Below are 56,570 nucleotides of genomic sequence, written 5' to 3'. Positions count from 1 at the left end.
AGCTTCACGGTGAGGGAGTCGAGGACGTCGCCGAGGTCGTGCGGGTCGCGGCCCTTGCCGAACGGGATCGCGTCGCCCTTGGGCTCGGCGCGCTCGACGGTCTTCCGGATGCGGCGCGGGCCGTCGGCGCCGAACACCTCCTTGAGGTGGCGGTAGACGCGGGCGGCCTCTGAGTCTGGTGCGGGGGTTCCGCGGCGGGGGGAGTCAGCCATCGGACGGCTCCGACGGGGCGGGGAGTCAGCCATCGGACGGCTCCGACGGGGCGGGCGGCTCCGGGGACGCGGGATCTGTGGACGCCGGCGCTGGGGACGCGGGCTCCGCGGAGGACGCCGCGGCGGAGGAGACGGCGCCAGGAGAAGGGGAAACGGACGAGACCGGATCGGGAGAAGAGGAGCGGGAGGACTCGGGACCGGGAGGAGGGGAGTCGGAGGACACCGGATCGGACGAGGCGGAGTCGGGTGCGATCGGCTCCGGCACGGCGATCGGCGCGGCGGTGGCGCCCGTGCCGACGATCCGGCCGGCCTCGATCCGCACGGTGTGCGCGGCCAGCGCCTCCGGGACGTCGTCGAAGACGGCCGCGGTGATCAGGACCTGCTCGTAGTCGGCGACCACCGAGGCGAGGCGCTCGCGCCGGCGCGCGTCCAGCTCGGCGAAGACGTCGTCGAGCATCAGCACCGGATCGCCCATGGGGGAGTCGCGCCGGAGCAGCTCCGCGGCGCCCAGCTTCAGCGCCAGGGCGAACGACCAGCTCTCGCCGTGGCTGGCGTAGCCCTTGGCCGGCAGCGCGTTCAGCTCGAACTGCACGTCGTCGCGGTGCGGGCCGACGAGGGAGACGCCCCGGTCGAGCTCGCGGCGTCGCACCCCGGCCAGCGCGGACGCGAACGCCTCCGCCAGTCCCTCGCCCGCCGCCGGTGACGCGGCGCCCGGCTGCTCCACGGGCTCGCCGTCGTCGTCGACCGCGCCCTCGATGCTCAGGCGGGAGCGGAGCACCGGACGCTGGTCGGCACCGGCGACCGCCTCGTACGCGGCGCGCACGGGTCCGCTCAGTTCCTCCACCAGGGTGAGGCGCGACTGCATGATCTCGGTCCCGAGCGCGATCAGGCGCTCGTCCCAGATGTCGAGGGTGCCGAGCTTCGACGGGTCGCGGACGCCGCTCGCGCGCGCCGACTTGAGCAGCGAGTTGCGCTGGCGCAGCACCCGCTCGTAGTCGGCCTGGACGGCGCTCATCCGCGGGGAGCGGAGGATCACCAGCTGGTCGAGGAAGCGGCGGCGGGCCGACGGGTCGCCGCGGATGAGGAGGAGGTCCTCCGGGGCGAAGAGGACGCTGGAGAAGAAGCGGGGGAGCTCGCGCGGCTTGATCCCGCCGCGGTTGATCTGCGCGCGGTTGGGGGAGGAGCGGTTGATCTGCACCTCGGCCAGCAGGTCGCGCTCGCCGTTGCGGAGGCGGGCGCGCACCACGGCGCTGTCCCGGCCGGCGCGGATGAGCGCCTGGTCGCTCGACACGCGGTGCGAGCCCAGGGTGGAGAGGTAGCCGAGCGATTCGACGAGGTTCGTCTTGCCCTGGCCGTTGCGGCCGACGAAGAGGTTCGGTCCGGGCACGAGCTCGACGTCGACCGACTCGTAGTTCCGGAAGTCGCTGAGCGCCAGCTGCGTCACCTGCACGTCGCGCTCCTCTCCTCCACCCGTCGTCGCGGGCCTTCCCTGCACCCCTGCGGGCTCCTCGCCCGTCCCGATCGGCCGATCCACCCGCTCCGGCGCCTGCGGTCCGCTCTCCCCCTGCCGGCCTGGCCTGCGCCCCCGGTCTCGACACACCCCTGCGGGCTACTCGACCGACACGGCGGCGGAACCGTCCGGGACGCGGATCCCGATACGCCCCTCCGGGGCCACTACTCGCTCACCATGATCGGCCGAGCCCCGTCCCCGCCCGTGAAGGCGGCCGCAGGCTCGCCGCCCGACGTCGGTAGCAAGGTGGAGGCGGCCGGAGGCCCGCCGCCCCCGTGAGAGCATCCCTGCCTCACGGGGGCGGCGGGCCGCAGTCCGCCGTCCGTCACCGGCCCTGCGGAACGCGCCCCCCTCCGGAAGCCGACCGCCGTGAGGACTGCCGGAGGCAGTCCTCACCAGCCGACTCAGTCGACGGCCTTGACGGAGTGCCCGCCGAACTGGTTGCGGAGCGCTGCGACGGCCTTCATCGCGGGGGAGTCCTCCTGGCGGGAGACGAAGCGGGCGAAGATCGAGGCGCTGATCGTGGGCACCGGGACGGCGTTGTTGATGGCCTCCTCGATGGTCCAGCGGCCCTCGCCCGAGTCCTGCACGTAGCCCTCGATGTTCTTGAAGTCCGGGTCCTGCTCGAGGGCGCGGACGAGGAGCTCGAGCAGCCAGGAGCGCACGACCGTGCCGCGCTGCCAGGCCTTGAAGGTGCCGGTGACGTCCTTGATGATGTCGCTGCGGGTCTCGAGCAGCTCGTAGCCCTCGGCGAACGCCTGCATCAGGGCGTACTCGATGCCGTTGTGGACCATCTTCGCGTAGTGGCCGGCGCCGACCTCGCCGACGTGGACGAAGCCCTCCTCGCGGGGGCCCTCGGGGCGCAGCGCGTCGAAGACGGGCATGGCGTACTCGACGAGCTCCTTCGGGCCGCCGACCATCAGGCCGTAGCCGTTCTGGAGTCCCCAGACGCCGCCGGAGACGCCCGCGTCGATGTAGTGGATGCCCTTGGGCTTCAGCAGCGCGTCGTGCTTGAAGTCCTCGGTGAAGCGGGAGTTGCCGCCGTCGATGACGAGGTCGCCCTCGCTGAGCTTCTCCGACAGGTCCTTGACGACCGCGTCGGTGATCTCGCCGGCCGGCACCATCACCCAGACGATGCGGGGCGAGGGGAGTGCGGCGATCATCTCGTCGAGAGAGGCCGCGTCCGAGACGTCGGGATTGCGGTCGTAGCCGGTGACCTCGAGCCCCTTGGAGCGGAGGCGGGAGCGCATGTTGTCGCCCATCTTGCCGAGGCCGACGAGTCCGATGTGCATGGTGAACCTTCCTGGATTCGTTGTCCGGCGGGCGGGCGCTCGTCGGGAGCGGGGCGGTCGCGGCTCTGCGATCCGGGGAGTGGTCAGCGCAGCAGCAGGTTGGGCTGGAGCAGGTAGCGGTAGCTGTCGCTGCCGGGCTGCTCCCGCGAGGTCTGCGCGGTGATCAGGACGGGGCCGGGCTTGTTGGGGTTCTCGGTCTTCGTGAACGCGATGCGCACGAACTCCGAGTGGACGGCGGCGAGGCCGTCGAGCAGGAACTGCGGCTTGAGCGAGACGACCACGTCGTCGCCGGTCACGATCGCGTCGATGCTCTCGGACGCCTGCGCCTGCTCGGAGCCGATGGCCTCGAGGGTGAGGCCGTCGCTGCTGAAGCTGAAGCGGAGGGCCGCCTCGCGCTCGAGCACGAGCGAGACGCGGCGGGTGGCCTCGATGAGGTCGCTGGTCGACATGACCGCGTAGTTCTCGACGGAGGCGGGGAAGAGGCGCTTCACGGGCGGGAAGTTGCCCTTGATCAGCAGCGACGTGACGGTCTTGCGGTCCGCGGTGAAGGCGATCAGCTCGCGCTCGTCGCGGTTGGTGATCGCGACGGAGACGGTGCCGGAGTGGCCGAAGGTCTTGCCGACCTCCTGCAGCGTGCGCGCGGGCACGAGGGCGGTGAGCGGCTGGGTGGGCGCGGGGTTGTCCCCGTTGTCCCAGTCGATCTCGCGGACGGCGACGCGGTAGCGGTCCGTCGCGACGAGGCCGATCGTGTTCTCGGTGATCTCGAGCTGCACGCCGGTGATGACGGGGGTCACGTCGTCGCGGGAGGCGGCTACCGCCACCTGCGAGACGGCGGCCGCGAAGGCGTCGGCCGGGACGAGGCCGGTGGAGGCGTCGATCTCGGGGATGCTCGGGTACTCCTCCACGGGCATCTGCAGGAGCGTGAAGTGCGCCGAGCCGGCCGAGACCGAGACGCGCGACTCCTCCGTGGCGATGCGCACGGGAGCGTTGGGGAGGCGGTTCGCGATGTCGGCGAGCAGACGGCCCGAGACGAGCACGGTCCCCGTCTCCTCCACGTCGGCCGCGATCTGTGTCTGCGCGGACACCTCGTAGTCGAAGGAGGACAGCGTCAGACCCTCGGAGGTCGCCTCGATGAGGACTCCGGAGAGGATCGGCAGGGTCGTGCGCTGCGGAAGCAGCTTGACCGCGAAGGACACCGCCTCGCTGAAGACATCGCGGTTGGCTTGGAACCTCACGAGTACACCCCTGACGAGTCGCGGACGAAGACCGTCGCCCATCGTACCCGCCGGGCTCGACGAGCTCGGAAGGGGGTGGACCGCCGAGCACTCCCGAGCCGCTGTGGAGAGGTTGCCGGTCGAGGCTTCATTAAAGAGAGAACTGCGTTAACAGTGTTAACACGTGTGGAAACTGTGGAAAACGCTTCGGACCCCTACTCCTGGGTGGGATCGGAGGGACCCGCCCCTGTGGAGGGAGTGTGAGCGGGCCCGTGGACGCCCTGTGGAGCGATCCGGGCCGACCTGTCGCCCTCCACAGGCGGGCTCTCCCGGCGCACAGTCCCGAGGCGGTTGTCCACAGTTATCCACAGGTTCCTCACACTGTGGAAATCGGCCCTCCGAGGCGCGCGAGGCGGCGTGTCCGAGGCCCGCCTGGTGGGTCGAGGAGTCCGTCGACGACGTCTCCGGGTCACGACGGAGACCGTCGAACGCGGCTCGCGCCGTCCGAGCGGCGCGGAAGACGATGCGCGCTCCCTCTCCCCTGCGCTGCTCTCCTGGCCGTCGCACGGCGGATCGACACCGTCCGATCGCACGCCGGCCGCTCAGCCGCTCACCCGGACCCCTTGAGCACGTGCGGTTCATGCTGGTCGAGTAGCCCCAGCGAGCCGTATCGAGACCCCCGCCAGCGCCTTCGCCTGACCTCCACGCGCGCCGACACCGACGTCCTGCTGCTCGCGCCGCGATCCCCGTCGCTCCCTCCCCTCACACGAGGAAAGGGGAGCGACTACCCGACCACCGCGCACGGACGCCGATGGACCCCGGGGCACGCCACCCGGGACAGGTGGTCCCGGGGACCGTACGACTGCCGGCTAGCGGTTCGTCTTGATGCGGGTGGTCAGCTCGGTGACCTGGTTGTAGATGCTGCGGCGCTCCTTCATGAGCTCCGAGATCTTCTTGTTCGCGTACATGACCGTGGTGTGGTCGCGGTTGCCGAACAGCTGGCCGATCTTGGGCAGCGAGAGGTTCGTCAGCTCGCGGCACAGGTACATGGCGATCTGGCGCGCGGTGGCGACGGCCTGCGAGCGCGACGAGCCGTAGAGGTCGTCGACCGTGAGCTTGAAGTAGTCCGCGGTGTGGTTGATGATGTCGACCGGCGAGATGACGTTGTCCTCGTCGAGCGTGATCAGGTCCTTGAGCACCGTCTGCACGAGCGACATGTCGACCGGCGTGCGGTTCAGGCTCGCGAACGCGGTGACGCGGATGAGCGTCCCCTCGAGCTCGCGGATGTTGCTCGACACCTTCGACGCCATGAACTCGAGGATGTCGTCGGGCACGAGCAGCTTCTCGCTGACCGCCTTCTTGCGGAGGATCGCGATGCGGGTCTCGAGGTCGGGAGCCTGCACATCGGTGATGAGGCCCCACTCGAAGCGCGAGCGCATCCGGTCCTCGAAGCCCGTCAGGGCCTTCGGCGGCAGATCGGACGTGATCACGACCTGCTTGTTGTGGTCGTGCAGCTGGTTGAAGGTGTGGAAGAACGCCTCCTGCGTCTCCGCCTTCCCCTGCAGGAACTGGATGTCGTCGATCAGGAGGATGTCGACGTTGCGGTAGCGGCCGTGGAAGGCGTTGCCCCGGTTGTTCGCGATCGAGTTGATGAAGTCGTTCGTGAACTCCTCGCTCGAGACGTACCGCACGCGGATCCCCGGGTAGAGGCTCATCGCGTAGTGGCCGATGGCGTGGAGGAGGTGCGTCTTGCCGAGCCCGGAGTCGCCGTAGACGAAGAGCGGGTTGTAGGCCTTGGCGGGAGCCTCGGCGACGGCGACGGCCGCGGCGTGCGCGAACCGGTTGGAGCCTCCGATGACGAAGTTGTCGAAGCTGTACTTCGGGTTCAGCCGGGTGTCGGTCGCCGGCACGGTCCGCAGCTCCTCGACCCCGCGGGTGGGCGCGACCGTCGCCGAGGAGGCGGTGATCGGCTCGAACGGGTTCATCGACTCCTGCGACGACGGGGAGCTGAGGGGCTCGTGCTCGATGTCGGGGTTCACCACGAAGGCGAACGTCGTGACGCCGAAGGAGTCGTCGAGCGTCCCGATCGCGCTGAGCAGGGGCACGCGCACGCGCTGCTCGAGCATCCCGCGGGTGAACTCGTTCGGGACTTCCAGGTAGAAGGTGCCCGCCATGATGCCCTTGGGCTCCACGAGCGAGACGAACCCGTAGAGGGGAGCGGTGATCCGCTCGTCCTGGGACAGTGCGCCGAGGATCACGTTCCACGCGTCGACCATCGACGTGTCGTCTGCCATCTGTCTCCGGTCCTGGGTGCTGTCGCTGTGAAGTCGCTGCGGGATCGCCGTCTCCGCCGGACCCGTCACCGCCCGCTGCAGGGGCGTCGCGGACCGGGCGCGGAGCCGGGTCTCGAGTGCCGCTTTCTCCACAGGGTTGTCCACCGGCCTCGAGCGATGCCTGTGCGGGCGCGGGAGGACGCGGATCCCACCTGTGGATAACTGCGGCTCAACACCGTAACGAACGGAGCCGACGGGAGACAAATCCACCACAGCGACACCCGCGTGTCAATGCGCGGAACCCCGTGTCGCGTGTGCATGATCGAGGTTTCGCGCCGTCCACATTTGACCGGTGGCGGAACAGGCCGTAGTTTAAATCAGTTGACGCCTGCCCGGGGTCGTCCGTGCGGCCCTCGCAGGCCGAGCGGATTCCGCAGCCGGGCACCCCTTCTTCCCGGAGGATCCGAGTCTCCGCCCGAGCGGGTGGTGCCGGTTCGCGCCGCGGAACACGTACGTGGAGATCTGATTATGAGCAAGCGAACCTTCCAGCCGAACAACCGTCGTCGCGCCAAGGTGCACGGCTTCCGTCTGCGCATGCGCACCCGTGCCGGCCGCGGCATCCTCAGCGCGCGCCGCGCCAAGGGGCGCACCGAGCTCTCCGCCTAGCAGCGAGCGGTACCGACCAGCGGTGCTGGCCAGAGCCAATCGCATCGTCCACGGAGGCGAGTACCGGACAGTCGTCCGTCGCGGTGTGCGGTCCACAGGACCGCACACCGTCACGTATGTCCGCCGGTCCTCCGCGGGCGATCCGGCGCGGTTCGGGTTCATCGTCGCCAAGACGGTCGGCACCGCGGTGACGCGCAACACCGTCCGCCGCCGGCTCAAGGCCGTGGCGTTCGAGCTCGTCCCCGAGATCGACCCCGGCACCCAGGTCGTCGTCCGCGCGCTGCCCGGCAGCGCCGACGCCCCCTGGTCGGAGCTGCGCTCCGAGGTGTGGTCCGCGATGGCGCGAGCCGCGCGGAAGAGCGGGGCGTCCTCGTGACCGCCGTGCTCCCCCGCCGCGAGGCCCCGTTCGCCCGGCTCGGGTGGGCGATCCTCCTGCTGCCGCGGAACATCGGCGTCCTGCTCCTGATCGTCTACCGGGCGGTCGTGTCCCCTCTCTACGGGGACGTCTGCCGTTACTACCCCTCGTGCTCCGCGTACGCGCTCCAGGCGGTCCAGCTCCACGGGCTCGTCCTCGGCTCCGTCCTCGCGGCCCGCCGTCTGCTCCGCTGCCACCCGTGGGCGGCCGGCGGCATCGACGACGTCCCGACCTCGATCCCCCTGCACCGACCGGCTTCCGGCCGGACCCGCTTCGCCGTGACGCGAGCCGGGTTCGTCGTGGGCCCTCGAAAGGACTGACCCCACTCCATGGACCTCCTCGGCACGATCCTCTGGCCCCTCAAGTGGGTGGTCGAGCTGCTCCTCGTCGCCTTCCACCAGCTGCTGACCTTCACCGGCATGGAGGCGGCCGCGGGAATCACCTGGGTCCTCTCGATCGTCGGCCTGGTCATCGTCATCCGCGCCGCGCTCATCCCGATCTTCGTCAAGCAGATCAAGAGCCAGCGCCGGATGCTCGAGGTCGCGCCCCAGCTCAAGAAGATCCAGGACAAGTACAAGGGCAAGCGCGACCAGCTGTCCCGCGAGGCGATGTCCCGCGAGACCATGGAGCTCTACAAGAAGACGGGCACCAACCCGCTCGCCTCCTGCCTGCCCCTGCTGATCCAGATGCCGATCTTCTTCAGCCTGTTCTCGGTGCTGAACGCGGCTCAGCACAGCCAGAAGGGCGTGGGCCCGCTCGACGAGACGCTCGCCCGCCAGTTCGGCGAGGCGAACCTCTTCGGCGTCGCACCGCTGCACCAGTCGATCCAGGGCGCACTCGCCGAGGGCGGCCAGGAGCCGGTCATCATCATCGCGGTGATCATGGTCGTCCTGATGACCGCGTCGCAGTTCATCACGCAGCTGCAGATCGTCTCGAAGAACATGTCGCCCGAGGCGAAGGCCTCGCCGACCTTCAAGCAGCAGCGGATCCTGCTCTACATCCTCCCCCTCGTCTTCGCCTTCTCGGGCTTCGCCTTCCCCCTCGGCGTGATGTTCTACTGGCTGACCTCGAACATCTGGACGATGATCCAGCAGTTCATCGTCATCCGGAACATGCCGACCCCGGGCAGCGAGGCCGCCAAGGCCCGCGAGGAGCGCCTGCGCCGCAAGGGCAAGCTGGTCGAGGAGACCACGGCCGCCGGCGACATCACCCTCGTCGAGAAGAAGGCCGTGCAGCGCACGCAGCCCGTGAGCAAGAACCGCTCCAAGAAGCAAGCCGGAAAGAAGTAGAGCCGCCATGACCGATCCGATGCAGACCATCACCGACGACGCGTCCGCACCCGTGGACGTGGACGCGCCCGCCGTCGACGAGGCACCCGAGTCCACGCTCTCGCAGCTCGAGGACGAGGGCGACGTCGCCGCCGACTACATCGAGGAGTTCCTCGACATCTGCGACCTCGACGGCGACATCGACATCGAGGTCCGCAACGGCCGCGCCTACCTCTCGGTCACCGCCTCCGGAGACACGAACCTCCGGGTGCTCTCCCGCCCCGACGCCGTCCAGGCACTGCAGGAGCTGACGCGCCTGGCGGTCCAGACGAAGACCGGCGCGTTCTCCCGCCTCATCCTCGACATCGGCGGCTCCCGCGACGCCCGCGAGGCGGAGCTCGCCCAGCTGGTCGACCGCGCGATCGAGCGGATCGAGGACGGCGCCACGTCGGCCTCGCTCCCGCCCATGTCGTCGTACGAGCGCAAGCTGGTCCACGACATGGTGGGCGAGCGCGGCTTCGTGTCGGAGTCGCGCGGCGAGGCGCGCGAGCGCCACACCGTCATCACCCGCGGCTGAGCGGCGTGGAGTCGACCCTCGAGGCCGAGCCCGCAGCCGCTGCGGCGATCGCCGGCGACCGCCTGCCCCTCCTGCGGCGGTTCACGGAAGCTCTCGCTGACCAGGGTGAGGAGCGCGGCCTGATCGGGCCCTTGGAGCTCCCCCGTCTCTGGACGCGGCACGTGCTCAACAGCGCCCTGGTGGCCCCTCTCCTGCGTCCGGGACTGGTGGGTGATGTCGGCAGTGGCGCGGGCCTTCCCGGGCTCGTCCTCGCCATCGTGCGGCCCGACGTCCGCTTCGTGCTCATCGAGCCGATGGAGCGTCGCGTCGTCTGGCTTCAGGAGCAGGTGGACGGACTCGGACTCGAGAATGTCTCAGTTCTTCGAGCCCGTGCTGAAGAGGCGGAGCTCGCGGAGCCTCTCGACCAGGTGACCGCTCGGGCGGTCAGCGCCCTCTCGAAGCTGATCCCGCTGACCGCGCCGCTGCTGCGGCCCGGAGGCGAGCTGGTCCTGCTGAAGGGCATCAACGCCGAGAAGGAGATCGAGGCGGCGGCCAAGCAGATCCGTCGTTTCCGGCTCTCCCCGCCCGAGGTCGTCGTGCTCGGCGACGGCGTGCTCTCCGAGGTGACGAGGGTCGTCCGGGCTACAGTGGGTTGATCGCCACGACGCCGCAGTGAGCCCCCGACTCCTCGTCCGTCGACTCCTCGGTGCTGATGTCCGTCCCACTCGCTGAGCGAAGGTTTCACGTGAAACAAACCGATTCCGCCGGTCTGACCGGAGGCTTCGATTCCTCGACTCCCCTGGCCCGGGAGATCGCGGACATGACCCGTCGGCGCGCACTGCTGAACGCCCAGCCGCTGCCCAAGCCCGAGTCGACGCGCGTCATCACGATCTCGAACCAGAAGGGCGGCGTCGGCAAGACGACGACGACTGTCAACCTCGCCGCCGGGCTCGCCCGCGGTGAGGCGAAGGTGCTCGTCATCGACCTCGATCCGCAGGGCAACGCGTCGACGGCCCTGGGCATCGAGCACCGCGCCGAGACGGCCAGCGTGTACGACGTGATCGTCAACGACACTCCCCTCGCGGACGTCGTGCAGAAGAGCCCGGAGTTCGCCTCGCTCTACGGTGTGCCGGCGACCATCCACCTGGCCGGCGCCGAGATCGAGCTGGTCTCGCTCGTCGCACGCGAGCAGCGTCTCCGCCGTGCGCTCGACCGCATGCTCGACACCATGGACGAGCCGTTCGACTACGTCTTCATCGACTGCCCGCCGTCGCTCGGTCTGCTGACCATCAACGCGTTCGTCGCCGCTCGCGAGGTGCTCATCCCGATCCAGTGCGAGTACTACGCGCTCGAGGGGCTCAGCCAGCTGCTCAAGAACATCGACTTGATCGAGCGGCACCTCAATCCGAACCTCGGTGTCTCGACGATCCTCCTGACGATGTACGACGGCCGCACGAACCTCTCCCAGCAGGTGGCAGCGGATGTCCGAGAGCACTTCCCGAAGGAGGTGCTGCGCGCGGTGATCCCGCGCAACGTGAGGATCTCGGAGGCGCCGAGCTACGGACAGAGCGTGATCAGCTACGACCCGCAGTCGTCCGGTTCGCTGGCGTATCTGGAGGCGGCCGCGGAGATCGCACGACGCGGAGCCCGGAAGACACCCGAGACGGCACACGAAGGAGAGGCACGCTGATGGCGACCAAGCGCACGGGACTCGGCCGGGGGATCGGCTCGCTCATCCCGACCAGCGACGAGTCGCGCTCCCGGCCCGTCGACGTCTTCTTCCCTGATCAGGTCGGCGATTCGGCCCGTGCCGAGGAGCTCCTCGAGGTCCCCGGAGCGCGCTTGGCGCGACTCCCCCTCGCCGACATCATCCCCAACACGGCGCAGCCGCGGTCGGTGTTCGACGAGGACGACCTCGCGGAGCTCGTCCACAGCATCCGCGAGTTCGGAGTGCTGCAGCCGATCGTCGTCCGGCCCGTGACGGCTCGCGGCGGAGCGAAGTACGAGCTCGTCATGGGTGAGCGCCGGTTCCGCGCCTCGAAGGCCGCGGGACTGACCACCATCCCCGCGGTCGTCAAGGACACGGCCGACGAGAACATGCTCCGCGACGCGCTGCTGGAGAACCTGCACCGCGCCGACCTCAACCCGCTCGAGGAGGCGTCCGCCTACCAGCAGCTCCTCAGCGACTTCGGGATCACCCAGGAGGCCCTGGCGACGCGGCTCGGACGTTCGCGGCCGCAGATCTCGAACACGCTCCGTCTCCTGCGGCTCCCGGCCGATGTGCAGGCCCGCGTCGCTGCCGGCGTCCTGACCGCAGGACACGCGCGTGCGGTTCTGTCCCTCGACGACGTCGAGATGATGCGTCGCCTGGCCGACAAGATCGTCAACGAGGACCTGTCCGTCCGCGCCGCCGAGGCCGCCGCGGCGCAGATTAAGGCGCCGCGGACGACCACGCGTCCCGTGGTGGAGGAGCAGGGCGGGCACTCCGGACACCTCTCGTCGATCGCGTATCACCTCGGCGACCGGTTGAACACGCGCGTCAAGGTCACCCTGGGCGCACGTAAGGGCCAGATGGTCATCGACTTCGCCACCATCCAGGACTTGAACCGCATCCTCGCCGAGATCGGGGAGCCGACCGAGGTGTCGCTCGCTCCGTAGAGGGCCGGCATAGCGGCCGCTACTGATCAACCGTGGGGTGGCGAGGGCGCGCTCTTGCTATGGTCTAGGCAGTAATGGCCGATGAGGCGGTATCTGCTCCCCTCGTCGGCATCACGATCACAGAGATCAGCACGCTTGAGGTGACCGACGAGCTGCCGTGCGAGCTCGGCACTCTCGGTCGTCGCCATTTCTCTGATTGATAAGCCCCTATGACCGGTCCAGCCTGATGAGGTGGCCCCAGGATCTGCGGGGCCCTGCTGACTCCGGGCCTGGTCGCGAATACGGCCGGTATTGCCGATCGGCGATGATCGTGGGGGATCTGGAGCATCGATCTCGGCATTGAGTAGCTCACGATGCGCCTTTGTTGCGGGCGATTAGGCGTGGAGCGGCATATCTAGGATTGGCGGAGTTCAGATATCGTCGGTCTCCGTAATTTTAGTCGCGTTCAGCGGCTCGCTGGCGGGCGCAGGACTGGCACTTGGACTGGTCGTACTCAGTGCGGCTCTCCTCTGCGAGGGGCGACGCCCTCATCACCGGTAGTTGGCGGGAGCAATGTTTCACGTGAAACAGCCGTTCATTCGCCGCTGAGATGAAGACTCCCTTGGCTGACCGTGCACCCCATGTTCCTCGGGAGGAGCGCTTCCTGGGCCTTCAGGCATTAGCCGGCGGGCGGGCAAGTAAGACGAAATGCAGTATCCCTCCATTTTCACGGATCGACGCCGATGTTATGAGTGGGTTCGCCGATGTCTTACGGAGGACCCCGTCGGCGGTCGCCCCGAGAGCACTGAAAGACACAATGGAAGGGCCGTTTCACGTGAAACGGTGCGCCCTAGGGCGGCCTGGCCATTGAAGAGCTACGAACTTGTCAGGTCAATCAGGAGGCCCTCGTCGGCTCGACTCGCTCCACAGGGCGCAACTTTTCCGCTTGAAGTCGCTCAACCGCCGCGGAAGCGTTTCACGTGAAACGCCCCGGCCGAGAACCTTTGACGCCCGTGCGGATCATCGTGGGACGGACTTCGACCGCAAGGTTCGAAAGAGATCGCTCGCCTGACCAACGAAATTCAGGCATCACCTCCCCGAGGCGGAGTTGAGGTCGGAGAACCAAGCGAGAGAAGTCCCTTCGGGCCGTGGGTCTCGATACGTCGCGTTGTCGCTACTCGACCAGCATGGCGACGGGTGCTGGCGTCGATCAGCGTCGATAGAGCAGGTCGGTTCTTCCAAGAGACGGCGCGGGTGGCGATTGTGGAGAGCCTCGATTCGACGCACTACTGCTCTTCGCCGGTATGTCTGCGGATATAGGGAAACGATTGGCGTGGATATCTTGCCCCAGGCGATGCCGCAACTGGTACCCACCGAGGGTGTCCGGGTTTCGATACGCAGCAACGCGGTTCCTCGACCAGCATGACGACGAGGACCAGGTGCCGATCGAAGCCCTTGGGCCGGGTCGATTCCTGGTGGGTTTAGGGGGACGAGGGGGGCCTCACCACGCGGATCTACGGACACTCGACCGGCGCGGCAATGGGTGTCTGACGTTGTGGGGGTCGAGACGCGGCCTCGGCTTCCCTCGAGTCGGCACTACTGGTCTTCTGATGAATACCAAGACACGTTGTTAGGCGGCTACTCGACCCATGTCATAGGAGAAGGGGGCGATCGCGGGTCTCGATATGCCGCGATCCGGCTACTCGTCTGGCATGGTTTCGCGCACTTGTTCACAACGCCGCGGCCTCGCGACCAGGAGCGGACGCGCAGCGGACCGTTTCACGTGAAACGGCATGGACTCAGGAGGCGGCGAGCTTCGCGAGAGTGGAGTAGACGTCGCCGAGGTAGCGGCCGGACGCCTCGATAGCCTGGGGAACGAGCGAGGTCTCGGTCATTCCGGGAAGAACGTTCGCGTCGAAGAACCAGGGGAGTCCGGCGTCGTCGATGATGAAGTCGAGCCGCGACAGGTGGCGGAGTCCCAGCAGTTCGTGGATCGCAACGGCCACGCGGGACACCTCCTCCGTGATCTCCGGCGAGATCCGTGCCGGCGTGTAGAAGTGCGTCTCCCCCGCGTTGTAGCGCGCCTCGAATGTGTACTGGCCCGCGACGGGTGCGATTTCGACAGGCGGCAGGGCGAAAGGACCGTCACCGAGGTCGAGAACACCGACGGAGACCTCGGTCCCCTGGATCTGCTGTTCGATGAGCACGACGTCGCCATAGGTGTACGCCTCGACCATCGCTCGCGGGAGCTGCGACGACTCCGTCACGATGCTGACGCCCTGGGCCGAACCGCCCTGAGCGGGCTTCACCACGAGGGAGCCCGGCAGGTGCGCCTCGACCTGCTCCAGAATCCCGGCGGCTCCGAGCTCGCGGAAGGTCTCGCGGGGGAGGGTGACGGAGCGCGGGGTCGAGAAGCCCGCGCGAGCGACGAGCGTCTTCGCGGTCGGCTTGAACCAGGCCAGCCGCGCCGCGTCCGTCTGCGAGCCGACGTAGGCGAAGCCAGCCGCCTCGAGGAGCCCGAGGAGCGCACCGTCCTCACCGCTCGCCCCGTGCACCGCGGGCCAGACGACGTCCGGACGCTTCTGCAGGAGCGTCGAGAGGAGGCCGGCGTCCGGTTCGTGCAGGGAGACGCGGTGGCCCATCGCGGAGAGACGATCCGCCACGCGACGGCCCGACCGCAGGGAGACGTCGCGCTCGTGGCTGATGCCACCGCTGATGACGACGATGTCGAGTGTACGGTCGAGCACAGAGAAATCGGTCATGACCAGGGCTTTCTTATCGAAGGAGCGGTGTCAGGAGACGTTCGGCGGCAGGACGGCGTCACGCTTGCTCGCGTCGGCGTTGCTCAGCCGGCCCGTGCCCGCGAAGGTCGACAGCAGATCGAGCTCTCCGTTGATGACCGTGGCGAGGCGGCGGATGCCGTCACCGATGCGCTCCGGCGTCGGGTAGCAGAACGAGAGGCGGATGTTCTGACGTCCGTCTCCGTTGCCGTAGAACGCGGTACCCGGCGTGTACGCGACGAGCTCCTTCACTGCGCGCGGCAGCATCGCCTTGGAGTCGAGCTCCTCGGGCAGCGTGACCCAGAGGTAGAAGCCGCCGTTCGGGTTCGTCCAGCTGAGGCCGGGCAGATGGGTCTGCAGGCCCTTCAGCATCGCCTCTTTCCGCTCGCAGTAGACGCCCCGGAAGGTGTCGATCTGTCCGCGCCAGTCGGCCGTCTCGAGGTACTTCGAGATGACCAGCTGGCTGAAGGACGACGGACTGAGGACGGCCGCCTCGTTGGCGAGGATCAGCCGCTCGCGGATCGCGTGCGGAGCGAGAGCCCAGCCCACCCGGAAGCCGGGAGCGAGCGTCTTCGAGAACGTGCCGAGGTAGATCACTCCGTCCTCCTCCAGCGAGCGCATCGCCTTCGGCGGGACGTCCTCGAAGTAGAGGAGGCCGTACGGGTTGTCCTCGAGCACGAGGATTCCCTCGGACTTGCAGATCTCGAGGATCTCGACGCGGCGCTCCCAGCTGAGGGTCACGCCCGCGGGATTGTGGAAGGTGGGGATCGTGTACAGGAACTTGATCGTCTTGCCGGCGGCGCGCACGCGGGCGATGTGCTCGCGGAGGGCGGCGGGGATGAGCCCGTGCTCGTCCATCGGGACGTGCTCGACCTCGGCCTGGTACGACCGGAAGATGACCATCGCCGTGACGTAGCTGGGGCCCTCGGAGAGGACGACGTCCCCCGGGTCCAGGAACAGCTTCGAAACGAGCTCCAGGGCGTGCTGAGAGCCCGTGGTGACCACGATGTCGTCCGCGCTGGCGGAGATGCCCTCGAGGGCCATGACGTCGAGGATCTGCTCGCGCAAGACGGGGACGCCCTGGCCCGACCCGTACTGCAGCGCGACGGGCCCCTGCTCCCGCATCACGGTGTCGATGGCGCCGGTCACCAGGTCCTGGGGGAGCGCGGACACGAACGGCATGCCGCCGGCGAGCGAGACCACTTCGGGGCGTGACGCGACGGCGAACAGGGCTCGAACCTCGCTGGCGGCCAGACCGGCCGTGCGCTCCGCATAGGAGTTGTACCAGGGGTCGAGGTTGGTGCCGCGGTTGGTCACGATGGTTCCGCTTCGCTCGGTGGACAGTGTCTCTCCGGCCGGAGCCGGGTGGATCCACAGTACCGGCCGGTCCTGTGCTGCGGCGGGGCGGTCGGGCGCCACCGCGGGGATCGTGGCCTGCGCCCCAGCGGGTCTGTTTCACGTGAAACAGCCCCGGGAACGAGGAGAGCCCCCGTCACGACGTGACAGGGGCTCTCGGAGACCGCAGAGGGCGGTCAGGGGTGCGAACTTAGAGGAACGCGGCCAGGTCGGCCTCGAGGGCCGGCTTCGGCTTGGCGCCGATGACGGTCTTCACGACCTCGCCCTTCTGGTAGACCTTCATCGCCGGGATCGACGTGATCTGGTACTTCGCAGCGGTCTGCGGGTTCTCGTCGACGTTCAGCTTGACGATCTCGATCTTGTCGCCGTGCTCGGCCGAGATCTGGTCGAGGATCGGCGCGACCATGCGGCAGGGGCCGCACCACTCGGCCCAGAAGTCGACCAGGACGGTCTTCTCGGAGTCGAGGACGTCGGACTGGAACGATGCGTCGGTGACGCTCTTCGCGGTGGACATGGTGTTCTCTCCTTCACGAGTCGGCGGGCTGCCGGCTCCGATGTGCGATGACCGGACGGTCAGCGGGTGATGAGCTCGGCCCGGGGTGAGCCTTCGGTGTGGGCGGTGCCATCGGCGAGCGAAGCGAGGTAGTGCTCCGCGTCGAGGGCGGCGACCGTTCCGGATGCCGCGGCGGTGACGGCCTGACGGTAGGTCGGGTCGATCACGTCGCCCGCGGCGAAGACGCCGGGAACGGAGGTCTGGGAGGAGCGGCCGACCACCGAGATGGTGCCCTCGGTGGTGAGGTCGAGCTTGCCGTGCACGACGTGCGTGCGCGGGTCGTTGCCGATCGCGATGAACAGGCCGTCGAGGTCGAGGTGGGACTCGGTGCCGTCGACCGTGTCACGCAGCTTCACGCCGTCGACGTGGTTCTCGCCGGTGATGCCGGTGACCTCGGCGTTCCAGATGAACTCGATCCTGTCGTTGTCGAAGGCGCGCTTCTGCATGACCTTCGAGGCGCGGAGCGAGTCCTTGCGGTGGATCACGTAGACCTTCGCTGCGTGCTTGGTGAGGAAGGTCGCCTCCTCCATGGCGGAGTCGCCTCCGCCGACGACGGCGATGGTCTTGCCCTTGAAGAAGAAGCCGTCGCAGGTGGCGCACCACGAGACACCGTGTCCCGATAGGCGGTCCTCGTCGTGGAGGCCCAGCTTGCGGTACGCGGATCCGGTCGCGACGACGACGGTCTTCGCCTCGATGCTCTCGCCGGAGCCGAGATGGACGGTCTTGACCTCGCCCTCGAGATCGAGGGAGGTGACGTCGTCGTAGAAGGTCTCGGCGCCGAACTTCTCGGCCTGCGCCTGCATCGAGGTCATCAGCTCGGGGCCGAGGACGCCGTCGGGGAAGCCGGGGAAGTTCTCGACGTCCGTCGTGTTCATCAGGTCGCCGCCGATCTCGACCGACGAGGCCACGACCACCGGGTGCAGCTCGGCGCGCGCCGCGTAGATGGCGGCGGTCCAGCCGGCGGGGCCGGATCCGATGATGACGATGTCGCGCACGGCAACTCCTCGGGGTCTGTACGAGCGGTGACGGGTGGGGCGGGAGCCGAGCACCCGGAGCCGGTCGCTCGAATCGTTCCGCGGCTCCGTGGGCTACAACACATCCTAGGCGGGCACTATTCCGCGGGCCCGGGAGTGCCGGTCGTGCCACGCGCCGCTCGATGCAGCAGCCCAGGAAATGCGATCTGACCAGGCTTTTACCGGAGCAGCATCAGCGGCCGAGTCGGCGGAGCACCGGAGCCAGGACGGCGCGCAGCTCCGGCACCCGGAGGAACCAGAGGACCGCGAAGTAGACGAGCGCCATCACGGTGCCGATCGCGGCCATCGAGAGCAGCGGCTCCACGTAGTTCGAGACGGCGAAACCGCCCGCGCGCGTGCCGCCGAGGGCGACCAGGACGCCGTAGCCGGCGGCGGCCGAGGGCACCGCGGCGAGGACGAACTGCGCGAGCCTCACGAGGATCCGCCTGCCTCCGCGGCCGCCGAGCCGGCGGCGCAGGAGGAGGGCCGCCACGAGGGCCTGCACGCAGATGCCGAGCGAGGTCGCAGCGGCGATGCCGACAGCGGTGCGGTCGGCGGGGAGCCGGAGCACGATCAGGTACCCGGCGACCGCCACGACGACCTGCACCAGGGTGAACAGGAACGGCCGCGCTCCGTCGCTCAGGGCGTAGAACGCGCGCTGCATGATGGCGATCGAGGAGAACAGCGGCAGGGCGATCACGTAGGCCACGGCGATCGCTCCGATGGCCTGCGCGTCCGCGAACGAGTCGGTGAAGACGGAGCCGAACGGCACTGCGACCACGACGATCGCGGCGGCGGCGAAGACGAGCATCATCAGCACCAGGCGGAGCGAGGTGGAGACGTCCGAGCGGAACTCCTTCATCTCCCCCCGTGCGGTGTGGCCGCTCATCTTGGTGAAGTAGGCCATGGCGATCGAGATCGCGATGACCGAGTGGGGCAGCATGAAGATCAGCCACGCCTTCTGCAGCGCCGCGGCCGAGGGCCCCTCGCCGGACGCGGTGGAGGAGACCTGGCTCTCGACGATGCCGGCGACGATGGTCAGCAGCACCGTGGCGAACGACCACAGCGACATCCGCCCGGCCGTGCCGAGGCCGACGCCCCGGAAGCGGAAGTCGGGGCGGTAGCTGAGGCCGACCCTCCGCCAGAAGAGCATCAGGAACAGCGACTGGACGACGATGCCCAGTGTCGCGCTCCCGCCGAGGAGGGTGACCATCGCCGGGGACCACGAGTCGACCGGACGGTTCCCCTCCGGATCGGCGCCGAACAGCACCATGAAGGCGACGAGCCCGGCGATCACCACGACGTTGTTCAGCACGGGCGCCCAGGTGAAGGGGCCGAACGAGCCGCGGGCGTTGAGCACCTCGCCGAGGATGGTGAAGAGACCGTAGAAGAAGACCTGCGGCAGGCACCAGAACGCGAAGGCGACGGCCAGCTGGTACTGCTCCGGTCCGTAGCCGGGCGCGTAGAGGCGCACGAGCAGGGGAGCGAGGACCGTGGCGGCGATCGTGGTCACCAGGAGCAGGCCGAGCGCCAGGGTCAGCAGGCGGTTGATGTAGCCGCGGCCGCCGTCGGCGTCGAGGCCCGCCCGCACGATCTGCGGGACGAGGACGGCGTTCAGAGCGCCGCCCGCGATGATCGAGTAGATCGTGTTGGGGAGCAGGTTCGCCGTCGTGAAGGCGTCCGCGCCCGGCGCGACCGCGGCTCCGATCGTGTTCGCCATGACGATCGACATGATGAAGCCGAGGATCCGCGAGACCATCGTGCCGGAGGCGAGGACGGCGCTCGCGCGTCCGAGGGAGAAGCTAGCCACGCGGATCCGATCGCTGGTCGTCGAGGTCGGGCTGGACCTCGAGCACGGCGTTCGGGTCCTCCTCGTCCTCAGGGGTCTCGCCTCGACGGCGACGGCGGATGTTGCGGAGGATGCCGGCTCCGAAGACGACGACGAGCGCGATCCCGATGACCAGGGTGCCGACGGTCTCCCAGTCGGCGCGGACGCTGGTCGTCATGCCCGTGGGGGTGCCGATGGGGACGCCCTGCGCCGAGGTCAGCTGCAGGCCGAGACTCGTCTCGCCGTTGCCGACCCGGGCCTTCACGGGGATGAGGACGCGGCCCTGCGAGCGGGCGTCGATCTCGGTGGTCTCGATCGCCTCCTCGTCGATGTCGAGGACGGCGTTCGAGGTCGAGGCCTGGATGCGGACGGCGATCGGCCAGGGGAGCTCGTTGCGGACGTACACGGGGATGCTCGAGTCGCGGGAGACCTGCAGGATGCTGCCGGTCGCGTCGATCGACACCAGCGAGAGCGTCCGGTCGGCCTCGGTCATGGCCGCGCCGACGGCGTCGCCCCAGCCGCTGCTGTCTCCGCGCCAGGTCACCGAGAGCAGCGCCAGCACGTCGTTGCGGCTCTTGCCCGACAGCAGCTCCGGCTCCTGCAGCACGGAGGAGAAGGCCTCGACCTCGGAGCCGGCGTCGAGCAGATCGCGCACCCGGTCGAGGCGCGACTCCGACTCCGGCGAGTCGACGACGCTGGCGCCCTCGGTCGCGGGGACGGCGAGGGCGGTGGAGAGGGCGACTCCGCGGGCCCAGGGCAGCGACTCGATCGCGTCGAGGGTCTCGGAGAGGCGCGCGGCGCCGATCGCCGAGCCGCGGCCGAGGGTGAGCACGACGTCCGGCGCGGTCCCCTCCTCCTGCACCTCGGCGAGATCGGTGGCGATCTCGGACATGCGGGCGCGCCACTCGGTGTCGTCGGTGGCGGTGGCGGCCGCGTCGAACGCCTCGGTGAGGCGCGAGTCGGCCACGACCAGGTCCGAGTTGCCGACGGTGGCGCGCGAGGTCGTGGTCACCTCCTCCGGCAGCAGGAGACCGGAGGAGGGGACGACCGTGCGGTTCATTCCGCTGGCCGCGTAGACGTCGAGGTCCGACCCCCGGAGAGTGCCCTCGTCGGGCCAGGCGACGCTGCCGAGGGAGGTGCTCCAGTCGGAGGCGAGCAGCGACTCGGTGCTCGGACGCGCCGGCAGGTCCTCGGCCGGCTGGTCGGAGTCGACGGCGACCGTGGGCGCCGGGCTGGCGGTGCCGGGGACCGCGGCGAAGCGGGTGTCGTCGATCGCGTACTCGAAGGAGGTGGGAGAGAGGAGGGCGGAGAGCCCGGCCTGCGCCTGGGCCGAGACGTCGGCGTCGGCGTACGGCAGGGCGAAGCGCTCGTTCGGCACGGACTGCAGCCGGTCGAGCCAGTCGAGGGCCGACTCCGGAGCGGCGCTGCCGAGAATGCGGATCGAGGCGAGGATGCGCGGGTCGACCCCGATCGTGACGCCCTTCCCCGCGACCGCGTCGAGCTGCCGGGTGAGGGTCCCCGTGCCGTCGGTGTAGTCGGCGAGGGCCTCGGCCGAGAGCAGGCCGTCGGCCGTGTCCGGGACGGTGAGCGGGACGAGGACGCTGACGCCGGTCTCGCGCTCCGGGGCCGCCGCGTCGTCGGTCAGCTCGACGGCCGTGCGGGCGGTCGAGACGACACCACCTGGACCGGTGACCGTGACGAGGACGGCGTGGGTGCCGAGCGCGGTCCGGTCGTTGGAGAAGGGGATCTGGTCGACCGGCACGGTGAGGCCGGCCTCGGCGGTGCTGGAGGGCAGCAGGCGCAGCTGGGCGGTCGCACGGACCGGGTCGGTGTCGTTGTCGGCCTCGGCGTCGAGCCAGTCGTGCAGCTCCGCGCGGGTGTCGAGGGTGGCGTAGGAGAGGGCGACCGTCACGTCGGCGCTGTCGATCGCCTCCGTGGTGCCGTTGCGCACGGCGATCGAGAGCTCGAGGTCCTGACCGGGCCGCAGGACGCCGTCGCTGCCGGCCCCGGCGGTCGTGGTGACGGTGCCGGGAGCGGGCGTCGAGATCGCCGTCGCGGCGGCGACCGGGGCCGCGAGGGCGGGGGAGGCCACGCCGGTCAGGCCGAGCGCGAGGGCGGCGGCACCTGCCGAGCGGAGCAGGAGGAGTGCCGCCCGCGAGCGGCGGGAGCGGAGGGAGGGGTCGCGCCGATGCATCGGACTCACTCGGCCTCCATGCGGGTGATTCTACGGGCAGCCCTCCTCGGGGCAGGCGGTGCGTCCGCTGTGCACGCGGTTCCCCCTGTAACCCCCTGGCACGGTCACCCGCTGACGGGACACCCCCCGCCACTAGGATCGTGCGAATGCACAGCGTCCAGACCGCTCTCGAGACCCTCCGCGCGCTCGCGGGGACGCCCACGGTGGCGCGGCTGGCGGAGGCGTTCGCAGCCCAGGGCCACGAGCTCGCGCTGGTCGGCGGCCCGGTCCGCGACGCCTTCCTCGGCCACGGCGTGCACGACCTCGACTTCACCACCTCCGCGCGCCCCGACGACATCGTGCGGATCGTCGCTCCGATCGCCGAGGCGCACTGGGACATCGGCCGGGCCTTCGGCACGATCGGCGCTCGCGTGGCCGGCGAGACGGTCGAGATCACGACCTACCGCAGCGACAGCTACGACGGGGTGAGCCGCAAGCCCGAGGTCGAGTTCGGCGACTCGCTCGAGGGCGACCTGGTGCGGCGCGACTTCACGGTCAACGCGATGGCGCTGCGGCTTCCGGAGGTCGTCCTCGTCGATCCCTCGGGAGGAGTGGAGGACCTGCTCGCCGGCCGGCTGCGCACCCCCTCCCCCGCCGACCTCTCCTTCGGCGACGATCCGCTCCGGATGCTCCGCGGCGCGCGCTTCACCTCGCAGCTCGGCTTCCGCACCACCGACGAGGTCGAGTGGGCGATGGCCGAGCTCGCCGGACGGATCGACGACGTCTCGGCGGAGCGCGTGCAGGAGGAGCTGCGGAAGCTCCTCGCGACCGCCACGCCCCGTGCCGGCCTGGAGCTGCTCGTCGACACCGGTCTGGCCGGTCGCTTCCTCCCGGAGCTGCCCGCGCTGCGCCTGGAGCAGGACGAGCACCACCACCACAAGGACGTCTACACCCACAGCCTCACCGTGCTGGAGCAGGCGATCGCGCTGGAGGAGTCGCGGCACCCCGGAGCCGCGCCCGACGTCGTGCTGCGGCTCGCCGCCCTCCTGCACGACATCGGGAAGCCGGCCACGCGGCGGCTCGAGCCGGGCGGAGCGGTGAGCTTCCACCACCACGACCTGGTCGGCTCCAAGCTCGCGATCAAGCGGATGCGCGCACTGAAGTTCGACAACCAGACGACGAAGGACGTGGCCCGCCTCATCGAGCTGCACCTGCGCTTCTTCGGGTACACGGACGGCGCGTGGACCGACTCCGCGGTGCGCCGCTACGTGACCGACGCCGGGCACCTGCTCGAGCGGCTGCACATCCTCACCCGCGCCGACGTGACCACGCGCAACCGCCGCAAGGCCGACCGGCTCGCGCACGCCTACGACGACCTCGAGGCGCGCATCGCGGAGCTCGCCGAGAAGGAGGAGCTCGCCTCCAAGCGCCCCGACCTCGACGGCACGCGGATCATGGAGATCCTCGGCCTCGCCCCGGGCCCCGAGGTCGGGCAGGCGTACCGGTTCCTGTTGGAGCTGCGGCTCGAGGAGGGTCCGCTCGGCGAGGAGGTCGCGACGCAGCGGCTCCGCGAGTGGTGGGCGTCGCGCTGAGGCGCTGAGCCGGGCCCCGTGCTCGCCTCGCCCTGCGCCCGGGATGGTGCGCCTCGAGCGGATCCGTCCGGCGCGTCGCGGCGGTCCTGTTGTAGTCTGTACAGGTTGTCCACGACCAGACGCACTCGCGTCCGCGGGAGTGGGCAGATGCTACATACCCTCCTGTCACGGAAATACCGTGGCCGTTCAGTCCGAAGGAGGTGGGTTAGTGACGCATCAGTACGAGATCATGGTCATCCTGGACCCCGAGATCGATGAGCGCACCGTCGCTCCGAGTCTCGACAAGTTCCTCAACGTCATCCGCACCGATGGTGGATCCATCGACAAGGTCGACGTCTGGGGCCGCCGTCGTCTGGCGTACGAGATCAACAAGAAGTCCGAGGGCATCTACGCCGTCGTCGACTTCACGTCGACCTCCGCCGCAGCGAACGAGCTCGACCGTCAGCTGAAGCTGTCCGAGGCCGTCATGCGCACCAAGGTGCTGCGGGCCGAAGAGGGCATCGCCCAGGTCGCGGCCGCCGCGAAGCTCGCCGACGAGAAGGCCGCCCGCAAGGCCGCCAAGGCCTCGGCCGCTCCCAAGGCGTAGCGCTCATGGCCGGCGAGACGATCATCACCGTGGTGGGGAACCTCACCGCCGACCCCGAGCTGCGCTACACGCAGGGCGGGCTCGCGGTCGCGAACTTCACCATCGCCTCCACGCCGCGCACCTTCGACCGTCAGGCGAACGACTGGAAGGACGGCGAAGCGCTGTTCCTCCGCGCCTCCGTCTGGCGCGAGTTCGCCGAGAACGTCGCAGGAACGCTGACCAAGGGCAGCCGCGTCATCGCGACCGGCCGCCTGAAGCAGCGCTCCTACGAGACGAAGGAAGGCGAGAAGCGCACCAGCATCGAGCTCGAGATCGACGAGATCGGGCCCTCGCTGCGCTACGCGACCGCGCAGGTCACGCGCGCCTCCGGTGGAGGCGGACGCGGCCAGGCCGGTGGCGGCCAGGGCAACGGCGGTCAGATCGGCGGCGGCCAGGGCGGCTTCGGCAGCGGCGGTCAGGGGGGCTCCGGCAACGCCGGCGGCAACCGTGGCGGTCAGGCCGAGGAGCCGTGGGCGCCGAGCGCTCCCGCCGGTGGCGACGTGTGGAGCACGCCGGGCAGCTACAACGACGAGACGCCGTTCTGAGCCTCGGCTCGGACGCTCTCCTCACCTGAATCACGCCTCCCCCGCACCGCGATCGCTCGCGGCGGGGCAGGGGCGAACCAGAATCTAAGGAAACCACTATGGCTGGAAAGAGCAGCGGCGACCGCCGCAAGCCGATCCGCGGCAAGGGCGCGAAGAACGCGGCCCCCGCGAAGTCGGTCCGCGTGGGTGTCATCGACTACAAGGACGTCGCGACCCTCCGCAAGTTCATCTCGGAGCGCGGGAAGATCCGCGCCCGTCGTATCACCGGCGTCTCCGTTCAGGAGCAGCGCCTCATCGCCCGTGCCGTCAAGAACGCCCGCGAGATGGCGCTCCTGCCCTACGCCGGCAGCGGAAGGTAGGTAACGGTATGTCCAAGGTCATCCTGACCCACGAGGTCGACGGACTCGGCTCGGCCGGCGACGTCGTCGACGTGAAGAACGGGTTCGCCCGCAACTACCTCATCCCGCAGGGCTTCGGCGTCGCGTGGACCCGCGGTGGCGAGAAGCAGGTCGAGCAGATCAAGTCGGCGCGAGCCGCTCGTGAGCACAAGACCATCGAAGAGGCCCAGCACACCAAGCAGGTCCTCGAGGCCAACCGCGTGAAGCTGACGGTCAAGGCCGGCAAGGACGGCCGCCTGTTCGGCTCGGTGAAGACCTCCGATATCGCGAACGCGGTGGCGGCGGCCGGATTTGGCGAGCTCGACAAGCGCAAGATCGTCATCTCGAACGCGATCAAGCACGTCGGCGAGCACGAGGCCGTGGTGCGTCTGCGTGACGACATCCAGGCCACTGTGAAGCTGCAGGTGGTCGCGGCCAAGTAAGGCCGCGAGAACGCCGCGGAGGGCGGTGCGACGGGACTTCCGAGTCCCTCGCACCGCCCTTCGTCGTTCCCGTTCTCCACAGCTCCATCCACATACACCCTTCAGCGGGACCAACCTTCACTGTGGTCTTGAGACTCGTTTCCCCACACACCTGTGGAAAGCGGTGAATGCCTGGTCAGAGGCCAGAAAAAACTTGCTGAGAGCCGCTGATCCCACAGGGTTGTCCACATGTTGCCCACAGTGGGCCCGGCGTTTCCCCTCGGTTCTGCACAGCTCTCTCCACAGGGCGGTTTGCGTGCCGCGGGCGGCGGTCCGTAGGGTGGCGCAGCGCCCCGCGAGGGGTGCGGGCAGGCGCCCGTGCGCCGCTGTCGGAGGTCGCTGGTAGACCGGATCCCGGCACCGGCTCGACCGGACGCGCAGCACCCGACAGGAGGAGGCGAAGGCATGACGATCGCGCACCTGGCGGTACCCGGCTCGGACGGACGGGACGGTCGCGGAGACCGCGGCGAGTCGCGCGGGAACGAGCGGACCCCTCCGCACGACCTCCTCGCCGAGCAGTCGGCGCTGGGCGGCATGCTGCTCTCGAAGGACGCGGTCGCCGACGTCGTCGAGAGCGTCAAGGGCACCGACTTCTACATCCCCAAGCACGAGATCGTCTTCGACGCGATCCTCGCCCTCTACTCGCACGGCGAGCCCACCGACGTCATCGCGGTCACCGACGAGCTCACGAAGCAGGGCGAGCTGCAGCGGGCCGGCGGCGCCGACTACCTGCACACGCTCACCTCGATGGTCCCCACCGCGGCCAACGCGGGCTACTACGCCTCCATCGTCGCCGAGCGCGCTCTGCTGCGCCGCCTCGTCGAGGCGGGCACCCGCATCGCGCAGATGGGCTACCAGGGCGAGGGCGAGGTGCTCGACCTGGTCAACACGGCGCAGGCCGAGATCTACAACGTCACCGGCTCCGAGACGGCGGAGGACTACGTCCCGCTGACCGACGCGGTGACCGTCGCGATCGACGAGATCGAGGCGGCCGCTCACAAGGACGGCAGCTTCACCGGCGTCCCCACCGGCTTCGCCGACCTCGACGACCTGACCAACGGCTTCCACGCCGGGCAGATGATCATCGTCGCCGCGCGCCCCGCGCTCGGAAAGTCGACGCTGGCGCTCGACTTCGCCCGCGCCGCCGCGATCAAGCACAACATGGCCACGATCTTCTTCTCCCTCGAGATGGGGCGCAGCGAGATCGCGATGCGCCTCCTCTCGGCCGAGGCGTCCGTGCCGCTGCAGCACATGCGCAAGGGCACGGTCGACCAGCGCGACTGGACGACCATCGCCTCGACCCGCGGCCGGATCAACGACGCGCCGCTCTACATCGACGACTCGCCCAACATGACCCTCGTCGAGATCCGGGCGAAGTGCCGCCGGCTCAAGCAGCGGGTCGGGCTCAAGATGGTCGTCATCGACTACCTGCAGCTGATGACCTCCGGCAAGAAGGTCGAGAGCCGCCAGCAGGAGGTCTCGGAGTTCTCGCGTGCCCTCAAGCTCCTCGCGAAAGAGCTGCAGGTGCCGGTCATCGCGCTCTCGCAGCTGAACCGAGGCCCCGAGCAGCGCGCCGACAAGCTCCCCGCGATCTCGGACCTCCGCGAGTCCGGCTCGATCGAGCAGGACGCCGACATGGTGATCCTCCTGCATCGCGAGAGCGCCTACGAGAAGGACAACCCGCGCGCGGGCGAGGCCGACCTCATCGTCGCCAAGCACCGCAACGGCCCGACCCGCACGGTGACCGTGGGCTTCCACGGCCACTTCTCGCGCTTCGCCGACATCCCGGCGGTCTGACGTGACAGGTGCCGCTGCCGTCCCCGAGCCCGTCGACGTCCCGCTGGGCGGCGGGTCGATCCGCCTGGGCCAGTTCCTCAAGTTCGCTGGGATCCTCTCGGGCGGCGAGGCCAAGGAGGCGGTCGCCGAGGGGATGGTGACCGTCAACGGCGAAGTGGATCTGCGCCGCGGGCGCCAGCTCGTCGTCGGCGACGTCGTCGGGTTCGACCGGAACCGCTTCCGCGTCTGCGAGTGAGCGCGGCCGCGCCTCGGCGGGTGCGATCGGCCGAGACGCCGCGGAACGGATGAGACGCCGCTCAGAGGCGGGCGCGTCGGCGTGTTGAGCGGTGGCTCGGCGCACACTGGCTCCTGGACATCCCGGGACGACAGGAGACGCGCGTGCAGCTCGGCATTCACTTCATGGACTTCACCCTTCCGGGCGGAAGCGCGGGGATCGCGCCGATCCTCGGAGCGACCGCGCGGACGGCCGAGGACGTCGGCTGCGCCTGGTTCACGCTGATGGACCACTACTTCCAGATGGAGCACTTCGCGACGAGCGAGGATCCGATGCTCGAGGGCTACACCTCGCTCGGCTTCGTCGCCGGCCGGACGGAGCGGATGCGGCTGGGGCTCCTCGTCACCGGCGTGACGTACCGCCATCCGGGACTGCTCGCGAAGATCGTCACCACCCTCGACGTGCTCTCCGGCGGGCGCGCGATGCTCGGCATCGGCGCCGCCTGGTACGAGCGCGAGCACCTCGGGCTCGGCGTGCCGTACCCGCCGCTGAAGGAGCGGTTCGAGCGGCTGGAGGAGACGCTGCGGATCTGCCGTCAGATGTGGACCGACGACGACGGGCCGTTCGAGGGGATGCACTACCGGCTCGCCGAGACGCTGAACCACCCGGCGCCGATCCAGCAGCCCGGCCCGCCCATCCTCATCGGCGGCGGCGGCGAGAGGAAGACGCTGCGGCTGGTCGCGCAGTACGGCGACGCCTGCAACCTGTTCGGCACCGGCGCGGACGACGTGGCGCACAAGCTCGACGTGCTGAAGCGGCACTGCGACGACCTCGGGCGCGACTACGCGACGATCACGAAGACCATCACCGGGGGCGGCGATCCGATCGGCGACCCCGACGGCTTCGTCCGCGCGATGGAGGAGTACGCGGCGCTCGGGATCGACCACGTGCAGCTGGCCCCGGCCGGGCCGGATCCGGAGGGGTACGTCGCCCGGCTGGGCGAGGGCGTGATCGAGCGGGTGGCGGCTCTCGGCTGAGGGCTCCGGGACGCACGGCACTCCGACCGGTTCGGGTGCCGCGGGCGTCACCGCTGATCCGCTCCGCCGGCCGGGTCCGCCGTCACCGGCGCGAGGACTCCAGTGGCGGCCATGTCCCGGGTCGGGGGACGCCGTCGGCGGATCCTGCCCCCCCGTCAGGGTCGCGGCGTAGACGCGGGCGAGGAGCGCGACCTACGGTTCGAGCCTCCCACCTCGGGTTGTTGAGCTCACGCTGACGTGGGCAGATCGCTGGCCTCATGCCGCACGTGTCCTCTCGTACCTCGCTCCGCCGTCATCGGCAGAACCGCAGAAGAGGGGCGATCGGGACGGGTGTCGTCCTCGCCGTCGTCGGCGCCGCGCTCTTCGCCGGCGTCTCGGCGCAGGCGGCCACTGCTCCCGACCTCGGCACGGCGGAGGACTACTCGGTCCTGGCCGCGTCGACCGTGACGAACACGGGGTCGAGCGTCCTCGACCAGAACGTCGGGGTCAGCCCGCTGACCGCCGTCACCGGGTTCCCGCCCGGGCGGACGGACGGAGTGATCCATCGCGGAGACGCGGAGGCGGCGCAGGCCCAGGCCGACGTGGGCACCGCCTACGGACAGCTCGCCTCGCAGGCGACGACGGCGCAGATCGGCGCCGAGATCGGCGGCCGGACGCTGAAACCCGGGGTCTACACCGCGGCCGGACCGGTCGGAGTGACAGGGACGCTCACGCTCGACGCCGAGGGCGTCAACGAGGCGGTCTTCGTGATCCGCGCCGCGTCGACGCTGACGACGGCCTCGTCGAGCACGGTGGCCCTGATCAACGGAGCGCAGGCCTGCAACGTCTACTGGCAGATCGGCAGCTCCGCGACGCTCGGCACCGACTCGGACTTCGTGGGCTCCGTGCTCGCCTCGGCCTCGATCACGGTGACGACGGGCGTCTCCGTCGAGGGCCGCGCACTGGCCCGCACGGGAGCGGTCACGCTCGATTCCAACGACTTCACCGAGCCGGGCTGCGAGCCCACCGACGGCGGATCGTCGCCGACGGCGACTCCGACCATCACTCCGACCGTGACGCCGACGGTCACGCCCACCGTGACGCCGACGGTCACGCCCACCGTGACCCCGACGGTCACGCCCACCGTTACGCCGACCGTGACCCCTACGGTCACGCCGACCGGGACGCCGACCGTGACCCCGACGGTCACGCCGACCGTGACGCCGACCGTGACCCCCACGGTCACGCCGACCGTGACGCCCACGGTCACGCCGACCATCACTCCGACCGTGACCCCGACGGTGACCCCCACCGTCACGCCGACCGTGACCCCCACCGTCACGCCGACAGTCACGCCGACCGTGACGCCGACGGTCACGCCCACTATCACCCCGACCGTCACGCCGACCGTGACTCCCACCGTCACCCCGACGGTGACTCCCACCGTCACTCCGACGGTGACTCCCACGATCGCGCCCACCGTGGCTCCGACGGCGACTCCCACGATTACGCCCACCGTGGCTCCGACGGCGACTCCCACGATCACGCCCACCGTGGCTCCGACGGCCACGCCGACGACCACGCCGACGGTGACCCCCACCACCACGCCGACCGCGACGCCCACGGCCTCGCCGACTCCGACCGCGACCACAGCGCCGCGACCGGCGCCCTCCCACGCCGCGGTCGTTCCCGTGTCCGGGTCGAACGGTCCCCGCGGTCCGGCTCTCGCCTCGACCGGAGTGGACGCCGCAGCGACGGCGACCGCCGGAGTGCTGGGCCTGCTCGCCCTGGTCGGCGGCGGTCTGATCCTCACCCTCCGACGCCGCAGTGAGCGCACCGGCAGCTGATCCCGGCTGATCACCGGCAGCTGATCACCGCCAGGCCGTGCGCCGGACTCCCGAGGGGTCCGGCGCACGTCTGCGCCCACGATCGCGCTCCGCCCGTCCCTCGGGTGTCCTCGCCGATGCGCGCAGGCCCGCTCGTGCGTCGAGACGCCGCTCCGAGCGTCGGGGCACCGCTGAGCAGGCGGTGTCTCGGACGTGGGGCGGTGTCCGGGCAGGAGGCGGGTGCGCGTCCTGGTGAGCACGCACTGCTCGTGACACGGGTGTATCCCGGTGCCGTCGGGCCCGCTCGTGCGTCGAGACGCCGCTCCGATCGCCGGGACATCGCGGTAGGGGCAGTGCCTCGGGGCGGAAGGCGGCATGCGAGGAGTGCGCGACCGTTCTGCTCGGAACGCGGGCGTCCGCTCGATGCCGGGATCCGCTCCGCCCGGTCGTCAGACCCCGGCCAGCTCGGCTCGGAGGGGCGGGTCCGCGCCGATGCGGGAGGCGGTGACTCCCGCCGCCCGGGCCGCCCACCGGCCCGCCGCGAGGAGGGCGTCCTCGTCGAGAGCGGTGGTCCCGCTGTCGAGGAGGGCGTCGATCAGCCCGGCCATCGCCGTGTCGCCGGCGCCGATGGTGTCCGCGACGGCGATGCGGGAGGCGGGGACGACGACCCGGGCCCGGCGGGACGCGAGGACCATGCCCTCGCCGCCCCGCGTGACGACCGCCAGCGCAGGGCCGGCAGCCAGGAGGCGGTCGAGGACGGCGTCGACGGAGTCGCCGGGGTGGAGCCACTCGGCGTCCTCGTCGCTCAGCTTCACCAGATGGCAGCGCCGGAGGAGCCGCTCGAGGACGCGGTGGACCTCGGCGCGCGGAGGGAGCACCTCGGGCCGGATGTTGGGGTCGAGGCTGACGGAGGTCCCGGGCGGCAGACGGTCGAGCAGGTCCGCGACCGTGTCTGCGCCGGGATGCAGGAAGGCGGCGATCGACCCGGTGTGGAGGTGCGCGGCTCCGTCGGGATCGACGCGGTCCGGGTTCCAGCTGAGGTCGAACTCGTACCGGGCCGACCCGTCGGCGCCGATGACCGCCGCCGCGGTCGACGTGGTGCCGCGCGCGGGCGCCGACACCGCGACTCCGGACTCCTCCAGGTGCGCCCGGGCCCGGCGTCCGCGCTCGTCGTCGCCCAGGGCGGTGGCGAAGCGGACGGAGCGGCCGAGCCGGGAGAGGGCGACGGCGACGGTCGCGGGCGAGCCGCCGACGTGCTCCGACCGGCTCCCGTCCCGCTCGACGACGTCGACGACGGTCTCGCCGACGACGAGGACGCGAGAGCCGGAGTCCGAGCCGGGGCCGCTGCCGGAGCCCGCGCCGGGCCCGCTCACTCCGCCGCCGCGCGGACCTGCAGCGTCGTGAACGGCGCCGACGGGAAGACGAGCTGGGTGAGGGTGCTGAGACCCCCGCCGAGGAACACCTCGACCACCGAGGCGTCGACGACGATGCGGACCGGGATCCGCCCCGACTCGTCCGGCGCGGGCAGCGGAGCCCAGTCGACCGAGGGGAAGGACGCCGCGAAGTCCACCGCGCCGCTGCGCGTGCGGTCGCAGGTCAGCACTCCCTCGTCGCCGTCGACCGTGAGCACCACTTCGTCGTCGGTCGTGCCGGTGAGCAGGCGCAGCTCGGTGCGGTCGCCGGGGAGGCGGGACACGTCGACGTCGAAGACGCGGACGTCGCGGGACGCCGGCCCGGTCGGCAGGACCGCCCGCTGCGCGAGGCGGAGACGGCCGTCGGCCCCGCGGACGAGGTCGAGCTCGCGCACGAGCGACATGGACGAGCGCCACGGGCCGGTGGGCGTCTCGTTCGCGTAGTCCCAGTTGCTGGCCCACGCGATCGTGAGGCGGCGGCCCTCGGGAGCGTCGTTGAAGGAGACGGCCGCGTAGTAGTCCCGGCCGTAGTCGAGCCAGTCGTAGTCGGCGGGGTCCTCGGACGCGCTGAGCCGGTCGGCGGTGAACTCGGCTCCGTCGAAGTCGCCGAGGAAGTACTGGCTGCCGGAGCCGCCGGCGATGCCGCCCGGGTTGAGGCTCACGATCATCATCCAGCGGACCTCGTCGGTGCCGCGCACGCGCAGCGGGAAGAGGTCCGGGCACTCCCAGACGCCGCCCGTGGCATGGGCGGGGCCGAAGTGGGAGCGCCGGGTCCACGCGATCAGGTCGGGCGAGGTGTAGACCGCGACGCGGCGGTCGACCGCCTCGACGGCGACCATCACCCAGTGGCCGTCGTCCCCGCCGAACCAGAAGACCTTCGGATCGCGGAACTCCGCGGAGCCGATGTCGAGGACGGGGTTGCCCGCGTACCGGGTCCAGGTGGCGCCGTCGTCGACGCTGTAGGCGAGCGCCTGGGCCTGCGAGGCTCCGGTGCCGTCCGGGAGGGCGTCGCGGGCGGCCGTGTAGACCGCGACGAGGGCAGTCTCGCCGGGGCCGGCGAAGCCCGCCGTGTTGCGGACGTCGGCGACGGCGCTGCCGGAGAAGGCCATCTCGCCGTCGAGGACGGGGATCGCGACGGGCTGCTCGCTCCACGACACCAGATCGGTCGAGGTCGCGTGGCCCCAGGACATGTTGCCCCAGGTGCTGCCGGTCGGGTTGTTCTGGAAGAACAGGTGGTAGGTGCCGTTGTGGAAGAGGAGCCCGTTCGGGTCGTTCAGCCAGGTGGATCGGGCGGTGAAGTGGGCGGACGGACGCCAGGCGTCGGTCGTCGTGGTGATGGTCACAAGGGCTCCTGAGGAGAGGGGTTCGGTGCGGCCGGACGAGGGGCGCGGGCGGCTGCCGCCCGCGCCCCCGGGGACTACTCGCCGCCGTTCTGGAAGCGGTCGTAGGCCTGCTGGTACGTCGCGGTCACGTCGGAGGCGCCCATCGACTCCAGCTGCGAGACGTAGGAGTCCCACTCGCTGTCGACGGTCCCGTTGACGATCCAGGCGGCGAACTTCTCCTTCACCAGGGTGTTGATGTCGGTCAGCGCGTACGAGACGCGGTCGAGCTCGTCGTTCGAGAGCATCACCGGCGGGTAGGCGTCGTTCGCCTTGTAGGGGAGGTAGTACTCGTTCACCAGGTCCTGGCGCTCCTTGGCGCGCGGCTCGGGGGCCACGACGGTCTCGAAGTCCTTCTCGGTGGTGATCTTCGGGCCGCCCGGGGCGACCTTCTGGCGGCGCTCGCCCTCGGCCTCGCCGGCGGCGGCGGGGATCTGCACGAGGAGGCCGGTGGCCTCGTCCTTCTGGAGGGTCACGCCGAGGGGTCCCCAGCTGCTCTGGGCGCTCATCTCGGGGTCGAAGAGGCGGTCGGCCCAGCGCATCGTGGCGGCGGGGTACTCGTTGGAGCGGGTGATCGCCATCGCGCCGCGGTTGATCTCCTGGTTGCTGGTGACGCTGGCGCGCTTCTCGCCGTCGACGCCCTCGAGCACGCCGAGGATCGCGTAGTCGCCGAGGCGGTCCTCGCCGACCATCTCCTTCGCCTCCCACCAGAAGAAGGAGCCGAGGACCGGGGTGTCGGCCTTGCCCTTGGAGAGGAAGGCGACGTCGTCCTGCGAGAACGACTCGGGGTCGATGAGCCCGTCGGCGTACCAGTCGGAGAGCGCCTCGACGCCCTGCTTGTAGCCGTCGGTGTCGGCCGTGAACTGCACCTTCCCGTCGACCACGATGCGGTGGTCGTTGTTCTCCGGCTGCCCGCCGAGCGCCGCGATCAGGTCGTGCGGGTTGCCGCAGAAGGAGTCGGTGCGGAAGGACAGCGGGATCTCGTCGGCCTTGCCGTTGCCGTTGGGGTCGCCGGTTCTGAAGGCCTCGAGCGCGGCCCGGTACTCCTCGATCGTCGTCGGTATCGGGAGGCCGAGCGCGTCGAGCCAGGCGGTGTTGATGAAGAGGAAGTTCGGGTACTGGAGGATCCCGAGCTCCTCGACCGAGGGCAGCGTGTAGATGTGGCCGTCCGAGGCGGTGAGCGCGGCGCGGATGTCGGGCCGGTCCTCGAGGATCGCGGAGAGGGTCGGCGCGTGCTCCTCGATCAGGTCCTCGAGGGGCAGGAGCGTGCCGTTCTCGCCGTACTGCACGATCTCGGCGTCGGTGAGGCCCGAGTTGAACAGCACGTTCGGCACGTCGTCGCTGGCGAGGAGGAGGTTCTTCTTCTCGGCGTAGACCTGCTCCGGGAGGTTCTTCCAGTCGATCGAGATGTTGGTGTCCTCCTCCCACTGCTGCACGAGCTGCATCGAGGAGTAGTCGGGGGACAGGGCGGACTTGGTGCCGCCGAAGGTCAGCGACAGCGTGTCGTCGACGATCGGCAGGCCGGTCTCGTTGAAGCCGACCTCGCTCGAGCGGTCCTGGACGGGGTCGTTCCCGCCGCCGGTCGTGCAGCCGGCCAGGAGCAGTCCGCCGGAGAGGGCGAGTGCGGTGGTGGTGAAGAAACTGCGGTGTCTCATCGTTCGTGTTCCTCTTGTCGAAAGGGTGGTGCGGGAGGGGTGGAGGGTCAGCTCTTCACGGCGCCGAGAAGGGCGCCCTTGGTGAAGTGCTTCTGCATGAAGGGCAGGACGATCAAGAGGGGGATCGTCGAGACGACGATCATTCCGTACTTGATCAGCTCGCCCAGGCGCTGGGCGGCGGCGTAGGAGTCCATCGCTCCGGAGCCGCCTGCGGAGGTGACCTCGGACTGGATCAGGACGTTGCGCAGCACCAGCTGGAGCGGGTACTTGCTCTCGTCGTCGAGGTAGATCAGGGCGTCGAAGAAGGCGTTCCAGTTGGCCACGAGGTGGATCATGATCATGAGGAAGATCAGCGGCTTCGACAGCGGCAGGACGATGCTGAAGAAGAAGCGGAAGTCGCTCGCGCCGTCCATCTGAGCGGCGTCGCGCAGCTCGCCCGGCACGTTGTTCTCGAAGAAGGCGCGGGCGATGATCAGGTTCCAGACGCCGACCGCGCCGGGCAGGACCACGGCCCAGATCGTGTCCAGCATCCCGAGGTCGCGCACCACCAGGTAGCGGGCGATCAGGCCTCCGTCGATGAACATCGTGAGGATGAAGATCAGGAGGAAGACGGTCCGCCCGTAGAGGTCCTTCCTCGACAGGGCGTAGGCCGCGCAGAGGATCGTGCTGACGCTGATCGCGGTGCCGACGACCGTGTACAGGACCGAGTTGCCGAAGCCCTGCCAGATCGCGCCGTCCGAGAAGATACGCCCGTAGCCCTCGAGGGTGAAGCCGGCCGGCCAGAGCCAGACGTTCCCGTTGAGGATCTGCGACGGCTCGCTGAACGAGGCGATCACGATGAAGTACATCGGGTAGACGATCGCGACGATCGCCAGGAGCAGGACGGCGATCGCGATCGTGTTGAACACGGGGTCCGCGTACCGTCCGGTGCGCTTCGCCGGGGCGGTGCGGCGAGGGGGAGTCGGTGCCGACGGCTCGCGGACGGCGCGGTCGGGGTGGATGGTCTGTGTCATGGCGTCGTCACCAGAGGCTCGATTGGCCCGCACGGCGGGCGACCTGGTTGAAGGTCGCCAGCAGGACGAGGTTGATCAGGGAGTTGAAGAGGCCGATGGCGGCCGAGTAGCTGAACTGCGCCTGCTGCAGCCCCGCCTTGTAGACGTAGGTCTGGATCACCTCGGAGGTCGGGAGGTTGAGGTCGGTCTGCATGAGCAGGACCTTCTCGAATCCGAGGTTGAAGAGATTGCCGATCGCCAGGATGAACAGGATCGTGATCACCGGCAGGATGCCCGGGATGTCGATGTGGCGGATCCGCTGCCACTTGCTCGCTCCGTCGACGCGGGCGGCCTCGTGCAGAGCCGGGTCGATCGCGGTGAGGGCGGCGAGGTAGACGATCATCGAGAATCCGGCGTTCTGCCAGATGTCGGAGCCGATGTAGAGGGGCCGGAACCAGTCCGGCGAGCCCATGAAGAACACCGGCTCTCCCCCGAGGGCGACGATCGCGCTGTTCACGATCCCGGACCGCGGCGAGAAGAGCAGGTGGATCATGCCCACGACCACGACGACCGAGATGAAGGACGGCGAGTAGAGCACCGTCTGCGTGAACTTCTTGAACCGCTCGCTCTGCAGCTGGTTGACGATCAGCGCGAGCACGATCGGCACCGGGAAGGCGATGAGCAGCCCCAGGGCGTTCACCGTCAGGGTGTTCTCGATCAGGCGCCCGAACTGGAACGACGAGACGAAGCGGGTGAAGTTGTCCAGGCCCACCCACGGGCTGCCCGAGAAGCCGAGCGACGGGTTGTAGTCGCGGAAGGCGATCTGGGCGCCGTACATCGGCCAGTACTTGAACAGCGCCACGAAGACGAGTGCCGGGGTCAGTAGTACGTATAACTGCCAGGAGCGCAGGGCGCGTCTCGCAGCGGAGCCGAGGCGCTGCCTCGGGCTCAGGAGGCGCCGTGGCCGGGGGATCCCGGGGGCGGACTTCATCGTCGTCATGCGCGCACCTCTGCACTCGTCACCGATCCGCGGAGGACCGGTGAGCAATGGATGGGATGGGGTCGGGGCTCCTCGCGCGGTTCCGCGAGGAGGAGGGAGACGGCGTCGCGGGCCATGCGCTCGTGGGGGAGCGCGACGGTCGTGAGGCCGGGGTCGAGGTAGGAGGCGAGGGTCTCCTGGTCGTCGAAGCCGACGATGGAGCAGTCCTCGGGCACGCGGAGGCCGCGCGCCTCGAGAGCCCGGTAGGCGCCCCAGGCGGTGCGGTCGTTGCCGCAGAAGATCGCGGTGGGGGGATCGGCCTCGTCGAGGAGCTCCGCGGTGAGCGCGAGGCCGTCCTCGACGGTGCCGCCGGAGCCGTGCCGGACGAGGCGGGGGTCCACGGTGAGGCCCGCCTCCTCGAGGGCGCGGCGGTAGCCCGCTCGCCGTCCGACACCCGCGGGGAGATCGCTGTCGGCCGGCTGGATGTCGATGTAGGCGATGCGGCGGTGGCCGGCGCCCGTCAGCTGGCTGGTGGCGGTGTACCCGCCCTCCTCCTCGTCCGGGAAGACGCTCGAGAAGCGCCCGCCGGCGGACTGGGCGTTCACGACCACGGTGGGCACGTCGCCCAGCGCCTCCGGCACCTCGACGACGCGGTGGTACATCGAGGCGTAGATGACGCCGAGCACGCGGTACGACAGCATCATGTCGATCGCCGACTCCTCGAGGGCGCGCTCGCCGAAGGTGTCGACGCTGAGGATGATGTGGCCGCTCTCCCAGGCCCGCATCTGCGCGCCCTTCAGCAGGCGGCCGGCGAAGGGTGAGCTGGCGACCTCGTCCGAGACGAAGCCGATCATCCCCGACTGCCCGCTGCGGAGCGACTTCGCGAAGGCGTTGGTGCGGTAGCCGAGATCCTCGACCGCCTCCATCACGCGGGCTCGGGTGGCCTCGGTGACGCGGTTGCCGGGAGCGTTGTTGAGCACGAGGGACACGGTGGCCTGGGAGACGCCGGCGCGCTCCGCGACCTGCCTCATCGTCGCCGTCCGTCCGGCCATGACCCACCTCCTCGTGGTCTCGGTTATTCGTATAACTGGAAAGTACACATCCGAGAGCGCGGCGTCAACATCCGATTCCGCGAGCCCCGGTCGGCAGGTCGCGGGAACGCAGGAGTCGTCGTTCTGGAGCTCGAGTGCGACGACGTCCGCGTTCTCGCGGAGGGCGGGGGCGTCAGCCGGAGGACTCCCGCGGTACGAGGCGGACGGGCATGGCCTGCACGCCCGCGGTCGGACGTCCGTGGATCGCGTTCGAGAGCTCCTCCGCGGCGGCGCGGCCGAGCGTGTCGAGCATCATGTCGATGCTCGAGAGCGGCGGGCGGGCGGCCTCGACGAGGAGGTCCCAGTTGTCGAAGCCGACGACGGCCACGTCCTGCGGCACCCGCCGGCCGGTCTCGCGCAGGTGGTCGAGGGTGCCGCGGGCGATCTGGTCGCTCGCGCAGATGATCGCGTCGAGGTCCGGATGCGCGCGCAGCAGCGTCTCTGCGCACTGGCGGCCCCAGCTCTCGGACCACTGCCCGAAGAGGACGCCGCCGCCGACCAGCGGCAGCCCCGCCTCCGTCAGCGCCTGCTCGACGCCCCGGGCGCGGTCGTGCGCGGCGGTGTAGCTCGGCTCGCCGTTGACGAGGGCGATCCTCGTCCGTCCGCGCTCGATCAGGTGGCGGGCGGCGAGGACGCCGGCCTGCACGTTGTCGGGCGTGAAGGAGGAGTCGCGCGGATCCTCCGAGGGCGCGTAGGCGTAGACGACCGGCACCGGGATGGTGCGGGTGATCGAAGGGCGCGGGTTCGTCGTCCGGCCGAGCACCACGATCCCGTCGACGCGCTTGGCGAGCAGGTTCTTGATGTGGTGCTGCTCGCGGATCGAGTCGCCGCGGGCGTCGCAGAGGAGCACCGACGTCGATCCGGCGCCGAACGCGTCCTCGGCGCCGAGCAGCACGGGGAGCACGAAACGGTTGTCGAGGTCGTTGGTGAGCATCCCGATGGTGCCCGTGCGCCGGGAGTTGAGGGCCTGCGCGAACGGGTTCGGGGTGAAGGAGAGGGCCTCGGCGGCGTCCAGCACGCGCTGGCGGGTCTCGGCGCGCACCTGGTCGCGGCCGTTGAGCGCCTTGGAGGCGGTGGCGATCGAGACGCCGGCGGCGGCCGCCACGTCGGTGAGCGTGATGGTGCCGGTGGGCTTGCGTGGTGGCACCGCGCCTCCGTTCCGGGCCCGGCGGGCCGCCGCGTCGATCCTCGCACGACTCCGGCGAAAAACCGAAAAGACCGAAAAGGTCGCATCTCTTGACGCGCTGACCGACCCTGCCTAGGTTTACCCGACAGAAAGTAGTTTCGGCCCGGCGTAGACGATCGGGACGACTGCCGAGGAATCCGTCAACGACGAAGGGATCATCCGTGAAGACGAGGAAGCACGCTCGGGGCCTCGCCGCCGCCGTCCTGCTGGGGACGGCCGCCGCCGCACTGACCGGCTGCGCGAGCGGCTCCGGGGGAGACTCCGGCTCCGCCGCGGGAGGCAGCTACACGTTCTGGGACCCGTACCCCCAGTTCGACGAGTCGTCCGACTGGGCGAAGCTCATCGACTCCTGCGGGACCGAGGCCGGCGTCACCGTCGAGCGCACCGGCTACGACACCACCGACCTGACCAACAAGGCGCTGCTCGCCGGTCAGCAGGGCAACTCGCCCGACCTCCTGCTCGTCGACAACCCTGTTGTCTCGACGCTCGCGGAGTCGGGCATCCTGACCACGACCGCCGAGTCCGGGCTCTCCACCGAGGGGATCGACGCGAACATCCTCGCGGCCGGCCAGACCGGCAGCGACACCTTCGGCGTGCCGATCGGCGCCAACACGCTCGCGTTGTACTACAACAAGGCCGTGCTCGAGAAGGCCGGCGTGGACGCCGCCTCCATCACGGACTGGGCCGGGCTGACCGACGCGCTCGAGAAGGTCACCGCCTCCGGCGGCAAGGGCATCACGTTCTCCGGCATCGGCACGGAGGAGGGGACCTTCCAGTTCCTGCCGTGGTTCTGGGGCTCCGGCGCCGAGCTGACCGACCTCGACTCGCCCGCCGCGGTCGACGCCGTCTCGCTCTGGAGCGACTGGCTCGAGAAGGGCTACGCGCCCAACTCCGTGATCGGCAACACGCAGACCACGAGCTGGCAGGAGTTCGAGACCGGCGAGTACGCGTTCGGCGAGAACGGCACCTGGCAGCTGGCCAACGCGAAGGCCTCGGGCATCGACTACGGCGTCCTGACCATCCCGTCGAAGGACGGCGGAGCGGCCCCCGCACCGACCGGAGGCGAGTTCCTCACCCTCCCGGTGCAGTCGGACACGGCGCGCTACGAGACCTCGAAGAAGATCGCCGAGTGCCTGACCTCGACGGAGAGCCTGGTCACGACCGACAACACGCTCTCGTACATCGCGCCGACGGCCGAGGCGCAGCAGGAGCAGGTCGCCGGCAACGCCGACCTCGAGCCGTGGGTCACCGCCGTGCAGGCCGCGAAGGGCCGCACCTCGGACGACCTCGGCACGAAGTACCCGAAGATCTCGGAGCAGCTGTGGGGCGCGGTGCAGACCGTGCTCAGCGGCTCGCAGTCTCCCGAGGACGCCCTGAAGGCCGCCCAGTCGGCCGCCGAATCCGCCACGAAGTAGGACGACCGGGGGCTCCCGCTCCCCGAACGAGGTCCCCCCGGCCGGTGCTCCGCGCACCGGCCGGGGGGACGGGAGAGACCATGACCACTGCCACCGAGACCGCCCGCCTCCTGCGGCGCGGCACCGAGCCGCCGGCCCCGCCCGCCCCGGCCGCCGAGAGCCGTCGGCGCCGCCGGCGCCCCGAGGGCGGCCGTCTGGTCGCGTGGGCGTTCCTCGCCCCGCTCGTCGCCTACCTGCTCGTCTTCTACGCGTTCCCGCTCTACCGCAACCTCGAGCTGAGCCTGAAGGACTACACGGTCCGCTCGTTCGTGCAGGGGAACGCACCCTTCGTCTGGTTCGACAACTACGTCCAGGTGTTCCAGGACGCGACCTTCGGCCCGGCGCTGCTGCACACGGCGGTCTTCACCGGCGTCTCGCTCCTCTTCCAGTTCACGCTGGGGCTGGCGCTCGCCGTGTTCTTCTACCGCCGCTTCCCGCTGGCGAGCACGCTCCGGGCGCTGTTCCTGGTGCCGTGGCTCCTGCCGCTGATCGTCTCGGCGTCGACCTGGTCGTGGATGCTCAACAGCGACTCCGGCATCGTGAACGCGTTCCTGGAGTCGTTCGGGATCGGCCAGATCAACTGGCTCACCTCGCCGACCACCTCGCTGATCGCGGTCCTGATCGCGAACATCTGGATCGGCATCCCGTTCAACCTGGTGATCCTCTACTCCGGCCTGCAGAACATCTCGCAGGACCTCTACGAGGCGGCCTCGCTCGACGGCGCGACCGGCGCCCAGCAGTTCTGGCGGATCACGCTGCCGCTGCTGCGGCCGGTGTCGGCGATCACGATCCTGCTCGGCCTCGTCTACACGCTGAAGGTGTTCGACATCATCTGGATCATGACGAAGGGCGGCCCCGCCGACTCCTCGACCACGCTCGCCACCTGGACGTACCAGCTCGGCTTCGGCTCGATGCTGCCCGATTTCGGACCGGCCGCGGCCGTCGGCAACCTGCTGATCATCCTGGCCCTCGTCTTCGGTCTCGTGTACATCCGGGTCCAGCGGAAGCAGGCCGACTCGTGACCGCCCGACGCCCCTGGTACCTGACGGTGGTCGGGATCGCCCTCACGGCGGTCATGCTGTTCCCCGTCTACTGGATGATCAACGTCTCCCTCACTCCGACCGGCTCGATGCGGAAGGATCCGCCGGACTGGTTCCCGTTCTCTCCCACGTTCACCGGCTACCAGGCGGTGCTGAGCGAGCAGCTGCCCTACCTGGGCACCAGCCTCGTCGTCGGCCTCGGCACGGTGCTGCTGACCGTGGCGATCGCCGCTCCCGCCGCCTACTCGCTGGCGAAGCTGCGGCCCCGCGGCGGGCAGGCCCTCTCGTTCGTGCTGCTGATCGCGCAGATGATCCCGGCGATCATCATGGCGATGGGCTTCTACGCCATCTACCTCAACCTGGGGCTGCTCAACTCGATCCCGGGCCTGATCGTGGCCGACTCCACCATCGCGGTGCCGTTCGGCGTGCTGATCTTCACGGCCTTCATGTCGGGGATCCCCGACGAGCTCACCCAGGCGGCCCGGATGGACGGAGCGAGCGCCTGGCGCACCTTCACCTCGGTGATCATGCCGATCAGCCGCAACTCCGTCGTCACCGTCTCGCTGTTCGCGTTCCTCTGGGCCTGGTCGGACTTCATCTTCGCCTCGACGCTCGACAGCGGAGGGAAGCTCCAGCCGATCACCCTCGGCATCTACAAGTACATCGGCAACAACAACCAGGAGTGGAACTCGATCATGGCGACCGCCGTGGTCGCCTCGCTCCCGGCAGCCGTCCTCCTCGTCGTCGCCCAGCGGTACGTCTCGGCGGGAGTCACCGCCGGCGCCGTCAAGGACTGACCCGTCCCTCCAAGGAGACACCGTGACCCTCACCGCCCCCACCGCCACCGCCCTCGGCGGCCCGGTCGCCCCCTCGCGGAGCGTGCTCCGGCCGCTCCGCCAGGACGAGATCAGCCTCACCGGCGGCTTCTGGAAGCACTACCAGGACCTCAACTCCTCCGCCGTCATCGAGCACTGCCGCTCGTGGATCGAGCGCGTCGGCTGGGCCGGCAACTTCGACCGCGCGGCCGACGGCTCGATCTCGTCCGCCGAGGGCGGCGACGCGCACGCGGGCATCGAGTTCGTGGACTCGGAGGTCTACAAGCTCCTCGAGGCCATGGCCTGGGAGCTCGGCCGGAGCGACGACACCGGGCTGCAGGAGCGGTACGACGACCTCGTCGCGCGGGTCGCCTCCGCCCAGGACCCGGACGGCTACCTGCACACGAGCTTCGGCCGGCCCGGCCAGCGTGCGCGCTACTCCGACCTGGAGTGGGGCCACGAGCTGTACAGCTTCGGGCACCTGATCCAGGCCGCCGTGGCGCGGCTGCGCACCGGGCACGACGACCTCCTGCCGCAGGTCGCCCGACGGCTCGCCGACCACGTGCACCGCGAGTTCGGGCCCGAGGGGAGGGTCGCCGTGTGCGGCCACCCCGAGATCGAGCCGGCGCTCGCCGAGCTGGCGCGGGCGACGGGGGAGGAGCGCTACCTCGAGCTGGCCCGCCTCTTCGTGGAGCGGCGCGGGACGGGGACGCTGAAGCCGATCGCGTTCGGCGCCGAGTACTTCCAGGACGACGTGCCCGTGCGCGACGCGGAGGTGCTGCGCGGCCACGCGGTGCGGGCCCTCTACCTCGCCTCCGGGGCTCTCGATGTCGCGGTCGAGACCGGCGACGCCGAGCTGGAGGAGGCGGTCCGCCGCCAGTGGGAGGCGACCGTCGAGCGGCGCACCTACGTCACGGGCGGGATGGGCTCGCACCACCAGGACGAGGCGTTCGGCGCCGACTACGAGCTGCCGCCGGACCGCGCCTATGCCGAGACCTGCGCGGCGATCGGCTCCACGATGCTCAGCTGGCGGCTCCTGCTCGGCTCGAACGAGCACCGCTACGCGGACCTGATGGAGCGGACGCTGCTGAACGCGGTGCTCCCCGCCACCCGCGACGACGGCCGCGCCTTCTTCTACACGAACACGCTGCAGCAGCGCGTCGACGGAGTGGCGCCGGACGAGTCGCGCGAGACCGACCGCGCGCAGTCCAGCCTCCGCGCGCCCTGGTTCTGGGTCTCGTGCTGCCCGACCAACACCGCCCGCACCCTCGCGAGCGTCGAGCTCGGCTTCGCCACCGCCACCGACGAGGGCGTGCAGCTGCACCAGTACGGCGCGTACGAGGTGCGCACCGGAGGCGTCGCGCTGGGCGTCGAGACGGAGTACCCGGCCGACGGCGAGATCGTCGTGCGGATCCTCGAGGACGCGGAGTTCGCGTTGACGCTGCGGGTGCCGCCGTTCGCGCGGGGCTCGGCGCTGCTCGACGGCGAGCCGGTCTCGACGCCGACCGTCACCGTCCGCCGGGCGTTCTCCGCCGGCGACACCGTGCGGCTCTCGCTGCCGATGACGGCCCGCTTCGTCGCCCCGCACCCCCGGATCGACGCGGTGCGCGGCCAGGTCGCCCTCGAGCGCGGGCCGTTCGTGCTCGCGATCGAGTCGCTCGACCTGCCCGAGGGCCTGGACACCGAGCACATCGCGGTCGACGCGTCGGTGCCGCCCGTCGTGACGGCGGAGGGAGCGCGCGTGTCCCTCGTGGCGCGGGAGGCGGCATCCGGCTGGCCCTACGGCTCCGTGCCTGTGGAGGAGGGGCGCCGCTTCGAGGCGGAGTTCCGGCCGTACCACCGCTGGGCGAACCGCGGACCGTCGACGATGCGGATCTGGACGCCGACGGCCTGACGGGCACCGCTCGCGAGAACGCAGAAGTCGTCGCACTCGAGCGCGAGTGCGACGACTCCTGCGGAGTGGCTGCCGTTGCGGCGCCTGCGCTCAGATCCAGCCGCGCTCGCGGGCCTCGATGACCGCGCGCTGGCGGGTGTCGACGTCGAGCTTGCGCAGGATCGACGAGACGTGGTTGCGGACGGTGCCGGAGGAGAGGTGCAGCGCCGCGCCGATCTCGCCGATCGTCTCGCCGCGGGAGCCGGCGCTGAGCACGTCGAGCTCGCGGTCGGTCAGCGGGCTGCGCGTGCTCGCCAGGGCGTCGGCGGCGATCTCCGGATCGACGTAGCGGCGTCCGCTCGCGACCTGGCGGATCACCTCGGCGACGTCCTCGACCCGGCGCGACTTCGGCAGGAAGCCGCTGACGCCCGCTCCGAGCGCTCGCCGCAGGACCCCCGGCCGCGCGTGCCGGGTGACGACCACGACGCGCGTCGCCGAGACCCGGCGCAGCCGCTCCGCCGCCTCGATCCCGTCGAGCCCGGGCATCTCGACGTCGAACAGGCACACGTCGGGCTGCAGGCGCAGCGCCTCCGCGACCGCCTGCTCGCCGTCGCGGCACTCGCCCACGATCTCGAGGTCCTCCTCGAGGCGGAGGAGCGCGGCCAGCGCCGTGCGGATCATGTCCTCGTCGTCGGCGATCAGCACCCGGATCACGAGTCGCTCCCCACCGGCAGGCGCGCGTCCAGCTCGAAGGAGCGGCGGACCGCCCCGGCGCGCAGCGTCCCGCCCGCCCGCTCGACCCGCTCCGCCATGCCGAGGACGCCCGAGCCGGTCCCGTCCGCCTCCTCCGCGTCCGGTGCCAGGTCGTTCACCGCCTCGAACCGCCACTCGTCCCGCTCCCGCGCGAGCCGCAGCCGCGCGCTGGAGCCGCCGCCGTGCTTGAGGATGTTCGTCGTCGTCTCGCGGACCACCGGCCCGAGCGTCTCGGCCGGCGCGTGAGCCGCCGCCGGGTCGACCTCGAGCTCGACGCGGAGCCCGGCCGAGCGGAGCAGGTCGGCGGCGTTGGCCAGCTCGTCGGCGAGCGGGACGCTGCGGAAGCGCGTCGCCAGCTCGCGGGTGCCGGTGCGGGCGCCGTCGACCGAGCGCTGGGCGGCGCGCAGCTGCTCGAGAGCGGCCTCGGGGTCGCTGCCGAGGAGGCGCTCGGCGAGCTCGAGCTGCAGCGCGATGACCTGGAGGTGGTGGCCCTGGAGGTCGTGCACGTCGCCGGCGAGCAGCAGGCGCTCCTGCGCGGCGGCGAGCCGGCCCTCGGCGGCGCGCGCCCGGTCGAGCTCGCGGACGATGTCCCACCACCACAGCGCGCTGACGACCGTCAGGGGCAGCAGTGTCGCGAACAGCAGGAGGGTCGAGAGCGCGGCCGACGCGTCCGGCGCCGCGCGCGTCTGCTCGAGCACCGCCGCGACCGCGAGGACGATCGTGCAGAGCACCATCACCCGGAGCCGCACGCCGCTCTGCCAGGGCAGCACGGCGACCAGGGTCGCGGCGAGCGAGAGCCCGAGCGCGAGGCTCCCGGCGGCCGTGCCGGTGAGCGCGGCGGCCGCCACTCCGAGGCAGAAGACCAGGGTCGGCGCGGCCCGGAGGCGCACCGGGCCCTCGCGGTCGGCGCGCCGGTACGCGAGCGCGGTCGGCGAGAACACCGCGACCCAGGCGGCCGCGCCCAGGAAGTAGGCGGCCTTCCGCCACTCCTCGGCCTCGGCGCTCAGCACCGCCACGGACCAGACGGCCAGGACGACCACCACGAAGGAGGCGGCCGACGCGAGGGTGTACCACCAGGTCACGGCGACGCCGCGGCCTGCGCGCACGGGCGGATCCGCCTCGGTCGTGTTCACCATGCGGCCCAGGCTACGACCATGACACTTGTCACCCCTCGGGCCGTCGATCCTCCCGGGACGCGGTGATCCGGCGGCACTGCCGCAGCGGGCGCGGACACGGTCGGATGGAGGAGTCCCGAGAGCCGGGGCCACGTACCGGAAGGCACGACCATGACGATCATCAGCGACGCGATCCTCGGATTCCAGGACCTGATCGGCCGCGTTCCCGAGCTCGTGCAGCCCCTCGTCGTCGCCGCGGCCGGGGCCGTCCCCTTCATCGAGGGCGAGGGGGCGGCGAGCATCGGGATCATCGGCGGCATCCACCCGGTCGTCGCCGGGCTTGCGGGGGCGATCGGCAACTTCGTCTGCGTGGCGCTGCTCGTGCTGCTGGGCACCGGCGTCCGCTCGGCGATCACGGGCCGCTCGGAGGCGAAGCGGACGACTCCGCGGCGCGAGAAGTTCCAGCGGGCATTCACCCGCTACGGCGTCCCGGGCGTGAGCCTGCTGGGGCCGCTGCTGCTCCCGACGCACTTCACCGCGGTGATGCTGGCGGGCGCCGGAGTCGGCCGCGGGCGGATCCTGCTCTGGCAGGGCGTCGCGATCGCGCTGTGGACGACGGTGCTCACGGTGATCGTCGGGCTCGCGGTCTCGGGCGCGACGCAGGCGGGCTGAGCGGGCCGGACACGGTCCTGAAGCGTGGAACCCCGGTCGCGTAGAGGCGTTCGCGCCACCGGTCAGTGCCGGATGCGCCGTCCCGGTCCGCCGTCCGGATCCGCCGGGCCGGCGGACTGCAGGTGGGTGTGCAGGCGGATGAGGGTGTCGCGCAGCCGGGTCTTGACGGTGCCGAGCGGGATCGACAGCTCCTCCGCGATCTCGGAGTGGCTGTACCCGCGGACGTAGGCGAGGTAGAGGACGTCGTGGTGGATGGCGGCGAGCTGCCGGATCGCGCCGGCCGCGGGCGCCAGGGCCAGCCGGACGTCCGAGCGCTCCCACTCGTGATCGCGCGGCCGGTCGAGGACCGTGTACTGCAGCTCCCGGCGCCGCGCCGACCGGTCCGCCCGGGCGCGGTCCACGGCACGGCGGTGCGCGACCTGGGCCAGGAAGGCGAGCACGGGACGGCCCGGGTCGAGCGAGCGCGCGGTGCGCCAGAGCTCGAGGTAGACCTCCTGCGCGACCTCCTCGGCTGCGGCGCGGTCGTCGAGCACGGCGTCCGCGACGGAGACGACCCGGCCCGCGGTGAGCGAGTAGAGCTGCCGGAAGGCGGTCCGGTCGCCCGCGCAGACCCGCAGCAGCAGGGCCGCTGACCGCGCAGGGCTGTCCCCGGGCTCACGCCGCTTGCCCGTCATCGTCGACACAGGGCTCAGCCTGGCACCGCGGACGCGCTCCTCCCGGGGTCGTGCCCCGAGAGGTGGCCCCCATTAGAGGCTCACTTCTGCTCGCGTCCGCTGATGTGCGCCGCCCGACCCCCACTCTGCCCAGGGCCGGCCGTTCGCAACCGAGGCCCGGAGCGTCCGACAGTGGCCATCAGGCCGGTGCCGGGCCGCTCGACCTCGGTTGCGGACGGGCTCAGACGGCGACGCGCGCGTTCGACTGCGCGAGGAGAGCGACCGAGCGCAGGCGCGCCTCCGTCTGCAGCGACGCGTGGGCGACGATGACCTCGTCGGCGTCGGCGGAGCGGGCGAAGTCGGCGGCGTAGTCAGCCACCTGGTCGCCGGTGCCGACACCGGTGTAGGTGGTCATGCTCGCGACGTGGGCGCCGATCGGGGCGCTGAGCAGGGCGTCGAGCTCCTCATCGTCGAAGGTCTGGCCGACGGGGATCTGCCCGCTCTGGCGCAGCAGCATCATCAAACGGGCGCGCTTCATCTGCGCGAACTGTTCCTGCGCGTCCTCCTCGGTGTCGGAGGCGATGGCGTTCATCCCGGCGATCACGTAGGGCGCGTCGAGCTGCTCGGAGGGGCGGAAGCCGCGGCGGTACTCCGCGACGGCCTGGTGCAGCGCGTCCGGAGCGAAGTGCGAGGCGAACGCGTACGGCAGGCCCAGCGCGGCGGCCAGCTGCGCGCCGAAGAGCGAGGAGCCGAGGATGTAGAGGGGGACGCGGGTGCCGGCACCGGGCGTCGCGCTCACTCCGGGGATGCGGGACTCGCCGGCGAGGAAGGCCTGCAGCTCCAGCACGTCCTGCGGGAAGCGCTCGGAGGAGTCGGGGTCGCGGCGGAGCGCGCGGAAGGTCGCCTGGTCGCTGCCAGGGGCGCGGCCGAGTCCGAGGTCGATCCGGCCCGGGTGCAGCGTCTCGAGGGTGCCGAACTGCTCGGCGATGGTGAGCGGGGAGTGGTTCGGCAGCATGACGCCGCCGGAGCCGAGGCGGATCGTGGAGGTCTGCGAGGCGACGTGCGCGATGAGCACCGAGGTCGCGCTGGAGGCGATGCTCGCCATGTTGTGGTGCTCGGCGTACCAGACGCGGCGGTAGCCGTTCCGCTCGGCCTCCTGGGCCAGGGCGACGGAGGCGGCGAAGCTGTCGCGAGCGGTCTCACCGGGGGCGATGGGGGCGAGGTCGAGGATGGAGAGGGGAACGCTCATGGTGAGGGCAACGCCCGCGACGGCTCCGGTGTTCCCGTCGCGGGCGCCGTCCTCACGCCTCGGGGATGTCGCGGCCGTACGCCTCCAGCGTCACGGCCTCGGGCTCCGGTCCGCCGCGCACGCCGGCCTCGAGGGCGTCGATCCGGGCGAGCTCCGAGCCGGAGAGCGCGAAGTCGAACACGTCGATGTTCTCGGCGATGCGCTCGGGGCGGGTCGACTTCGGGATGACCTGGCGGCCCTCCTGCAGGTGCCAGCGCAGCATCACCTGCGCGGCCGTCTTCCCGTACTTGGCGCCGAGCTCGAGGAGCACCGGGTCGTCGAAGCTGCGGCGCGGGGAGTCGCGGTAGGCGGTGATGCCGCCGATCGGCGACCAGGCCTGGGTGAGGATGTCGTTCTCGCAGCCGAACCGCTCGACCCGCCGCTGCTGGAAGTACGGGTGCACCTCGAGCTGGTTCACCGCGGGGACGACGTCGGTCTCGGCGAGCAGGCGGGTGAGGTGCTCGACCATGAAGTTGCTCACGCCGATCGCCCGCACCCTCCCGTCGGCGAGCAGCCGTTCGAGCGCCCTGTAGGCGTCGAGGGTGCGGTCGAAGGCCTCGGGCAGGGCCTGGTGCAGGATCAGCAGGTCGATCCGCTCGACGCCGAGCTTGCCCGCGCTCTTGTCGAAGGCGTGCAGCGTCTCGTCGTAGCCGTAGTCGCTGATCCACACCTTCGTCTCGAGGAAGACGTCGTCGCGGCCGGCGATCGCCTCGCCCACCTCGCGCTCGTTGCCGTAGGCCGCCGCCGTGTCGATGTGCCGGTACCCCGCGTCGAGCGCGGCGGCGACGGCGGCGCGGGTCTCGTCGGGCGGAGTCTGGAAGACGCCGAGTCCGAGGGCGGGGATCTCGACACCGTTGTGGAGAGTGAACGTGTTCATGAGCCCACGCTACGTCCGCAGACGCCGAGTCGCCCGAGAAGCCGCGCGCGACTCCTCAGGCGACCCCGTCGCTCCGGCCCTGCTCAGCCGTCGATCGGCAGCAGGATCCCCTTCACCGTCTCGTCCGTGGCGAGGAACTCCTGCACGGCCGGATCCTGGAAGGCCTGGACGAGCTTCTTCACGTTCTCGGTGTCGCGGTACTTCGAGCCGATGGTGAGCTGCCCGGCGAAGTCGTCGGGGGCCTGCGGGGCGAAGATCTGCTGCTCGATCGGGATGCCGGCGGCGAGGTAGTACTCGGTGTAGCCGACGGCTGCGTCGAGGTCCGGCAGCGCGCGCGACTGGGCGGCGAAGTCGAGCAGGGTGAACTGCAGGTTCTTCGGGTTCTCGGCGATGTCGTCCTGGGTCGCGGTGCCCGGCTCCGTGCCCGGCTTCAGCGTGATCAGGCCGGCGTTCTGCAGCAGCCAGAGGCCCTGCGCCTCGTTGGCGGGATCGGAGTAGAGCGAGACCGTGCCGCCGTCGGGGATCTGGGAGACGTCGGAGTACTTGTCGCTCCAGAGCCCGAAGCCCCAGCGGAAGACGGGGGTGGCCGCCTCCTCCTCGAAGTCGGGGTTGGCCTCGAGCACCTGTCCCAGCCAGAGCTTGTGCTGGTAGACCGTGGCCGCGACCTCGCCCTCGCTCACCGCGCGGTTGATGGTGTTGCTGTCCGAGAGCCCCTTGAAGGCGACGGTGATGCCGTAGCGCGGCGCCACCTCCTTCGCGACGAAGTCGACCAGGGCCTGCTCGGAGGCATTGCCCTCGGCGGTCGCGACGTAGAGCGTCGCTCCCTCCTGCTCGTTGGCCGAGACGGCGGGGGAGAGGAGCGGGACGGCGATCGCGGAGGCGACGCCGACCACGACGACGGCCGCTCCGGCGATCCAGGGCCAGCGGCGCTTCTTCTTGAGATCGAATCCGAGGTCGTCGGGAGTGGACATGGCGGTGCCTTTCGAAGAGGGGGTGCGCGGGCGCGCGGGAGGGGCGCCCGAGGGCGCAGGAGGAGGAGTGGTGGTTCTAGACGGCGGCCGCGACCCGCGGCGCTCGCCGCGAGCGGGAGGCGCCGGGCGTGGTCGCGCGGACGAGGGCGTCGCCGGTGAGCTGCACGGTCGCGACGGTGGCGACCAGGATCACGATGGTGGCGAGCATGACGGTGGTGTCGAAGCGCTGGTAGCCGTAGGTCACCGCGACGTAGCCGATGCCGCCGGCGCCGATCGTGCCGGCGATCGCCGAGTACTCGATCATCGCGATCGTGTTGATCGTCAGGCCGCCGATGATCTGCGGCACCGCCTCGCTCAGCTGGGCGGTCCGCACCACCTGCAGCCGCGACGCTCCGGAGGCGCGGGCGACGCGGGTGAGCGAGAGCGGCACGCTGCGCAGCGCGTTCTCGACGATCCGGGTGAAGAAGGCGATCCCCGCGATCGACATCGGCACGACGGCGGCCGCGATCCCGATGTTGGTGCCGGTGATCAGGCGCGTGAACGGCATGATCGACGCCATCAGGATGAGGAACGGCAGCGAGCGGCCGACGCTGATCACGGCGCTGAGCACCTGGTGCGCGGCCCGGTTCTCGGCCAGCCCGCCCGGAGCGAGGTTGTGCACGAGAGCGCCCAGCGGCACGCCGACCAGCACCACGATCGCCATGACGATGCCGACCATGATCAGCGTCTCGCCGAGCGCCGGCAGCACCAGCGCGGGGATCTGCTCGAGCGGGACCTTGTTGTCGAGGTGGAGGATCATGCCGCCACCTCCTCGGCGAGGACGCGCACGCCGGCGGGCCGGACCGACAGGCCGAGCTCGGCCGCCGCACGGGTGAGCCGCGCCTCGTCGACCGGGCCGAGCCCGATCGTCGCGTGGCCGACCGCCTGCCCGTCCACCGTCTCGATCGCCGCGCCGAGCAGCGAGACGGGGCCGACCGCCTCCGCGAGCCGGGTGACCCAGTCGGTCGGCACTCCGGAGCGGGAGTAGCCCACTACCCATTCGCCCAGACCCGGGCCGGGCGCGACGGAGGGGCGCACCGGGTTGAGGGCGAGGCCGAGCGGGGACGCGGGGTCGCGCAGCAGGTCGACGAGGCGCCCCGACTCCACGATGCGGCCGTGGTCGAGGCGGGCGACGGAGTCGGCCACCTGGCGCACCGTCTCCATCTCGTGGGTGATGAAGAGGATCGAGAGGCCCAGGTCGTCGCGCAGCTCCTTCAGGAGCGTGGTGATCGCGGTGGTCGAGGCGGGGTCGAGGCCCGAGGTCGCCTCGTCGGAGAGCAGCACCGAGGGGCGGAGGGCGAGCGCGCGGGCGATGCCGACGCGCTGGCGCTGACCGCCGGAGAGCTGGTGCGGGTAGTAGCGCGCGCGGTCCGAGAGGCCGACGCGCTCGAGCAGCTCCGCGACGCGCCGCTTCGTCTCGGCGGCGGTGACGCCGAGGTACTCCAGCGGCAGGGCCACGTTCTGCTCGGCCGTGCGGCGGCTGAAGAGTCCGTCGGACTGGAAGACGGTGCCGATGCGGCGGCGGGCGACGCGCAGCCGCTCCTCCGAGAGCTGCGAGAGCGCCTCCCCGTTGACGACGACCGTGCCCGAGGTGGGCCGCTCGAGGAGGTTCACGCAGGCGGCGAGCGTGCTCTTGCCCGCACCGCTCGGGCCGACGACGGCGAAGATCTCGCCGGTCGCGACCGAGAAGTCGAGGCGGTCGAGCACGGTCGCCGGACCGTACGACTTGCTGAGCTGCTCGAGCCGGATCATCGCGTTCCTTCGGACGGGTCGGGCGGCCGCGGCCTCTCCGCGTCGTCCCGGACACGATGATGGAGCACCGCGGGCCCGCCCGTCCCGGCCCGCGTCGCCCGGCGTAACCCTTCGTCGCCGGGCGTAACAGTGCGCGGGGCGGAGGGGGTCGCGGCCGCGAGACGCGACAGGACCGCCGCGGCCGGCAGCACGCGGGCTACCGTGACCGGATGCAGCCGAAGTGGGAGTCGACGACCATCGAGCGCGCCTTCGACGAGGGGTGGTCGGACGAGCCGATGGGGACGAAGGAGAAGTTCTGGCTCGTCGCCGACGGCGATCTGTGGCTCTTCAAGTTCGCCCGCCAGCGAGGAGACGAGACCCGCGGTGAGGACTGGGCGGAGTGGGTGTCGTTCCATCTCGCGCGGATGCTCGACGTCCCGTGCGCGGAGATCCGACCTGCGACGGTGGGCGGTCGGCGCGGAATCATGTCGAGGAACGTCATCGAGCGCGAGCAGATCCAGAGCCTCGAGATCGGGAACAGCCTGCTGCGCCACTCCGATCGCCACTACGACCACGCTCGGAGGCGGCCCGACGACCGCTACACCGTCGATGCGGTGAGACGTGCTCTCGACGGCGTCGACGCTCCTGCAGGCTTCGACGCCGTCGCCGGACTGAGCGGTTTCGACGTGTGGGCGGGCTACCTGCTGTTCGATGCCTGGGTAGCTGGACGGGATCGACACGACGAGAACTGGGCCGTCATCGCCGGACGCGGTCATCGGACCCTCTCGCCCTCGTTCGATCACGGCAATGCCCTCGGGTTCCAGGAGACCGAGGAGAAGCGCGCCGCCTGCCTCGCCGATGAGGCTCTCTTCGACCGGTGGGTGCGGAGAGGAAGGAGTCACCATTTCGCCGGAAGACCGCTGCTGGTCGACCTCGCAGCGGAGGCCCTCGCGGCGGCCTCTCCGGAGGCGCAGGCGTTCTGGCCTGCTCGGCTCCGAGCGGTCGATCCCTCTGCGGTCCGCGAGGTCCTCGCGGCGGTTCCTCCGACCCTGATGTCGGAGACGTGCGCTAGTTTCACGGAAGGACTGCTGGCAGCGACACGGAGGAGGATCCTCGATGACTCTCCTCGTTGATCGACCGGCGCCGCGTCCGACCCCTGGTGTCCGCGAGCTGCTGCTCGTCTGGCAGAACCCTCGTACTCGCCGGTTCCTCCGCGCGGCGGTGCTGTCCGTCGGGGTCGACGGCTTCCTCTTCCGGTACGAGCCGGCGGCTGTCGCCGACGAGGACTTCTTCCCGCTCGCGGAGTTCCCCCGTGTGGACGCGGAGTACCGGAGCTCGTCCCTTCCGCCGTTCTTCGCCAACAGGGTGATGTCGTCCGAGCGCGGCTCGTACGAGGAGTACCTGGGGTGGCTCGGTCTCGAGGCGGCGTCCCCCGACCTGCCCGTCGAGATCATGGTCCGGACCGGCGCGGCGCGAGCGACCGACACCTTCCATGTCGTGGAGAAGCCTCTCCGCACCGCGCAGACCCTCATCAGTCGTTTCTTCGTGTCGGGAGTCCGCCATCGGGCCGAGCTCCCGCTTCCGGTGCTGCCTCTCGAGCAGGGCGACGGGCTGGTCCTCGTGCCCGACGCCTCGAACCTCCGCAACCCGGAGGCCTACGAGGTGGCCTCGGTGTCCGGCGAGCGGATCGGATGGGTGCCGGACTGGCTGTGCGGTGAGGTCGCCGCGCTCATGGCGTCCGGATGGGAGGTCGAGGCGGTCGCCGAGAAGGTGAACCCCGAGGCCCCGTCCCACGTCCAGGTGCTCTGCCGGATCACCGCGACCCTGCGTCACTGAACCCGCTCCCGCTCAGCTCGCGGCGGCCGCCGCGCGGGGGCTCTCGGCGCTCGCCTCGCGGTCGAAGCGCTCGCGGCTGAAGACCTGGTCGGCTGTCGTCAGGGCGAGGCCGATCACGCCGGCCAGCTCGCCCAGGTCCGACGTGTGGATGGTCAGGTGCCGCGTGGCGAGCGGGTGGGTGCGCAGGTAGACGCGCTCGCGCAGGCCCGACATCAGCACCTCGCCGCAGTCGCCGAGCTGGCCCGAGATCACGATGGTCCGCGGGTTGAGGATGTTGACGAGGTCGGCGACCGCCTCGCCGAGGACGCGGCCGGCCTGGCGCACCGCCTGGGTGGCGCGCATGTCGCCGCGGAGCACGCGGGCCGTGACGTCGGCGACGTGCTTGATCGAGGGGTCGTCGGCCGAGAGGTCGCGGACGAGGGCCCAGCCGCTCGCATACGCCTCCACGCAGCCGGCGTTGCCGCAGCGGCAGGGCAGCGGATCCGCGTCGACCGTGCCCGTGACCGCGCGGGTGTGGCCGATGTCGCCGGCCGCGCCGACGGCTCCGCGGATCGTCGCTCCGTTGAAGACGAGGCCCGAGCCGATGCCGGTGCCGAGCTTCAGGCTGATCAGGTTGTCGGAGCCGTGGTGGCGCGACTCGGCGAGGGCGCGGGCGTTCGCGTCGTTCTCGATGACGACCTGCACGCCCTCGTACGGCTGGGCGAAGTAGCCGGCGATGTCGAAGTCGTCCCAGCCGGTCATGATCGGCGGATTGCGCACGCGCCCGGCGGCGAACTCGACCGGCCCCGGGACTCCGACGCCGATGCCGGCGACCGCGTCGCCCTGCTGCAGCCGCTCGAACGCGGCGAGCACCAGCGAGAGCACGGCGTCCGGTCCCTCCCAGACGTCGACGACGCCGCTCTCGTGCCGGAGGGGGGTGCCGCGCAGGTCGCAGGCGGCGGCGACGAATCCGCTCGCCCCGATGTCGGCGGTGAGGAACACCGTGCCGACGAGGTTCATCGCGAACATGCTCGAGGGGCGCCCGCCGGTCGACTCGCCGCCGGTGGTGGGGGCGATCAGGCCGAGCTCCACAAGGGTCGCGAGGCGCTGGTTGACGGTGGAGCGGGAGAGCCCCGTCTGCTCCATCACCGCGTTGCGCGAGACCTCGCCCTGCTCGCGGAACAGCGCGAGGACGTCGGCCACGTGCGAACCGGCCTCGCCGGTGGAGTACCCCGTCATCGCTCCCCCTCTTGTCACGGTCAGCGTACATGCCTGCCGACGGGAAACCTGAAGTTCCCCGACTTTCGTATTGCGGTAACGCGAAAGCCCCGGTAGTTTTCACACACCGGCACGCAGTGGTGCCACTGATCCTCAAGGATGACGATGAACCGCACAGCACGCCGCCTCCTCCCGGTTCTCGCACCGGTCGGCGCCCTCGCACTCCTCCTCACCGGCTGCGCCTCGGGTGGCGACACGGCCGCCGGCGGCTCCGGATCGACCAAGGTCGCCGCGGTCATCAAGGGCCTCGACAACCCCTTCTTCCAGGCGATGGAGAACGGCATCGAGGACACCGCGAAGGACGACTCCGTGGACGTCTCGGTGCAGGCCGCCGCCGACATCGGCGACACCACCGGCCAGGCCGACAAGCTCACCACGGTCGCCGGCCAGGACTTCGGCTGCCTGATCGTCAACCCGATCAGCGGCACGAACCTGGTGCAGGCCCTCGCCTCCGCCACCGGCAAGACGATCGTCAACATCGACAGCCCGCTCGACCCCGACGCGGTCGAGGCCGCGAACCTCGACGTGACCACCTACATCGGCACCGACAACGAGGCCGCGGGCGGCAAGGCCGGCGACTTCCTCCTGCAGCAGCTGCCCGCCGGCTCCGAGGTCGCCGTCATCGGCGGAGTCTCGGGAGACGTCACCAGCGCCGCCCGCGTCGACGGCTTCACCGCCGCGATCGGCTCCGACCTCACCGTCGTCCAGGAGGCCGCGGCCGACTGGAAGCGCGAGGTCGCGCTGACCAAGGCGACCGACATCCTCGCCGCGAACCCCGACGTGAAGGCGTTCTTCGCCGCGAACGACGACATGGGCCTCGGCATCGTCAAGGCCGTCGAGAACGCGGGCCTCACCGGCTCCGTCCAGGTGGTCAGCGTCGACGGCAACGAGGACGCGCTGCAGTCGGTGAAGAACGGCGGGCTCACCGCCACCGTCGCCCAGTACCCCTACGCGATCGGCCAGCTCGGCGTGCAGGCGTGCGAGGCCGTCGGCGCCGGCGAGGAGATCCCCGCCGAGATCGAGTCGCCCACCGCGCTCGTGACCTCCGAGACCGCGGAGCAGGCCCTCGGCGCCTTCCCCCAGCCGTTCGAGGAGTTCGACAACCCGCTCGCCGCGCTCGTCCCCAGCAAGTAGGACCTCCCGCCCATGGCAACCCAGGAAGCGACCATGACCTCAGTCACCGCCCGACCCCCGGCCAGCGCCTCCCCGCTGCTGGCGAACCTCCGTCAGCTCAGCTTCTGGGCCGAGAACGCCGCACCGATCGGGCTCGTCGCCCTGGTGA

The 56,570-nt window shown here is 70.6% G+C and carries 53 protein-coding genes and 1 pseudogene (2 of these 54 only partly in view); 27 read left to right on the top strand and 27 right to left on the bottom strand.

Going from position 1 to position 56,570, the window contains the following annotated elements; genetic code table 11:
- The 5 genes and pseudogenes from C5D09_RS05780 to dnaA form a co-directional block, all read right to left on the bottom strand.
- Positions 1–212 carry the beginning of a DUF721 domain-containing protein gene (locus C5D09_RS05780; protein ID WP_104268818.1) on the bottom strand. The gene continues 304 nt to the left of window position 1, outside the view, so 212 of the gene's 516 nt are visible here — the first part of the coding sequence; the start codon lies at positions 210–212; its stop codon lies beyond the left edge, outside the window.
- Positions 213–507: 295 nt separating this feature from the next.
- A pseudogene (gene recF, locus C5D09_RS05775) lies at positions 508–1,662 on the bottom strand (DNA replication/repair protein RecF); the annotation flags it as partial.
- Positions 1,663–2,126: 464 nt separating this feature from the next.
- Entirely contained in the window at positions 2,127–3,014 is an 888-nt protein-coding gene (gene gnd, locus C5D09_RS05770) for a phosphogluconate dehydrogenase (NAD(+)-dependent, decarboxylating) (RefSeq protein WP_104222677.1), read from the bottom strand.
- A gap of 83 nt (positions 3,015–3,097) precedes the next feature.
- On the bottom strand, positions 3,098–4,249 hold the full coding sequence (dnaN, locus tag C5D09_RS05765) for a DNA polymerase III subunit beta (protein WP_104222678.1): 1,152 nt from the start codon (positions 4,247–4,249) through the stop codon (positions 3,098–3,100).
- A gap of 848 nt (positions 4,250–5,097) precedes the next feature.
- Positions 5,098–6,402: a chromosomal replication initiator protein DnaA gene (dnaA, locus tag C5D09_RS05760; protein ID WP_374952921.1), complete on the bottom strand. Its 1,305-nt coding sequence runs from the start codon at positions 6,400–6,402 to the stop codon at positions 5,098–5,100.
- 627 nt (positions 6,403–7,029) lie between these two features.
- On the opposite strand from dnaA, the gene rpmH reads away from it, so the two are divergent.
- The 9 genes from rpmH (at position 7,030) to C5D09_RS17790 (ending at position 12,264) form a co-directional block, all read left to right on the top strand.
- Positions 7,030–7,167 (top strand): 50S ribosomal protein L34, encoded by a 138-nt coding sequence (rpmH, locus tag C5D09_RS05755; protein ID WP_055784512.1) that lies wholly within the window; start codon positions 7,030–7,032, stop codon positions 7,165–7,167.
- A gap of 22 nt (positions 7,168–7,189) precedes the next feature.
- Positions 7,190–7,543, top strand: a complete 354-nt coding sequence (gene rnpA, locus C5D09_RS05750) for a ribonuclease P protein component (protein WP_104222680.1) — start codon at positions 7,190–7,192, stop codon at positions 7,541–7,543.
- Between the two features lie 5 nt (positions 7,544–7,548).
- Positions 7,549–7,902 carry a membrane protein insertion efficiency factor YidD gene (gene yidD, locus C5D09_RS05745; protein ID WP_244230695.1) on the top strand — a complete coding sequence of 118 codons (354 nt, stop codon included), beginning with the start codon at positions 7,549–7,551 and terminating at the stop codon, positions 7,900–7,902.
- Between the two features lie 9 nt (positions 7,903–7,911).
- The gene (gene yidC, locus C5D09_RS05740) at positions 7,912–8,871 is read left to right on the top strand and encodes a membrane protein insertase YidC (RefSeq protein WP_104268816.1); all 960 of its coding nucleotides are present in this window, start codon (positions 7,912–7,914) and stop codon (positions 8,869–8,871) included.
- A gap of 7 nt (positions 8,872–8,878) precedes the next feature.
- A complete protein-coding gene (locus C5D09_RS05735) occupies positions 8,879–9,427 on the top strand; it encodes a R3H domain-containing nucleic acid-binding protein (protein ID WP_258063254.1) in 549 nt (182 codons plus the stop codon).
- 5 nt (positions 9,428–9,432) lie between these two features.
- Complete coding sequence (gene rsmG / locus C5D09_RS05730; protein ID WP_104268815.1) at positions 9,433–10,062, top strand: 16S rRNA (guanine(527)-N(7))-methyltransferase RsmG; 630 nt, start codon at positions 9,433–9,435, stop codon at positions 10,060–10,062.
- 164 nt (positions 10,063–10,226) lie between these two features.
- A complete protein-coding gene (locus C5D09_RS05725) occupies positions 10,227–11,096 on the top strand; it encodes a ParA family protein (RefSeq protein WP_104247021.1) in 870 nt (289 codons plus the stop codon).
- Positions 11,096–12,064, top strand: coding sequence for a ParB/RepB/Spo0J family partition protein (locus C5D09_RS05720; RefSeq protein WP_104268814.1), 969 nt, complete (start codon positions 11,096–11,098; stop codon positions 12,062–12,064). Before C5D09_RS05725 ends, C5D09_RS05720 begins: the two co-directional genes overlap by 1 nt.
- A 74-nt stretch (positions 12,065–12,138) precedes the next feature.
- Positions 12,139–12,264 carry a hypothetical protein gene (locus tag C5D09_RS17790; RefSeq protein WP_258066351.1) on the top strand — a complete coding sequence of 42 codons (126 nt, stop codon included), beginning with the start codon at positions 12,139–12,141 and terminating at the stop codon, positions 12,262–12,264.
- A 1,578-nt stretch (positions 12,265–13,842) separates the two neighbouring features.
- Here C5D09_RS17790 and C5D09_RS05715 read toward each other — a convergent pair.
- From C5D09_RS05715 to C5D09_RS05690, 6 genes are all read right to left on the bottom strand, one after another.
- Positions 13,843–14,805: an ATP-grasp domain-containing protein gene (locus C5D09_RS05715; protein ID WP_104262573.1), complete on the bottom strand. Its 963-nt coding sequence runs from the start codon at positions 14,803–14,805 to the stop codon at positions 13,843–13,845.
- 30 nt (positions 14,806–14,835) lie between these two features.
- Positions 14,836–16,140, bottom strand: a complete 1,305-nt coding sequence (locus tag C5D09_RS05710) for a PLP-dependent aminotransferase family protein (protein ID WP_104268813.1) — start codon at positions 16,138–16,140, stop codon at positions 14,836–14,838.
- Positions 16,141–16,369: 229 nt separating this feature from the next.
- A complete protein-coding gene (gene trxA, locus C5D09_RS05705; protein WP_104222687.1) occupies positions 16,370–16,693 on the bottom strand; it encodes a thioredoxin in 324 nt (107 codons plus the stop codon).
- A gap of 59 nt (positions 16,694–16,752) precedes the next feature.
- Entirely contained in the window at positions 16,753–17,727 is a 975-nt protein-coding gene (trxB, locus tag C5D09_RS05700; protein WP_104222688.1) for a thioredoxin-disulfide reductase, read from the bottom strand.
- Positions 17,728–17,938: 211 nt separating this feature from the next.
- Positions 17,939–19,555, bottom strand: a complete 1,617-nt coding sequence (murJ, locus tag C5D09_RS05695; protein ID WP_258062842.1) for a murein biosynthesis integral membrane protein MurJ — start codon at positions 19,553–19,555, stop codon at positions 17,939–17,941.
- Positions 19,548–21,767 carry a DUF6049 family protein gene (locus tag C5D09_RS05690; protein WP_104268812.1) on the bottom strand — a complete coding sequence of 740 codons (2,220 nt, stop codon included), beginning with the start codon at positions 21,765–21,767 and terminating at the stop codon, positions 19,548–19,550. The genes murJ and C5D09_RS05690 overlap by 8 nt, the downstream gene beginning before the upstream one ends.
- Before the next feature lie 146 nt (positions 21,768–21,913).
- Between C5D09_RS05690 and C5D09_RS05685 the strand changes: the two genes are divergently transcribed.
- From C5D09_RS05685 to C5D09_RS05645, 9 genes are all read left to right on the top strand, one after another.
- A complete protein-coding gene (locus tag C5D09_RS05685; protein WP_104268811.1) occupies positions 21,914–23,338 on the top strand; it encodes a CCA tRNA nucleotidyltransferase in 1,425 nt (474 codons plus the stop codon).
- 208 nt (positions 23,339–23,546) lie between these two features.
- A complete protein-coding gene (gene rpsF, locus C5D09_RS05680; RefSeq protein WP_068207796.1) occupies positions 23,547–23,924 on the top strand; it encodes a 30S ribosomal protein S6 in 378 nt (125 codons plus the stop codon).
- A 5-nt stretch (positions 23,925–23,929) separates the two neighbouring features.
- Positions 23,930–24,508, top strand: coding sequence for a single-stranded DNA-binding protein (locus C5D09_RS05675; protein ID WP_104268810.1), 579 nt, complete (start codon positions 23,930–23,932; stop codon positions 24,506–24,508).
- A 98-nt stretch (positions 24,509–24,606) separates the two neighbouring features.
- Positions 24,607–24,867, top strand: coding sequence for a 30S ribosomal protein S18 (gene rpsR / locus C5D09_RS05670; RefSeq protein ID WP_055784551.1), 261 nt, complete (start codon positions 24,607–24,609; stop codon positions 24,865–24,867).
- A gap of 8 nt (positions 24,868–24,875) precedes the next feature.
- Positions 24,876–25,328: a 50S ribosomal protein L9 gene (gene rplI / locus C5D09_RS05665; protein WP_104222692.1), complete on the top strand. Its 453-nt coding sequence runs from the start codon at positions 24,876–24,878 to the stop codon at positions 25,326–25,328.
- Positions 25,329–25,772: 444 nt separating this feature from the next.
- Complete coding sequence (gene dnaB / locus C5D09_RS05660) at positions 25,773–27,164, top strand: replicative DNA helicase (RefSeq protein ID WP_104225797.1); 1,392 nt, start codon at positions 25,773–25,775, stop codon at positions 27,162–27,164.
- Between the two features lies 1 nt (position 27,165).
- Positions 27,166–27,399 (top strand): RNA-binding S4 domain-containing protein, encoded by a 234-nt coding sequence (locus C5D09_RS05655; RefSeq protein WP_104268809.1) that lies wholly within the window; start codon positions 27,166–27,168, stop codon positions 27,397–27,399.
- A 143-nt stretch (positions 27,400–27,542) separates the two neighbouring features.
- Positions 27,543–28,415 (top strand): LLM class F420-dependent oxidoreductase, encoded by an 873-nt coding sequence (locus tag C5D09_RS05650; RefSeq protein WP_181135010.1) that lies wholly within the window; start codon positions 27,543–27,545, stop codon positions 28,413–28,415.
- Between the two features lie 266 nt (positions 28,416–28,681).
- Positions 28,682–30,241, top strand: coding sequence for an ice-binding family protein (locus tag C5D09_RS05645; protein ID WP_181135009.1), 1,560 nt, complete (start codon positions 28,682–28,684; stop codon positions 30,239–30,241).
- Positions 30,242–30,669: 428 nt separating this feature from the next.
- Here C5D09_RS05645 and C5D09_RS05640 read toward each other — a convergent pair whose 3' ends face one another.
- The 7 genes from C5D09_RS05640 to C5D09_RS05610 all read right to left on the bottom strand — a co-directional run bounded on the left by C5D09_RS05640 (position 30,670) and on the right by C5D09_RS05610 (position 38,875).
- Complete coding sequence (locus C5D09_RS05640) at positions 30,670–31,593, bottom strand: carbohydrate kinase family protein (protein ID WP_104268807.1); 924 nt, start codon at positions 31,591–31,593, stop codon at positions 30,670–30,672.
- Entirely contained in the window at positions 31,590–32,975 is a 1,386-nt protein-coding gene (locus C5D09_RS05635; RefSeq protein ID WP_104268806.1) for a glycoside hydrolase family 32 protein, read from the bottom strand. Before C5D09_RS05635 ends, C5D09_RS05640 begins: the two co-directional genes overlap by 4 nt.
- Positions 32,976–33,049: 74 nt before the next feature.
- Positions 33,050–34,666, bottom strand: a complete 1,617-nt coding sequence (locus tag C5D09_RS05630) for an ABC transporter substrate-binding protein (protein WP_104268805.1) — start codon at positions 34,664–34,666, stop codon at positions 33,050–33,052.
- Positions 34,667–34,713: 47 nt separating this feature from the next.
- On the bottom strand, positions 34,714–35,679 hold the full coding sequence (locus C5D09_RS05625) for a carbohydrate ABC transporter permease (protein WP_104268804.1): 966 nt from the start codon (positions 35,677–35,679) through the stop codon (positions 34,714–34,716).
- 7 nt (positions 35,680–35,686) lie between these two features.
- On the bottom strand, positions 35,687–36,658 hold the full coding sequence (locus C5D09_RS05620; RefSeq protein ID WP_244229528.1) for a sugar ABC transporter permease: 972 nt from the start codon (positions 36,656–36,658) through the stop codon (positions 35,687–35,689).
- Positions 36,655–37,689 carry a LacI family DNA-binding transcriptional regulator gene (locus C5D09_RS05615; RefSeq protein WP_104268803.1) on the bottom strand — a complete coding sequence of 345 codons (1,035 nt, stop codon included), beginning with the start codon at positions 37,687–37,689 and terminating at the stop codon, positions 36,655–36,657. Before C5D09_RS05615 ends, C5D09_RS05620 begins: the two co-directional genes overlap by 4 nt.
- Positions 37,690–37,861: 172 nt before the next feature.
- Positions 37,862–38,875 carry a LacI family DNA-binding transcriptional regulator gene (locus tag C5D09_RS05610; protein ID WP_104225800.1) on the bottom strand — a complete coding sequence of 338 codons (1,014 nt, stop codon included), beginning with the start codon at positions 38,873–38,875 and terminating at the stop codon, positions 37,862–37,864.
- Positions 38,876–39,075: 200 nt separating this feature from the next.
- Between C5D09_RS05610 and C5D09_RS05605 the strand changes: the two genes are divergently transcribed.
- From C5D09_RS05605 to C5D09_RS05590, 4 genes are all read left to right on the top strand, one after another.
- A complete protein-coding gene (locus C5D09_RS05605) occupies positions 39,076–40,329 on the top strand; it encodes an extracellular solute-binding protein (protein ID WP_104225801.1) in 1,254 nt (417 codons plus the stop codon).
- Positions 40,330–40,409: 80 nt separating this feature from the next.
- Positions 40,410–41,390 (top strand): carbohydrate ABC transporter permease, encoded by a 981-nt coding sequence (locus tag C5D09_RS05600; RefSeq protein WP_104247032.1) that lies wholly within the window; start codon positions 40,410–40,412, stop codon positions 41,388–41,390.
- Positions 41,387–42,205 (top strand): carbohydrate ABC transporter permease, encoded by an 819-nt coding sequence (locus tag C5D09_RS05595; protein WP_104222699.1) that lies wholly within the window; start codon positions 41,387–41,389, stop codon positions 42,203–42,205. The genes C5D09_RS05600 and C5D09_RS05595 overlap by 4 nt, the downstream gene beginning before the upstream one ends.
- 22 nt (positions 42,206–42,227) lie before the next feature.
- Positions 42,228–44,117, top strand: coding sequence for a glycoside hydrolase family 127 protein (locus C5D09_RS05590; protein ID WP_104268802.1), 1,890 nt, complete (start codon positions 42,228–42,230; stop codon positions 44,115–44,117).
- Between the two features lie 90 nt (positions 44,118–44,207).
- Here C5D09_RS05590 and C5D09_RS05585 read toward each other — a convergent pair whose 3' ends face one another.
- On the bottom strand, positions 44,208–44,810 hold the full coding sequence (locus tag C5D09_RS05585; RefSeq protein ID WP_104222701.1) for a response regulator transcription factor: 603 nt from the start codon (positions 44,808–44,810) through the stop codon (positions 44,208–44,210).
- A complete protein-coding gene (locus C5D09_RS05580) occupies positions 44,807–45,985 on the bottom strand; it encodes a sensor histidine kinase (protein ID WP_104268801.1) in 1,179 nt (392 codons plus the stop codon). The genes C5D09_RS05585 and C5D09_RS05580 overlap by 4 nt, the downstream gene beginning before the upstream one ends.
- A 150-nt stretch (positions 45,986–46,135) precedes the next feature.
- Here C5D09_RS05580 and C5D09_RS05575 point away from each other — a divergent pair, with 150 nt between their 5' ends.
- Positions 46,136–46,636: a small multidrug efflux protein gene (locus C5D09_RS05575; protein ID WP_104225805.1), complete on the top strand. Its 501-nt coding sequence runs from the start codon at positions 46,136–46,138 to the stop codon at positions 46,634–46,636.
- A gap of 62 nt (positions 46,637–46,698) precedes the next feature.
- On the opposite strand, the gene C5D09_RS05570 is transcribed toward C5D09_RS05575, so the two are convergent.
- The 6 genes from C5D09_RS05570 to C5D09_RS05545 all read right to left on the bottom strand — a co-directional run bounded on the left by C5D09_RS05570 (position 46,699) and on the right by C5D09_RS05545 (position 52,216).
- Positions 46,699–47,310: a sigma-70 family RNA polymerase sigma factor gene (locus C5D09_RS05570; RefSeq protein ID WP_244229683.1), complete on the bottom strand. Its 612-nt coding sequence runs from the start codon at positions 47,308–47,310 to the stop codon at positions 46,699–46,701.
- Positions 47,311–47,530: 220 nt separating this feature from the next.
- Entirely contained in the window at positions 47,531–48,538 is a 1,008-nt protein-coding gene (locus tag C5D09_RS05565) for an LLM class flavin-dependent oxidoreductase (protein ID WP_104247036.1), read from the bottom strand.
- A 52-nt stretch (positions 48,539–48,590) separates the two neighbouring features.
- Complete coding sequence (locus C5D09_RS05560) at positions 48,591–49,454, bottom strand: aldo/keto reductase (RefSeq protein WP_104222706.1); 864 nt, start codon at positions 49,452–49,454, stop codon at positions 48,591–48,593.
- Between the two features lie 83 nt (positions 49,455–49,537).
- Positions 49,538–50,425: a MetQ/NlpA family ABC transporter substrate-binding protein gene (locus C5D09_RS05555; protein ID WP_104257783.1), complete on the bottom strand. Its 888-nt coding sequence runs from the start codon at positions 50,423–50,425 to the stop codon at positions 49,538–49,540.
- A gap of 76 nt (positions 50,426–50,501) precedes the next feature.
- On the bottom strand, positions 50,502–51,224 hold the full coding sequence (locus C5D09_RS05550; RefSeq protein WP_104222708.1) for a methionine ABC transporter permease: 723 nt from the start codon (positions 51,222–51,224) through the stop codon (positions 50,502–50,504).
- Positions 51,221–52,216 (bottom strand): methionine ABC transporter ATP-binding protein, encoded by a 996-nt coding sequence (locus C5D09_RS05545; RefSeq protein ID WP_104222709.1) that lies wholly within the window; start codon positions 52,214–52,216, stop codon positions 51,221–51,223. The genes C5D09_RS05550 and C5D09_RS05545 overlap by 4 nt, the downstream gene beginning before the upstream one ends.
- A 209-nt stretch (positions 52,217–52,425) precedes the next feature.
- On the opposite strand from C5D09_RS05545, the gene C5D09_RS05540 reads away from it, so the two are divergent.
- Positions 52,426–53,328: a hypothetical protein gene (locus C5D09_RS05540; RefSeq protein ID WP_104268800.1), complete on the top strand. Its 903-nt coding sequence runs from the start codon at positions 52,426–52,428 to the stop codon at positions 53,326–53,328.
- A complete protein-coding gene (locus C5D09_RS05535; RefSeq protein WP_146079261.1) occupies positions 53,312–54,031 on the top strand; it encodes an HIRAN domain-containing protein in 720 nt (239 codons plus the stop codon). The genes C5D09_RS05540 and C5D09_RS05535 overlap by 17 nt, the downstream gene beginning before the upstream one ends.
- Before the next feature lie 12 nt (positions 54,032–54,043).
- On the opposite strand, the gene C5D09_RS05530 is transcribed toward C5D09_RS05535, so the two are convergent.
- Positions 54,044–55,249 (bottom strand): ROK family transcriptional regulator, encoded by a 1,206-nt coding sequence (locus C5D09_RS05530; protein ID WP_104222712.1) that lies wholly within the window; start codon positions 55,247–55,249, stop codon positions 54,044–54,046.
- A gap of 144 nt (positions 55,250–55,393) precedes the next feature.
- On the opposite strand from C5D09_RS05530, the gene C5D09_RS05525 reads away from it, so the two are divergent.
- Positions 55,394–56,422 (top strand): substrate-binding domain-containing protein, encoded by a 1,029-nt coding sequence (locus C5D09_RS05525; protein ID WP_104268799.1) that lies wholly within the window; start codon positions 55,394–55,396, stop codon positions 56,420–56,422.
- A gap of 33 nt (positions 56,423–56,455) precedes the next feature.
- Positions 56,456–56,570 carry the start of an ABC transporter permease gene (locus tag C5D09_RS05520; protein WP_104222714.1) on the top strand. Its footprint extends 866 nt past the window's final position, so the window shows 115 of its 981 coding nt (coding positions 1–115); its start codon is at positions 56,456–56,458; its stop codon lies off the right edge, out of view.

Origin of the sequence: Rathayibacter sp. AY1C9 (genome assembly GCF_002932315.1) — a bacterium.
Classification (GTDB): Bacteria; Actinomycetota; Actinomycetes; order Actinomycetales; family Microbacteriaceae; genus Rathayibacter.
The sequence above is the reverse complement of the archived record's forward strand: the minus strand, read 5'-3'. Positions and strand labels throughout refer to the sequence as shown.

What these genes read in the sequence shown, in the direction of transcription:
- C5D09_RS05620 (WP_244229528.1), bottom strand. Translation starts at nt 36,658, where the DNA reads ATGACGACGATGAAGTCCGCCCCCGGGATCCCCCGGCCACGGCGCCTC.
- C5D09_RS05615 (WP_104268803.1), bottom strand. Translation starts at nt 37,689, where the DNA reads ATGGCCGGACGGACGGCGACGATGAGGCAGGTCGCGGAGCGCGCCGGC.
- gnd (WP_104222677.1), bottom strand. Translation starts at nt 3,014, where the DNA reads ATGCACATCGGACTCGTCGGCCTCGGCAAGATGGGCGACAACATGCGC.
- dnaA (WP_374952921.1), bottom strand. Translation starts at nt 6,402, where the DNA reads ATGGCGGGCACCTTCTACCTGGAAGTCCCGAACGAGTTCACCCGCGGG.
- C5D09_RS05560 (WP_104222706.1), bottom strand. Translation starts at nt 49,454, where the DNA reads ATGAACACGTTCACTCTCCACAACGGTGTCGAGATCCCCGCCCTCGGA.
- C5D09_RS05550 (WP_104222708.1), bottom strand. Translation starts at nt 51,224, where the DNA reads ATGATCCTCCACCTCGACAACAAGGTCCCGCTCGAGCAGATCCCCGCG.
- rpmH (WP_055784512.1), top strand. Translation starts at nt 7,030, where the DNA reads ATGAGCAAGCGAACCTTCCAGCCGAACAACCGTCGTCGCGCCAAGGTG.
- C5D09_RS05725 (WP_104247021.1), top strand. Translation starts at nt 10,227, where the DNA reads ATGACCCGTCGGCGCGCACTGCTGAACGCCCAGCCGCTGCCCAAGCCC.
- C5D09_RS05580 (WP_104268801.1), bottom strand. Translation starts at nt 45,985, where the DNA reads ATGGTGAACACGACCGAGGCGGATCCGCCCGTGCGCGCAGGCCGCGGC.
- C5D09_RS05625 (WP_104268804.1), bottom strand. Translation starts at nt 35,679, where the DNA reads ATGACACAGACCATCCACCCCGACCGCGCCGTCCGCGAGCCGTCGGCA.
- C5D09_RS05735 (WP_258063254.1), top strand. Translation starts at nt 8,879, where the DNA reads ATGACCGATCCGATGCAGACCATCACCGACGACGCGTCCGCACCCGTG.
- C5D09_RS05685 (WP_104268811.1), top strand. Translation starts at nt 21,914, where the DNA reads ATGCACAGCGTCCAGACCGCTCTCGAGACCCTCCGCGCGCTCGCGGGG.
- C5D09_RS05535 (WP_146079261.1), top strand. Translation starts at nt 53,312, where the DNA reads ATGACTCTCCTCGTTGATCGACCGGCGCCGCGTCCGACCCCTGGTGTC.
- C5D09_RS05530 (WP_104222712.1), bottom strand. Translation starts at nt 55,249, where the DNA reads ATGACGGGGTACTCCACCGGCGAGGCCGGTTCGCACGTGGCCGACGTC.
- C5D09_RS05600 (WP_104247032.1), top strand. Translation starts at nt 40,410, where the DNA reads ATGACCACTGCCACCGAGACCGCCCGCCTCCTGCGGCGCGGCACCGAG.
- rpsR (WP_055784551.1), top strand. Translation starts at nt 24,607, where the DNA reads ATGGCTGGAAAGAGCAGCGGCGACCGCCGCAAGCCGATCCGCGGCAAG.
- C5D09_RS05540 (WP_104268800.1), top strand. Translation starts at nt 52,426, where the DNA reads ATGCAGCCGAAGTGGGAGTCGACGACCATCGAGCGCGCCTTCGACGAG.
- C5D09_RS05715 (WP_104262573.1), bottom strand. Translation starts at nt 14,805, where the DNA reads ATGACCGATTTCTCTGTGCTCGACCGTACACTCGACATCGTCGTCATC.
- yidC (WP_104268816.1), top strand. Translation starts at nt 7,912, where the DNA reads ATGGACCTCCTCGGCACGATCCTCTGGCCCCTCAAGTGGGTGGTCGAG.
- C5D09_RS05575 (WP_104225805.1), top strand. Translation starts at nt 46,136, where the DNA reads ATGACGATCATCAGCGACGCGATCCTCGGATTCCAGGACCTGATCGGC.
- C5D09_RS05720 (WP_104268814.1), top strand. Translation starts at nt 11,096, where the DNA reads ATGGCGACCAAGCGCACGGGACTCGGCCGGGGGATCGGCTCGCTCATC.
- C5D09_RS05545 (WP_104222709.1), bottom strand. Translation starts at nt 52,216, where the DNA reads ATGATCCGGCTCGAGCAGCTCAGCAAGTCGTACGGTCCGGCGACCGTG.
- C5D09_RS05630 (WP_104268805.1), bottom strand. Translation starts at nt 34,666, where the DNA reads ATGAGACACCGCAGTTTCTTCACCACCACCGCACTCGCCCTCTCCGGC.
- C5D09_RS05525 (WP_104268799.1), top strand. Translation starts at nt 55,394, where the DNA reads ATGAACCGCACAGCACGCCGCCTCCTCCCGGTTCTCGCACCGGTCGGC.
- C5D09_RS05675 (WP_104268810.1), top strand. Translation starts at nt 23,930, where the DNA reads ATGGCCGGCGAGACGATCATCACCGTGGTGGGGAACCTCACCGCCGAC.
- C5D09_RS17790 (WP_258066351.1), top strand. Translation starts at nt 12,139, where the DNA reads ATGGCCGATGAGGCGGTATCTGCTCCCCTCGTCGGCATCACGATCACA.
- C5D09_RS05555 (WP_104257783.1), bottom strand. Translation starts at nt 50,425, where the DNA reads ATGTCCACTCCCGACGACCTCGGATTCGATCTCAAGAAGAAGCGCCGC.
- trxA (WP_104222687.1), bottom strand. Translation starts at nt 16,693, where the DNA reads ATGTCCACCGCGAAGAGCGTCACCGACGCATCGTTCCAGTCCGACGTC.
- C5D09_RS05690 (WP_104268812.1), bottom strand. Translation starts at nt 21,767, where the DNA reads ATGCATCGGCGCGACCCCTCCCTCCGCTCCCGCCGCTCGCGGGCGGCA.
- rplI (WP_104222692.1), top strand. Translation starts at nt 24,876, where the DNA reads ATGTCCAAGGTCATCCTGACCCACGAGGTCGACGGACTCGGCTCGGCC.
- dnaB (WP_104225797.1), top strand. Translation starts at nt 25,773, where the DNA reads ATGACGATCGCGCACCTGGCGGTACCCGGCTCGGACGGACGGGACGGT.
- C5D09_RS05570 (WP_244229683.1), bottom strand. Translation starts at nt 47,310, where the DNA reads ATGACGGGCAAGCGGCGTGAGCCCGGGGACAGCCCTGCGCGGTCAGCG.
- C5D09_RS05565 (WP_104247036.1), bottom strand. Translation starts at nt 48,538, where the DNA reads ATGAGCGTTCCCCTCTCCATCCTCGACCTCGCCCCCATCGCCCCCGGT.